Origin of the sequence: Pseudomonas sp. EL_65y_Pfl2_R95, from assembly GCF_963971045.1 — a bacterium.
Taxonomy (GTDB): domain Bacteria; phylum Pseudomonadota; class Gammaproteobacteria; order Pseudomonadales; family Pseudomonadaceae; genus Aquipseudomonas.
Genome location: NZ_CAXAOV010000001.1, coordinates 802,171 through 858,900, shown reverse-complemented (window position 1 = coordinate 858,900; position 56,730 = coordinate 802,171). Strand labels below are relative to the sequence as shown.

56 protein-coding genes and 1 pseudogene (2 of these 57 cut by a window edge) are annotated in these 56,730 nt (G+C 55.3%); 28 read left to right on the top strand and 29 right to left on the bottom strand.

The features are described from left to right. Positions 1-152 carry the end of a MocR-like pyridoxine biosynthesis transcription factor PdxR gene (gene pdxR / locus AACY09_RS04080; RefSeq protein WP_339486204.1) on the top strand. The gene continues 1,315 nt to the left of window position 1, outside the view, so the window shows 152 of its 1,467 coding nt (coding positions 1,316-1,467); its start codon lies off the left edge, out of view; the stop codon is at positions 150-152. A gap of 44 nt (positions 153-196) precedes the next feature. On the opposite strand, the gene ppnN is transcribed toward pdxR, so the two are convergent. From ppnN to AACY09_RS04055, 5 genes are all read right to left on the bottom strand, one after another. Continuing rightward, a complete protein-coding gene (ppnN, locus tag AACY09_RS04075; RefSeq protein WP_339486203.1) occupies positions 197-1,570 on the bottom strand; it encodes a nucleotide 5'-monophosphate nucleosidase PpnN in 1,374 nt (457 codons plus the stop codon). Positions 1,571-1,857: 287 nt separating this feature from the next. Further along, complete coding sequence (locus AACY09_RS04070) at positions 1,858-2,898, bottom strand: DUF2157 domain-containing protein (protein ID WP_339486202.1); 1,041 nt, start codon at positions 2,896-2,898, stop codon at positions 1,858-1,860. A gap of 226 nt (positions 2,899-3,124) precedes the next feature. Then, the gene (gene rhlB, locus AACY09_RS04065) at positions 3,125-4,561 is read right to left on the bottom strand and encodes an ATP-dependent RNA helicase RhlB (protein ID WP_339486201.1); all 1,437 of its coding nucleotides are present in this window, start codon (positions 4,559-4,561) and stop codon (positions 3,125-3,127) included. Positions 4,562-4,691: 130 nt separating this feature from the next. Next, positions 4,692-5,630 (bottom strand): GGDEF domain-containing protein, encoded by a 939-nt coding sequence (locus tag AACY09_RS04060; RefSeq protein WP_339486200.1) that lies wholly within the window; start codon positions 5,628-5,630, stop codon positions 4,692-4,694. Between the two features lie 455 nt (positions 5,631-6,085). Next, positions 6,086-6,745, bottom strand: coding sequence for an alpha/beta hydrolase (locus AACY09_RS04055; protein WP_339486199.1), 660 nt, complete (start codon positions 6,743-6,745; stop codon positions 6,086-6,088). 485 nt (positions 6,746-7,230) lie between these two features. On the opposite strand from AACY09_RS04055, the gene AACY09_RS04050 reads away from it, so the two are divergent. From AACY09_RS04050 to AACY09_RS04015, 8 genes are all read left to right on the top strand, one after another. Beyond that, on the top strand, positions 7,231-8,259 hold the full coding sequence (locus AACY09_RS04050) for an amino acid ABC transporter substrate-binding protein (protein ID WP_339486198.1): 1,029 nt from the start codon (positions 7,231-7,233) through the stop codon (positions 8,257-8,259). A 97-nt stretch (positions 8,260-8,356) separates the two neighbouring features. Beyond that, entirely contained in the window at positions 8,357-9,541 is a 1,185-nt protein-coding gene (locus tag AACY09_RS04045) for an amino acid ABC transporter permease (protein WP_339486197.1), read from the top strand. Positions 9,542-9,551: 10 nt separating this feature from the next. Then, complete coding sequence (locus AACY09_RS04040; RefSeq protein WP_339486195.1) at positions 9,552-10,649, top strand: amino acid ABC transporter permease; 1,098 nt, start codon at positions 9,552-9,554, stop codon at positions 10,647-10,649. Positions 10,650-10,660: 11 nt separating this feature from the next. Continuing rightward, complete coding sequence (locus AACY09_RS04035; RefSeq protein WP_339486194.1) at positions 10,661-11,425, top strand: amino acid ABC transporter ATP-binding protein; 765 nt, start codon at positions 10,661-10,663, stop codon at positions 11,423-11,425. A 136-nt stretch (positions 11,426-11,561) separates the two neighbouring features. Continuing rightward, positions 11,562-12,035 carry a nuclear transport factor 2 family protein gene (locus AACY09_RS04030; protein WP_339486193.1) on the top strand — a complete coding sequence of 158 codons (474 nt, stop codon included), beginning with the start codon at positions 11,562-11,564 and terminating at the stop codon, positions 12,033-12,035. Positions 12,036-12,186: 151 nt separating this feature from the next. Beyond that, positions 12,187-12,897, top strand: coding sequence for a phosphatidylcholine synthase (gene pcsA, locus AACY09_RS04025; RefSeq protein ID WP_339486192.1), 711 nt, complete (start codon positions 12,187-12,189; stop codon positions 12,895-12,897). Between the two features lie 3 nt (positions 12,898-12,900). After that, positions 12,901-13,233 carry a GIY-YIG nuclease family protein gene (locus AACY09_RS04020; RefSeq protein ID WP_339486191.1) on the top strand — a complete coding sequence of 111 codons (333 nt, stop codon included), beginning with the start codon at positions 12,901-12,903 and terminating at the stop codon, positions 13,231-13,233. Positions 13,234-13,313: 80 nt separating this feature from the next. Beyond that, on the top strand, positions 13,314-14,249 hold the full coding sequence (locus AACY09_RS04015) for a glutathione S-transferase family protein (protein WP_339486190.1): 936 nt from the start codon (positions 13,314-13,316) through the stop codon (positions 14,247-14,249). Between the two features lie 62 nt (positions 14,250-14,311). Here the strand turns inward: AACY09_RS04015 and yejK are convergent, their stop codons facing one another. Next, positions 14,312-15,316, bottom strand: a complete 1,005-nt coding sequence (gene yejK / locus AACY09_RS04010; RefSeq protein ID WP_339486188.1) for a nucleoid-associated protein YejK — start codon at positions 15,314-15,316, stop codon at positions 14,312-14,314. 99 nt (positions 15,317-15,415) lie between these two features. Then, the gene (locus AACY09_RS04005) at positions 15,416-16,759 is read right to left on the bottom strand and encodes a TAXI family TRAP transporter solute-binding subunit (protein ID WP_339486186.1); all 1,344 of its coding nucleotides are present in this window, start codon (positions 16,757-16,759) and stop codon (positions 15,416-15,418) included. Between the two features lie 229 nt (positions 16,760-16,988). Between AACY09_RS04005 and AACY09_RS04000 the strand changes: the two genes are divergently transcribed. After that, complete coding sequence (locus AACY09_RS04000; protein ID WP_339487071.1) at positions 16,989-17,276, top strand: encapsulin-associated ferritin-like protein; 288 nt, start codon at positions 16,989-16,991, stop codon at positions 17,274-17,276. Positions 17,277-17,371: 95 nt separating this feature from the next. Here AACY09_RS04000 and yjeH read toward each other — a convergent pair whose 3' ends face one another. Then, positions 17,372-18,661, bottom strand: a complete 1,290-nt coding sequence (gene yjeH / locus AACY09_RS03995) for an L-methionine/branched-chain amino acid transporter (RefSeq protein WP_339486185.1) — start codon at positions 18,659-18,661, stop codon at positions 17,372-17,374. A gap of 182 nt (positions 18,662-18,843) precedes the next feature. On the opposite strand from yjeH, the gene AACY09_RS03990 reads away from it, so the two are divergent. The 7 genes from AACY09_RS03990 (at position 18,844) to AACY09_RS03965 (ending at position 26,675) form a co-directional block, all read left to right on the top strand. Then, the gene (locus tag AACY09_RS03990; RefSeq protein ID WP_339486184.1) at positions 18,844-19,266 is read left to right on the top strand and encodes an Lrp/AsnC family transcriptional regulator; all 423 of its coding nucleotides are present in this window, start codon (positions 18,844-18,846) and stop codon (positions 19,264-19,266) included. A gap of 2 nt (positions 19,267-19,268) precedes the next feature. After that, positions 19,269-20,483, top strand: coding sequence for an exonuclease subunit SbcD (sbcD, locus tag AACY09_RS03985; RefSeq protein WP_339486183.1), 1,215 nt, complete (start codon positions 19,269-19,271; stop codon positions 20,481-20,483). Between the two features lie 197 nt (positions 20,484-20,680). After that, a complete protein-coding gene (locus tag AACY09_RS03980; RefSeq protein WP_339486182.1) occupies positions 20,681-21,211 on the top strand; it encodes a hypothetical protein in 531 nt (176 codons plus the stop codon). Between the two features lie 72 nt (positions 21,212-21,283). Then, positions 21,284-21,979 carry a ZIP family metal transporter gene (locus tag AACY09_RS03975; protein ID WP_339486181.1) on the top strand — a complete coding sequence of 232 codons (696 nt, stop codon included), beginning with the start codon at positions 21,284-21,286 and terminating at the stop codon, positions 21,977-21,979. 78 nt (positions 21,980-22,057) lie between these two features. Next, the gene (locus tag AACY09_RS03970; protein WP_339486180.1) at positions 22,058-22,393 is read left to right on the top strand and encodes a DUF2834 domain-containing protein; all 336 of its coding nucleotides are present in this window, start codon (positions 22,058-22,060) and stop codon (positions 22,391-22,393) included. 237 nt (positions 22,394-22,630) lie between these two features. Continuing rightward, a complete protein-coding gene (locus tag AACY09_RS21990) occupies positions 22,631-23,068 on the top strand; it encodes a GNAT family N-acetyltransferase (RefSeq protein ID WP_445323767.1) in 438 nt (145 codons plus the stop codon). Between the two features lie 172 nt (positions 23,069-23,240). Beyond that, complete coding sequence (locus AACY09_RS03965) at positions 23,241-26,675, top strand: SbcC/MukB-like Walker B domain-containing protein (RefSeq protein WP_339486179.1); 3,435 nt, start codon at positions 23,241-23,243, stop codon at positions 26,673-26,675. A 32-nt stretch (positions 26,676-26,707) separates the two neighbouring features. On the opposite strand, the gene AACY09_RS03960 is transcribed toward AACY09_RS03965, so the two are convergent. Together AACY09_RS03960 and AACY09_RS03955 are read right to left on the bottom strand one after the other, a co-directional pair. Next, on the bottom strand, positions 26,708-26,884 hold the full coding sequence (locus tag AACY09_RS03960) for a hypothetical protein (RefSeq protein WP_339486178.1): 177 nt from the start codon (positions 26,882-26,884) through the stop codon (positions 26,708-26,710). Positions 26,885-26,905: 21 nt separating this feature from the next. Next, complete coding sequence (locus AACY09_RS03955) at positions 26,906-27,265, bottom strand: hypothetical protein (protein ID WP_339486177.1); 360 nt, start codon at positions 27,263-27,265, stop codon at positions 26,906-26,908. Positions 27,266-27,791: 526 nt separating this feature from the next. On the opposite strand from AACY09_RS03955, the gene AACY09_RS03950 reads away from it, so the two are divergent. The 3 genes from AACY09_RS03950 to AACY09_RS03940 are packed head-to-tail and all read left to right on the top strand — an operon-like array spanning position 27,792 to position 31,766. Next, positions 27,792-29,204 carry a sodium/glutamate symporter gene (locus tag AACY09_RS03950; RefSeq protein WP_339486176.1) on the top strand — a complete coding sequence of 471 codons (1,413 nt, stop codon included), beginning with the start codon at positions 27,792-27,794 and terminating at the stop codon, positions 29,202-29,204. Next, on the top strand, positions 29,201-30,829 hold the full coding sequence (locus AACY09_RS03945; protein ID WP_339486175.1) for an amidohydrolase: 1,629 nt from the start codon (positions 29,201-29,203) through the stop codon (positions 30,827-30,829). Before AACY09_RS03950 ends, AACY09_RS03945 begins: the two co-directional genes overlap by 4 nt. Beyond that, positions 30,816-31,766, top strand: a complete 951-nt coding sequence (locus AACY09_RS03940) for a CobW family GTP-binding protein (RefSeq protein WP_339486174.1) — start codon at positions 30,816-30,818, stop codon at positions 31,764-31,766. The genes AACY09_RS03945 and AACY09_RS03940 overlap by 14 nt, the downstream gene beginning before the upstream one ends. A 36-nt stretch (positions 31,767-31,802) precedes the next feature. On the opposite strand, the gene AACY09_RS03935 is transcribed toward AACY09_RS03940, so the two are convergent. Then, positions 31,803-32,699 (bottom strand): LysR family transcriptional regulator, encoded by an 897-nt coding sequence (locus AACY09_RS03935; protein WP_339486173.1) that lies wholly within the window; start codon positions 32,697-32,699, stop codon positions 31,803-31,805. Positions 32,700-32,846: 147 nt separating this feature from the next. After that, complete coding sequence (locus tag AACY09_RS03930; RefSeq protein WP_339486172.1) at positions 32,847-34,556, bottom strand: amidase; 1,710 nt, start codon at positions 34,554-34,556, stop codon at positions 32,847-32,849. A gap of 239 nt (positions 34,557-34,795) precedes the next feature. On the opposite strand from AACY09_RS03930, the gene AACY09_RS03925 reads away from it, so the two are divergent. Next, the gene (locus AACY09_RS03925; RefSeq protein WP_339486171.1) at positions 34,796-35,254 is read left to right on the top strand and encodes a GNAT family N-acetyltransferase; all 459 of its coding nucleotides are present in this window, start codon (positions 34,796-34,798) and stop codon (positions 35,252-35,254) included. Between the two features lie 19 nt (positions 35,255-35,273). On the opposite strand, the gene rlmF is transcribed toward AACY09_RS03925, so the two are convergent. The 8 genes from rlmF to AACY09_RS03885 all read right to left on the bottom strand — a co-directional run bounded on the left by rlmF (position 35,274) and on the right by AACY09_RS03885 (position 44,434). Next, positions 35,274-36,299, bottom strand: coding sequence for a 23S rRNA (adenine(1618)-N(6))-methyltransferase RlmF (rlmF, locus tag AACY09_RS03920; protein ID WP_339487070.1), 1,026 nt, complete (start codon positions 36,297-36,299; stop codon positions 35,274-35,276). Positions 36,300-36,365: 66 nt separating this feature from the next. Next, a complete protein-coding gene (locus AACY09_RS03915; RefSeq protein ID WP_339486170.1) occupies positions 36,366-36,926 on the bottom strand; it encodes a VTT domain-containing protein in 561 nt (186 codons plus the stop codon). Positions 36,927-36,945: 19 nt separating this feature from the next. Further along, positions 36,946-37,248 (bottom strand): winged helix-turn-helix domain-containing protein, encoded by a 303-nt coding sequence (locus AACY09_RS03910; protein ID WP_339486169.1) that lies wholly within the window; start codon positions 37,246-37,248, stop codon positions 36,946-36,948. A 10-nt stretch (positions 37,249-37,258) separates the two neighbouring features. Continuing rightward, on the bottom strand, positions 37,259-38,635 hold the full coding sequence (gene nhaD, locus AACY09_RS03905; RefSeq protein ID WP_339487069.1) for a sodium:proton antiporter NhaD: 1,377 nt from the start codon (positions 38,633-38,635) through the stop codon (positions 37,259-37,261). A 393-nt stretch (positions 38,636-39,028) separates the two neighbouring features. After that, positions 39,029-41,881 carry a valine--tRNA ligase gene (locus AACY09_RS03900; protein WP_339486168.1) on the bottom strand — a complete coding sequence of 951 codons (2,853 nt, stop codon included), beginning with the start codon at positions 41,879-41,881 and terminating at the stop codon, positions 39,029-39,031. Positions 41,882-42,031: 150 nt separating this feature from the next. Next, entirely contained in the window at positions 42,032-42,442 is a 411-nt protein-coding gene (locus AACY09_RS03895; protein ID WP_339486167.1) for a DNA polymerase III subunit chi, read from the bottom strand. Positions 42,443-42,450: 8 nt separating this feature from the next. Continuing rightward, positions 42,451-42,870, bottom strand: a complete 420-nt coding sequence (locus tag AACY09_RS03890; protein WP_339486166.1) for a DNA polymerase III subunit chi — start codon at positions 42,868-42,870, stop codon at positions 42,451-42,453. Positions 42,871-42,943: 73 nt separating this feature from the next. Beyond that, a complete protein-coding gene (locus tag AACY09_RS03885; RefSeq protein ID WP_339486164.1) occupies positions 42,944-44,434 on the bottom strand; it encodes a leucyl aminopeptidase in 1,491 nt (496 codons plus the stop codon). Between the two features lie 144 nt (positions 44,435-44,578). Here AACY09_RS03885 and lptF point away from each other — a divergent pair, with 144 nt between their 5' ends. Together lptF and lptG are read left to right on the top strand one after the other, a co-directional pair. Continuing rightward, positions 44,579-45,700: an LPS export ABC transporter permease LptF gene (gene lptF, locus AACY09_RS03880; RefSeq protein ID WP_339486163.1), complete on the top strand. Its 1,122-nt coding sequence runs from the start codon at positions 44,579-44,581 to the stop codon at positions 45,698-45,700. Continuing rightward, the gene (gene lptG, locus AACY09_RS03875; protein ID WP_339486162.1) at positions 45,693-46,754 is read left to right on the top strand and encodes an LPS export ABC transporter permease LptG; all 1,062 of its coding nucleotides are present in this window, start codon (positions 45,693-45,695) and stop codon (positions 46,752-46,754) included. The genes lptF and lptG overlap by 8 nt, the downstream gene beginning before the upstream one ends. Positions 46,755-46,854: 100 nt before the next feature. Here the strand turns inward: lptG and AACY09_RS03870 are convergent, their stop codons facing one another. The 6 genes from AACY09_RS03870 to AACY09_RS03845 all read right to left on the bottom strand — a co-directional run bounded on the left by AACY09_RS03870 (position 46,855) and on the right by AACY09_RS03845 (position 51,150). Beyond that, on the bottom strand, positions 46,855-47,349 hold the full coding sequence (locus AACY09_RS03870; RefSeq protein WP_339486161.1) for an RDD family protein: 495 nt from the start codon (positions 47,347-47,349) through the stop codon (positions 46,855-46,857). A gap of 124 nt (positions 47,350-47,473) precedes the next feature. Then, the gene (locus AACY09_RS03865) at positions 47,474-47,686 is read right to left on the bottom strand and encodes a cold-shock protein (protein WP_010486675.1); all 213 of its coding nucleotides are present in this window, start codon (positions 47,684-47,686) and stop codon (positions 47,474-47,476) included. A 340-nt stretch (positions 47,687-48,026) separates the two neighbouring features. Continuing rightward, positions 48,027-48,479 (bottom strand): DUF2489 domain-containing protein, encoded by a 453-nt coding sequence (locus tag AACY09_RS03860; RefSeq protein ID WP_339486160.1) that lies wholly within the window; start codon positions 48,477-48,479, stop codon positions 48,027-48,029. A gap of 7 nt (positions 48,480-48,486) precedes the next feature. Beyond that, positions 48,487-48,684 (bottom strand): SEC-C metal-binding domain-containing protein, encoded by a 198-nt coding sequence (locus tag AACY09_RS03855; protein WP_339486159.1) that lies wholly within the window; start codon positions 48,682-48,684, stop codon positions 48,487-48,489. A 6-nt stretch (positions 48,685-48,690) separates the two neighbouring features. Continuing rightward, entirely contained in the window at positions 48,691-49,188 is a 498-nt protein-coding gene (locus tag AACY09_RS03850; RefSeq protein WP_339486158.1) for an LEA type 2 family protein, read from the bottom strand. 156 nt (positions 49,189-49,344) lie between these two features. Continuing rightward, positions 49,345-51,150 (bottom strand): monovalent cation:proton antiporter-2 (CPA2) family protein, encoded by a 1,806-nt coding sequence (locus AACY09_RS03845; RefSeq protein ID WP_339486157.1) that lies wholly within the window; start codon positions 51,148-51,150, stop codon positions 49,345-49,347. A gap of 336 nt (positions 51,151-51,486) precedes the next feature. Here AACY09_RS03845 and AACY09_RS03840 point away from each other — a divergent pair, with 336 nt between their 5' ends. After that, on the top strand, positions 51,487-52,032 hold the full coding sequence (locus AACY09_RS03840; RefSeq protein ID WP_339486156.1) for a hypothetical protein: 546 nt from the start codon (positions 51,487-51,489) through the stop codon (positions 52,030-52,032). 44 nt (positions 52,033-52,076) lie between these two features. Here the strand turns inward: AACY09_RS03840 and AACY09_RS03835 are convergent, their stop codons facing one another. Then, a complete protein-coding gene (locus AACY09_RS03835; protein WP_339486154.1) occupies positions 52,077-52,559 on the bottom strand; it encodes a YchJ family protein in 483 nt (160 codons plus the stop codon). 8 nt (positions 52,560-52,567) lie between these two features. Continuing rightward, entirely contained in the window at positions 52,568-53,065 is a 498-nt protein-coding gene (locus AACY09_RS03830; protein ID WP_339486153.1) for a DUF6231 family protein, read from the bottom strand. A gap of 428 nt (positions 53,066-53,493) precedes the next feature. Here AACY09_RS03830 and AACY09_RS03825 point away from each other — a divergent pair. From AACY09_RS03825 to AACY09_RS03815, 3 genes and pseudogenes are all read left to right on the top strand, one after another. Further along, positions 53,494-53,850, top strand: a pseudogene (locus AACY09_RS03825) (OmpA family protein); the annotation flags it as partial. A gap of 299 nt (positions 53,851-54,149) precedes the next feature. Continuing rightward, positions 54,150-54,551, top strand: coding sequence for a DUF1145 domain-containing protein (locus AACY09_RS03820; protein WP_339486152.1), 402 nt, complete (start codon positions 54,150-54,152; stop codon positions 54,549-54,551). Beyond that, entirely contained in the window at positions 54,544-55,314 is a 771-nt protein-coding gene (locus tag AACY09_RS03815) for a collagen-like protein (protein WP_339486151.1), read from the top strand. The genes AACY09_RS03820 and AACY09_RS03815 overlap by 8 nt, the downstream gene beginning before the upstream one ends. A gap of 101 nt (positions 55,315-55,415) precedes the next feature. On the opposite strand, the gene AACY09_RS03810 is transcribed toward AACY09_RS03815, so the two are convergent. Then, complete coding sequence (locus AACY09_RS03810; protein ID WP_339486150.1) at positions 55,416-55,880, bottom strand: CopD family protein; 465 nt, start codon at positions 55,878-55,880, stop codon at positions 55,416-55,418. 286 nt (positions 55,881-56,166) lie between these two features. On the opposite strand from AACY09_RS03810, the gene dinG reads away from it, so the two are divergent. Then, positions 56,167-56,730, top strand: the start of a protein-coding gene (gene dinG / locus AACY09_RS03805; RefSeq protein ID WP_339486149.1) for an ATP-dependent DNA helicase DinG. Its footprint extends 1,581 nt past the window's final position; the window shows 564 of its 2,145 coding nt (coding positions 1-564); its start codon is at positions 56,167-56,169; the stop codon falls past the right edge of the window.

Here is a 56,730-nt window from a genome sequence, read left to right as displayed (position 1 = left end):
GTGTTGAAATCAATGCGCTGAGCAATTACTGGCTGCCAGACAGCGATGCAGCGCCGGATCAGCGTGCCGGTCTGGTGCTGGGTTTTGCCGCCGTCAATGAAGCGGATATTGAGGCGGCTTTGCGCGCCTTGCGCATTGCTTGGCAGGTTTAACCCAGGCCATCGAACATCAGCGGTCCGATGGCTCAGGCTCAAGCTTACTTAACCACGCGGTAGCACGGCACGTAGTCGGCGCCGCCCGGTAGCTTCATGCGGTGTTGATCGACAAAGGCTTGCAGCAACTCGTCCAGCGGCTGCATCACGGCCACATCACCATGAATCTGATACGGGCCTTTCTCTTCGATCATGCGAATGCCCTTGTCCTTGACGTTACCGGCAACGACTCCGGAGAACGCCCGACGCAGGTTGGCGGCCAACTCATGGGCAGGCAAAGCACGGCTCAACTGCAAGCTGGCCATGTTCTCATGCGTCGGTTCGAATGGACGCTGCAGGCTTTCGTCGATCTTCAGCAGCCAGTTGAAGTGGAAGGCATCATTGCGCTCGCGGCGGAACTGCTTTACCTCTTTGAGCCCGGCCGTCATCGCACGGGCAACTTCTACCGGGTTATCGATGATGATCTGGTAATGGCGCTGGGCCTCCTCGCCCAAGGTTGCGCCCACAAAGGCATGCAGCTGCTGGAGAAACGCCGCTGCGCTTTTCGGGCCGGTGAGAATGACCGGGAAGGGCAGTTGGCTGTTATCCGGGTGCATCAAGATGCCCAGCAGATAGAGAAACTCTTCAGCGGTACCGGCGCCGCCGGGGAAGATGATGATGCCGTGCCCGACACGGACGAAGGCCTCCAGACGTTTCTCGATGTCCGGCATGATCACCAGCTCGTTAACGATCGGGTTCGGCGCTTCGGCGGCGATGATGCCTGGCTCGGTCAAGCCCAGGTAACGGCTGTTGTTGATGCGTTGCTTGGCATGGGCAATGGTTGCGCCCTTCATCGGGCCCTTCATTACGCCGGGGCCGCAGCCGGTACAGATATCCAGACTGCGCAGGCCGAGTTCGTGGCCGACTTTTTTGGTGTACTTGTACTCATCGGTATTGATCGAGTGACCGCCCCAGCAGACCACCATCTTCGGCTCTAAACCTGGGCGCAGGGTGCGAGCGTTGCGCAGCAGATGGAATACGTAATCGGTGATGCCTTCCGAACTGCTCAGGTCAATACGTTGGCTGTCGAGTTCGTTCTCGGTGTAGACGATGTCACGCAGGGCACTGAACAGCATCTCGCGGGTGCTGGCGATCATCTCGCCATCAACGAAGGCATCCGCAGGGGCGTTAAGCAGTTCCAGGCGAACGCCGCGATCTTGCTGATGAATGCGAACTTCAAAGTCTTTGTAGGCGTCGAGAATGGTTTTTGCGTTATCGATTTGCGCGCCGGTGTTGAGGATGGCCAGCGCGCACTGGCGAAAGAGTTTGTAAATGCTTGCTGAACCGGCTTCGCTGAGTTGCTGCACTTCTCGCTGAGAGAGGGTTTCGAGGCTGCCCTTCGGGCTTACGGAGGCATTTATTACGTTTCGTTGGGCCATTCTTGGCTCCTTTAATACGACCCTGTGGACTCACAACTGCCACAGGCGTCTAAAAATTGAACGCCAACTCCGGGCGTTATGCAGGCTTGCTGAGGGGGATGATCCGCACGCTAAGCAAAACTGGCTGATGCGCTTATGCAAGGCATACCCTGTTCTACAACGCTGCACGGCTAAACGAAACCCCTTAGGCGAAAAATATTATAACGATCAAGCGTTTAGCTCAATTTTTGTACAGCTGTTTCAGGCCAGCCATGGACAGCATCCCGCGGGCATTTTGCTCTGCTTTTTCAGCGTCGCAGCGCCGGTAGGAACGCCTGCCAGCTGGCCGGTATTTTACTGCGCAGTTGCTCGCTGAAGGCATCCCGGCGCTTTTGATACATCAGCCCTAAACCAATGAGGGCCAGGCCCAGCAGGCTGACAATGATCGGGAACAGCAGCGAGTCGGCGAACACCTCGTAGGATAAATAACCCAGATAAGAGGCCACGCCGAGTGCACCAAAGACCATGAAGACGCTGCGCCGCAAGAGTATGGCAATCGCCATCAAGCCCAGATTGATCAGGCAGTACATGGCTTTGCCAAATTCGCTGCCACTGTCCATAGACGTCAGCCCACCCCAGAATGCCAACAAGCCCGCCAAGTAACACCAGAACGCATAGTCACGCTGGCTGCGGCCATCGATCCACAGGCTCGCGAGCAGCACCAACAGGCCGAACCACAATGATGTCCAGCGCCGTTGCTCCCAGTCGAAAGAAGTACCGAACAATAACTCGGTCAAGTCCATCGACATAAACCACAGGGCAATGGCCATGGGCATCACGATAAACGGGAAGGGCAACAGGCGGAGCATCAATATACCCACGATGACGGTGCCGACCTCCATTGCCAGCCAACCGCTTTGTACATACTTGTAATAATCGGTGTAACTGCCTAAACCATCATCCACGGGCATCCAGCCCATCAGGTGTTGTACGGCAAATATCAGCAGCGGCGTCATGCTTACGGCCACAGCCCCTAACAAGCCTCCCGGTATTTGCTGGCCGCGTTGCCACATGCTGCGTCCGCACAGGGTAAACAACAGCATATAGGCGGTGCTGATCATCAGTAAGGCGCTCTCACCAAGGTTCATCCAGGCTTCGGTCAGCAGCCAGCCCATGGCGCCGATGATCAGCATTGCGCCAAAGTAGTAGGCAACGTGGGCCAGTTGAAAGCTTGCTTGCTCGGGGTTTTGCTTCTGCAAAAAGCTCAGTAGAGCAGCGTCTTGGCCAGGCGTCAGCACGCCAGCGGCGACCGCATTGTGTAAGTCGGCAGGTTGAATGGTCAGGCGCATTAAGGGACTCCGTTTCCGAAAATAATCACGCGTAGGGGCAACAGCGCAAAGCTCGTTCACCCGGGTGCAAACAGCCGAACCTATAACCTTGGTCCCGGGCGTTGCCCATTGCCCATGGTGGCTGAAAAAAGCGTCAGCCACCCTACAGCTTGTAAGACAGCGCATTGCGTATTGCAGGCACAAAAAAGGCGAAGCTGTTGGGCTTCGCCTGTTTTATCACGCTTGCTTAACCGCGGCGTGGTACAGCTTTGAGCAGCTCGTCTGGCGGCATCTCACAGGAGATCTTGTGGCCAAGTAGCGCCTCGATCGGCGGCAGCGCATAGGCGTCATCTTCGCCAGCAAAGCTGATCGAGGTGCCATTGGTGCCGGCGCGACCGGTGCGGCCAATACGGTGAACATAATCGTCCGGGTCTTCTGGCAGGGTGAAGTTGATCACGTGGCTGATGGCATCAACGTGAATACCACGGCCGGCGACATCGGTCGCCACCAGTACGCGGATTTTGCCTTCACGGAAACCTTCAAGCACCTTGATCCGCTTGTGCTGCGGCACATCGCCGGACATCTGCGCGGCACTGATACCGTCGCGGGTCAGACGCTCTTCGATGCGCCGTACTTCGTCTTTACGGTTGGCGAAGACCATCACCCGAATCCAGTCGTTTTGCGCAATCAGGTTGTACAGCAGCTTGTACTTGTCGCTGCCGGCCACTGCGTAAACGTGCTGCTCCACGGTGTCGCTGGCGACGTTTTCTGGCTCGATCTCAACAATCGCCGGGTCAGTGGTCCATTGTTTGGCCAGATTCATCACATCTTCAGTGAAGGTTGCCGAGAACAGCAGGGTCTGCCGCTCACCTTTCATCGGCGTCTGGCGGATGATTTGTCGAACCTGGGGGATAAAGCCCATGTCGAGCATGCGATCGGCTTCATCGAGCACCATCACCTCAACCATGTCGAGGTGGACTTCGCCGCGCTGGTTGAAGTCGAGCAGGCGTCCGGGCGTGGCCACTAGGATGTCGCAATAGCGCGACTCAAGCAGTTTCAACTGTTTGTCGAAGTCCATGCCGCCGACAAAGCTCATGACATTGAGGTCAGAGTATTTGGTCAGGTCCTGCGCATCTTTGGCGATCTGCACAACCAGTTCGCGGGTCGGCGCGATAATCAATGCCCGCGGCTCACCCATATATCGCTCTTTCGGCGGCGGGGTCTGCTGCAATTGGGTAATGATCGAGATCAGGAATGCTGCGGTTTTACCCGTCCCTGTCTGTGCGCGGCCGATGGCATCCTTGCCGCTCAGGGTGTAACCCAGAACACCGGCCTGGATCGGCGTGCAGTACGGAAAGCCCAGGTCGTGGATGGCATGCATCAGATCAGGGCTGAGCTTGAAGTCGTGAAAGCGGGTTTTGCCTTCAGCCGGTTCGACTGCGAAATCGCTGAGTTTCCAGTTATCCACCGGTTTGGCTGCGCGCTCACGGCGCGGCTTGGCAGCCTTTGGCGCATCATTGCGGACAGGCTTGGTGCCAGTTGTCTCAGCCTTTGCCTTGCTGTTCTTATCGCGTGCTTTGCTGGTGCGACTGGTAGTGGCTGGTACGCTGTCAGAGGGCTGAGGTGCGGGGCTTGACTGCTCGCCGTCGGCTTTGCCGAACATTTTCTTTAGTGCTTTGAGCACGGTCATCTCGTCAATTGGTTAAGAAGTGAACCGCGCCAGTGTAAAGCAAGAACACGGCGCGGCGAAGTGCCACAGCCACATGCCGCGTATTGATTGGCAGTTCGCCATTTAACTCGGAGGCTGTGCGGGTCTACTGGCGCAGGCAGTTGCGGCCTTGCTGTTTGGCCTTATAGAGCGCGCTATCGGCGCGTATAAGCATGCTTTGCAGGGTGTCGTGGCTGTCCATTGACGATAAGCCAATCGATACAGTAACCCCGGGCAGCGGACCTGTCGGTGAGTAAAAGCTGGTAACGGCCTGGAGACTCATGCGCAAGCGCTCGCCAATGTTCAAGGCTTCATTGGTGTCTTTCTCCGGCAGTAAAATGACAAATTCCTCGCCGCCATATCGGGCCAGGCTGTCTTTGCTGCGCAGTTGTTCGGTCAGGGTTTGGGCAACCATGCGCAAGGCATAGTCGCCTGCCAAGTGACCGTGTAGATCGTTGTAGGCTTTGAAGTGATCCACATCGAGCATTAATAAGCTAAAGGGCTTTTCATTAAATGCGCAGCGAGTGGTTTCGCGCTCAAAGATATGTTCCAGCCAGCGACGGTTGAAGGTGCCAGTCAGGGTATCGATATTGGCGTGCTGCTCGCTGTCGAGGATGGTCCGGTTGCCTTGGCGCACGCGATGGCAGAGCAGCTCAAGCAAGTTCTGCATAAGCTGGGGCGAGTGTTGGAACAAATTGACCAGCGAGGCGCGGTGTAGACGCAATACCCGGCTGAGCTGGGTGGCGACCACGAATGCGCAGGGGTGATCATTATCAATAAAGCTGATTTCACCCGCACAGTCGCCGACCGATAATGTGCTGACCGGCTGGTTATCAAGCGAGCCCAGATAGACCTTGAGTTGGCCCGAGACTAAAACGTATAAATATTGGTTACGGCTGGTCGGCGACAGCAGGATTTCTCCGGCATCGATATCGTAAGCCAAAAACTCTCCAAGCAACTGATCAATGTTGCTCAGCGCCACCTTATCGAACAGGCGCAGTTTATGAAGATGCTGCGCCTCGGCTTGCCAGTGAGCTGGTTTCACTGTCGCCACCTGTAGGCCCAGAAACGCTTAACCCAACACATCCCTAGCGCTCCCCGCGTGATGAGTTATTTCTTGTATGTGCTACGTGAGAGATTAGACAAGAACAATCATTGCAATCTGTCGAGTGACCAGTGGCGGACGGAACCGGGGCGGGACGTGCTTGTAACTGCTGGCGTTGATTGAGTATGGGTTGGCTAACCCTCATGCTTGAGCGGTTTTAGCGTTACAGGGACCCATGTTTACCCAGGTCAGGCTTACCCGCTGGCGTTTGTATCTGCTGACCAACGGTCATTCAACAGCCCGCCGGCAGAGGCGCGTTGGGGACACTGCGAAAGGTGTCCACCAAGGCTCAAGCAAGGGTTCGAGTGCCCGTATTGCAAGGGCGGGTGACCCGTCATTCACCCAACCTGCGTTGCAAACGCCAGGCAACCTTTGCGGTTTTTGTTGGAGGCGCCTTAGCTGTCCAATTGCTTGAGCAGCCAATCGCCAATATCGTGAATCTGCTGTGGCAGCACTTCGTGCGCCATCGGGTACTCCTGCCATTTTGGGTCACATCCTTTGCTTTTCAGCCAGTCATAGGCTGCGCGGCCCATGCCTGGCAGCACAACATCATCGTGGCTGCCGTGGAGGCAGTAGACCGGCAACTGCTGTTTATCTGCTGCCAAGCTGATGTCATCGGCAAAGGTCGGTGCATAGGTCGATAACGCCAGCACCCCTCCCAGTGGTCCGGCCCAGCGCATAAAGGCTGCGTGATAAACCACCGCGCCGCCTTGGGAGAAGCCGGCCAGAAATATCCGCCGTGGATCAATCCCGCTGTCACGCTGCGCTTCAATTAAGGTGATGACCTGTTGCGCCGACGCTTCAAGTTGCTCGCGGTTGATTGCCCGCGCCGGGCTCATTGCCAGAATGTCATACCAACTGGGCATGGCGAAGCCGCCATTGATAGTCACTGCCTGTGTCGGCGCTTGGGGAAGGACAAAGCGGGTGGTGAGCAAAACTTGCTGCAAGGCTTCGGCAACAGGCAAAAAATCGTAACGGTCTGCACCTAAGCCGTGCAACCAGATTACGCACGCATCCGGTGCATGTGTGGGCTGAAGGATCAATGGTTCGCTCATGTTTGGCTCCATGCTGGTGCTTAGGCGCTAATTTGGTGCGCGCTAAATTTTAGATAGTGGCTATTCTGTGAACAAGATGTCGCAAGGCTGCAAGTTTTGCTATTGACCCGGATTTATCAGGCTAGTGGCACGTTGCTGGTACGGGGTTTGCTATAGCTAATTGCACTGGTGATGTTGTCGGGTAGCAGTAACACTTTATTTATTGTTGCCGGATGCAGAGCAGACGGAAAGCCAATTTGATGGGGGTTTCCAAAAGGTTCGCCAAAAGCGGTTTTTTTGGTGATGAGCAAATTGCTAACCGTCTCACGTTCGTTCGACCAATGGACGTGCGCAAGTTCAACGCCGACTGAAAAAACGGCAACATAACTCGCGCTAATGCTCAATCCATGGTTAATTGCGTCGCTGCCAACGTAATTGACTCACCCCATAAGGGTACGGTGGTAGAGCTGAGACTCCAACACAACAAAAGCAACTGGAGGTTTTTAATGAAGATGGTGAAATCCACTCTGGCTATTCTGACTACCGCGACTGTTCTCGGTGTCAGTGGCTTTGCTCACGCGGGCGCAACACTGGATGCTGTACAGAAAAAGGGCTTTGTACAGTGCGGTATCAGTGACGGTTTGCCTGGCTTCTCATACGCAGATGCCAAAGGTAACTACATGGGCCTCGACGTTGATGTCTGCCGCGCAGTTGCTGCAGCCGTTTTCGGTGATGCAACCAAAGTCAAATACAGCCCACTGACTGCCAAAGAGCGCTTTACGGCTCTGCAATCTGGTGAAGTTGATGTGCTCTCGCGCAACACCACGTGGACCAGCTCGCGCGATGCAGGCCTGGGCCTGAACTTCGCTGGCGTTAACTACTACGACGGTCAAGGCTTCTTGGTTAACAAGAAACTGGGTGTTTCCAGCGCTAAAGAACTCGACGGTGCAACCGTTTGTATTCAAGCCGGTACCACCACTGAGCTGAACCTGTCTGACTACTTCCGTGCCAATGGCATGAAGTACACCCCAATCACTTACGATACGTCTGACGAAAGCGCCAAGTCGGTTGAAGCAGGCCGTTGCGACGTGCTGACTTCTGACCAATCGCAGCTGTACGCACAGCGTATCAAGCTGGCTGCTCCTGAGGAGTACGTCGTACTTCCAGAAGTCATCTCCAAGGAACCTCTGGGACCAGTGGTTCGCCAAGGTGATGAAGAGTGGTTCGACATCGTGCGTTGGTCCCTGTTCGCCATGGTTAACGCCGAAGAGCTGGGCATCACTTCGAGCAACGTAGAAGAGATGGCTAAGTCGACCAAAAACCCTGACATCGCTCGCCTGCTGGGCGCTGAGGGTGAATTTGGTAAAGACCTGAAGCTGCCGAAAGACTGGGCGGTCAAGATCGTCAAGCAAGTGGGTAACTACGGCGAAAGCTTCGACCGTAACGTCGGTGCCGGCAGCGATCTGAAGATCGAACGCGGCCTCAACGCCCTGTGGAACAAAGGTGGTCTTCAGTACGCACCGCCAGTGCGCTGACCGTCAGTGCTCACATCCGTCCTGGGTGTGAGCATAGTTCTGATGATGTGAACCCCATGCCCGCGAATGCGGGTGTGGGTGTTCCAAGAGGGCTTATATGCAAACTAGTGCAAATGCCTCTCGCCCCAAAGGTTCAGTCTGGACTGACCCAAAGGTGCGTGCGTGGCTATTCCAAATTCTTGCCGTTATCGCTGTTGTGGCGCTCGGCTGGTTCTTGTTTGACAACACCCAGACCAATCTGGACAAACGCGGGATTACCTCCGGCTTCTCGTTCCTTAATAACAGTGCTGGCTTCGGCATTGCGCAACACCTGATCGACTACACCGAAAGTGACTCCTACGGACGGGTCTTTGTTATTGGCTTACTCAATACCTTGCTGGTATCAGCGATCGGTATTGTTGGCGCCACCTTGCTTGGCTTCATTTTGGGTATTGCGCGGCTATCGCCTAACTGGCTGGTCAATAAGTTGGCGACGATCTATATCGAGACCTTCCGTAATATCCCGCCTTTGCTGCAAATCTTCTTCTGGTATTTCGCGGTGATGCTGGCCATGCCGAGCCCGAAGCAAAGCCTCGAATTTGGCAGCATGTTCTTTATCAATAACCGTGGTTTGTACCTCCCGTCGCCATCGGCCACGGAGGCATTCACACCGTTCTTGATTGCAATGGTGCTTACCATTGTCGCGATCATCTTTATGGTTCGCTGGGGACGAGCGCGTTTTGAGAAAACCGGACAACCCTTTCCGCTGTTGTTGACCTCGCTGGCAATGCTGGTGGTGATTCCAGGTTTGACCATTGCGCTGTCGGGTAACCCGCTGGCATGGCAGATCCCCGAACTCAAAGGCTTCAACTTCCGCGGTGGCTGGGTAATGATTCCCGAGTTGATCGCCCTGACTCTGGCGCTGACCATCTACACGGCGGCCTTTATCGCTGAAATCGTCCGTTCGGGTATTCAGGCGGTCAACCACGGCCAGACCGAAGCCGCACGTTCACTCGGTTTGCCCGCCGGTAAGATCCTGCGTTTGGTGGTGATTCCTCAGTCGCTACGGGTGATCATTCCGCCGCTGACCAGCCAGTACCTCAACCTCGCGAAGAACTCATCTCTGGCGGCCGGTATCGGCTATCCGGATATGGTCTCGTTGTTTGCGGGCACGGTACTCAATCAGACAGGGCAGGCTATTGAAGTGATTGCCATCACCATGAGCGTGTACTTGGCGATCAGCATTAGCATTTCGCTGTTCATGAACTGGTACAACAAGCGCATTGCGCTGATCGAGCGGTAAGGAGCAGCCCATGCAAACTCATACGTTTAAACCCGATCTACCGCCTCCACGCTTGAGCGTGGGTGCCGTCGGTTGGTTGCGCAGCAACTTGTTCTCCAGTGTACCCAATACATTGCTGACCATTATTGCTGCGTACTTGATTTGGCTAATCATTCCGCCCCTGCTTGATTGGGCGATATTCAGCGCTGATTGGGTGGGTACCACCCGTGCCGACTGCACCAGTGATGGTGCGTGCTGGGTGTTTATACAACAGCGTTTTGGCCAGTTTATGTACGGTTTTTATCCAACCGAACTGCGCTGGCGTGTAGATCTGGCCCTGTGGGCGGCGATCATTGGTGCCGCGCCGTTGTTTGTGCCACAGATGCCACGCAAAGCCCTGTATGGCTTGGGCTTCTTGGTGATCTACCCGATTCTGGCGTACGTGCTGCTGCACGGTGGTCACTTTGGTCTGGAAAATGTACCGACCAGCCGTTGGGGTGGTCTGATGCTGACGCTGGTGATTGCCGCCGTCGGTATTGCAGGCGCATTGCCATTGGGGATCGTGTTGGCGCTGGGGCGTCGCTCAGAAATGCCGGCTATCCGGGTGATCTGCGTGACCTTTATCGAGTTCTGGCGCGGCGTGCCATTGATCACCGTGCTGTTCATGTCCTCGGTCATGCTGCCGTTGTTCCTGCCGGAAGGCATGAGCTTCGACAAACTGATGCGTGCCTTGATTGGTGTGATCCTGTTCCAGTCGGCTTACATTGCCGAGGTGGTGCGCGGTGGTCTGCAGGCAATCCCGAAGGGCCAGTACGAAGCGGCTGCAGCGATGGGCCTGGGCTACTGGCGAATGATGGGCCTGGTGATTCTGCCGCAAGCGTTGAAGCTGGTGATTCCGGGCATCGTCAACACCTTTATCGCGCTGTTCAAAGACACCAGCTTGGTCATCATTATCGGTTTGTTCGACTTGCTTAACAGCATCAAACAAGCGACCACGGACCCTGCCTGGCTTGGTATGTCGACCGAGGGCTATGTGTTTGCAGCCCTGGTTTACTGGATCTTCTGTTTTAGTATGTCCCGCTACTCCATGCATCTGGAGCGCAAATTGGACACTGGCCACAAGCGTTAGGAGCTAGTTAAATGAGTGAAGCAATTAAAAAGCCTGAAGCTGTGGGCAGCATGATCCAGATGCAGGGCGTCCATAAATGGTACGGCCAATTCCATGTGCTTAAAGATATCAATCTGGATGTTAAGTCTGGTGAGCGTATCGTTTTGTGTGGGCCTTCTGGTTCAGGTAAGTCGACGACTATCCGCTGTTTGAACCGTCTCGAAGAACACCAGCAAGGGCGCATTGTCGTTGATGGCACCGAGCTGACCCACGACCTCAAGCACATTGAAGCGGTGCGCCGTGAAGTGGGTATGGTGTTCCAGCACTTCAACCTGTTTCCGCATTTGACCGTGTTGCAGAACTGCACGTTGGCCCCGATGTGGGTGCGCAAGTTGCCCAAGCGTCAGGCTGAGGAAATCGCCATGCACTTTCTAGAGCGTGTGCGCATTCCGGAGCAGGCAAATAAGTTTCCAGGTCAACTGTCGGGTGGTCAGCAGCAACGTGTGGCCATTGCCCGTGCCTTGTGCATGAAGCCAAAAATCATGCTGTTCGACGAGCCTACCTCGGCACTCGATCCGGAAATGGTCAAGGAAGTTCTCGACACCATGATCGGTCTCGCCGAAGACGGCATGACCATGCTTTGCGTCACCCACGAAATGGGCTTCGCACGCACAGTGGCTAATCGGGTGATCTTTATGGACAAAGGTGAGATTGTCGAAGAAGCTGAACCCAACAAGTTCTTCACCAATCCGGAGAACGAGCGGACTCAACTGTTCCTCAGTCAAATCCTGCACTGATTATCAGTGTTTCGATCAGGGAGCCTTTGGGCTCCCTTTTTATTGGGGCTTTGCCTGCAGCCTAATGTGTTGAACAGGGGATGTTTGTATCTGTGCTTCACGCTAGGCTAAGTAATGTCACGGAGAGTAGGGCGCAATGAATCAGGATAACGCCGCATTAATTCAGCGCTTTTACAGCGCTTTCCAACAGCTTGATGCTGAAACAATGGCCAGTTGCTACGCTGCCGATGTGCGCTTTAGCGACCCGGTCTTCACTGATTTGCGTGGTGAAAATGCTGCCGATATGTGGCGCATGTTGACGCGTCGTGCCAAAGACTTCAGCTTGACCTTCGACCGTATTCAAGCCGATCAGGAGCAGGGCAGTGCGCAATGGGTCGCCACCTATGTGTTCACCCAGACCGGTAACACGGTGGTCAATCGAATTGATGCCCGTTTCAAGTTTGCTGAGGGCAAGATAGTCGAGCACCGCGATCAGTTTGATATGTGGCGCTGGGCTTCTCAGGCGTTGGGGATCAAGGGGCGCTTACTGGGCTGGGCCCCACCGGTGCAAAATGCAATTCGGGGCCAAGCGGCTAAAAGTTTGGCTCAGTTTCAGGCAGCACGCGAGTAACGCTGTAAGCTGGCGTATTATGCATTCAGCACGTGAGGTTGAACGTAACGGGCAACTTTTCGGTCTGATGAATAACGGCCTGATAAGACAGGCCTCCAGTTGTGAGAAATTTTTCGTCATGAGCAAAACAGCGCCACTGAGAGAACCGACCATGCAAGGATTGCTGCTGCGACTGGCCCAGGCTAAAGCCTGGGGTGTTCATGCAATGACCGCCAGTGGGGTGATCCTGGCGTTATTGGCTTTGTTGGCGGTGCTTGATGGCAACCCGCGAGCCTCGTTGTTGTGGTTGGGGTTAGCGCTGCTTGTGGATGGCCTCGACGGTACATTGGCGCGTAAGTACGACGTTAAAACCGTTTTGCCACAATTTGACGGCACCACCTTGGATCTCGTCGTTGACTACCTGACCTACGTGTTTATTCCGGCGATTTTTATCTACCGCTTTGTGCCACTGCCTGAATACACGCTGTTGTTGTCGGTTGGCCTGATCCTGCTGTCATCGCTGTTCTGTTTCTGCAACGTCAATATGAAAAGCAAGGATAACTACTTTGTCGGCTTCCCAGCGGCGTGGAATGTGGTCATTGTCTATTTGTACCTGCTCGACAGCACGCCGTGGATGAATGTTGCCTGCATCGTGATCCTTTCGGCGCTGACCTTGAGCACCATGAAGTTCCTGCACCCGTTCCGGGTTAAAGAATTTATGCCCGTCAATGTCACCATGACCCTGATCTGGATGTTCTGCTGCTTGCTGCTCATCCTGCAGTATCCACAGGCGCCGGCTTGGCTGCTGGCGTTGTGGGCAGTGTCGTCCATTTACTTTGTGGCAGTCTGCGTGTGGCGCACGTCGCGGGAATGGCTGCGCTAACAGATGACAGCAGTGCTTGAGAAAACCTGGTCGGTGTATCTGGTCAGGGCTGAAAACGGCGCCTTGTATTGCGGGATCAGCGATGACCCGCTGCGCCGCTTTGCCAAACACCAGCGTGGAAAAGGTGCGCGGTTTTTCTTCTCCAGCCCAGCGCAAGCCTTGGTTTATACCGAGGTCTGTGCCGATAAAGGCGATGCCTTGCGTCGCGAGCGGGCAATCAAGAAGCTGAGTAAAACGGCTAAAGAGTTGCTGGTGAAAAGCTACAGTCCTGAACTGACGGTGGTTGCCACGGCCGCCCAACCTATCGCTGACGCTAATACTGCCTTATCAACTTAACTCAGTCAGTTACTGGGCGTTAGGCGCTTGGGCATTCGGCGCGTAAGCTAGCCATCTATTAATAATTAACGGAGACCACCATGCACGAGTTGATTCTGCACCATTACCCAACATCGCCATTCGCTGAGAAAGCGCGACTGATGCTGGGCTTTAAGCAGCTCTCCTGGCGCTCGGTGATGATTCCTCCGATCATGCCAAAACCAGACCTTACCGCGTTGACTGGCGGTTACCGCAAAACTCCGGTGTTGCAGGTTGGAGCTGATATTTATTGCGATACAGCGCTGATTGCACGCCGTCTTGAGGCTGAAAAATCCACCCCAGCACTGTTTCCCCAAGATGCTGAATTTACCGTTTCCAGTTTTGCCCAATGGGCGGATTCGGTGGTGTTTCTACATGCCGTTAGTCTGGTATTCCAGCCTGAGTCGATTGCGGCGCGCTTTGGCAAGCTGCCCCCAGAGTTTCTCAAGGCCTTTGTCGCTGACCGCTCTACTTTGTTTGATGGCGGCCTATCCACACGCTTACCGGCCGCACAGGCGGCGCATCAGTGGCCAGCTCTGATGCAGCGGTTGCAGCGCCAGCTTGAGCAATGCAAAGGCGACTTCCTGTTCGGTGAAGCCTCTGTGGCTGACTTCTCCATGGCTCATGCGCTGTGGTTTTTGCGCGGCACGCCGGTGACTTCGCCTTTGGTTGACGATTATCCAGCTGTAGCCGCATGGCTGGGCCGGGTGCTGGGTATGGGCCATGGTTCACTAAGCGAAATGAAAGCTGAGGATGCGATCACCATCGCCCGCGATGCCAAGCCTGCAGCCCTGCCAGATGAGCAATTTGTTGATCCAAACGGCTTCAAGCCGGGCCAACAGGTCAATATCTGTGCCGTTGATTACGGGGTAGACCCAGTTGCCGGTGAGTTGGTGTTCTGCGGCAGTGAAGAACTTATCCTGCGCCGTGAAGACCCGCGCGCCGGCACAGTGCATGTCCACTTCCCGCGTATTGGCTTTAAAATCACGGCTGCTTAACACTTTCGGACCCTAGGGTGGACGACGCTTTTTTCGTCCACCATTTGGCCGCGCTACTTCGGCTACTTGCGGCGCTTGAGTTGGTCGGTGAGCTGAGTCGGCAGGTTGCGGATAATCAGCGTGTCCTGTTCCTCGTCATACTCGACCTTGGAGCCCAGCAGGTGCGCTTCAAAGCTGATCGACAAGCCTTCGGCACGTCCGGTAAAACGGCGGAACTGGCTGAGCGTGCGTTTGTCCGCCGGAATCTCTGGCGACAGGCCATAATCTTTGTTGCGGATGTGGTCGTAGAACGCTTTTGGTCGTTCTTCATCGATCAAGCCCGACAGTGCCTCAAGGGTCATAGGTTCGCCGATCTTGGCTTGGCTGGTGGCGTAATCAACCAGGGTGTCGGTTTTCGCCCGAGCCTTCTCTTCTGGCAGGTCTTCGCTTTCGACGAAATCGCTGAAGGCTTTAAGCAGGGTGCGCGTCTCGCTTGGCGAGTCGACTCCTTCCTGGCAGCCAATAAAGTCGCGGAAGTACTCAGAAACCTTCTTGCCATTCTTGCCTTTGATAAACGAGATGTACTGTTTGGATTTGGCGTTATTGCGCCACTCGGAGATGTTGATTCGCGCCGCCAAATGCAGCTGACCCAAGTCCAGGTGCTTGGCTGGCGTGACATCCAACGCATCGTTTACCGCAACGCCTTCACTGTGGTGGAGCAGGGCGATGGCCAAATAATCGGTCATACCTTGCTGGTAATGGGCGAACAATACGTGACCGCCCACTGACAGATTCGATTCTTCCATCAGCTTTTGCAGGTGCTCGACGGCTTTGCGGGTAAAGCCGGTAAAGTCCTGACTGTCGTCGAGGTACTCCTTGAGCCAGCCGCTGAAAGGAAAGGCGCCAGACTCCTCATGGAAAAAGCCCCAGGCTTTGCCTTGCTTTGCGTTATAGCTGTCATTGAGGTCAGCCAGCATATTCTCGATAGCTTGCGAGGCGCCGAGTTCGGTGTCACGCGCATGGAGAATGGCAGGTGTGCCATCGGGCTTTTTATCGATTAGGTGAACGATGCTGTGACGGATCGGCATGCGGACTCTCTTGAAGATCTAAACAGGTAGCGGGGCAGGCTTACATTACGGGGCCAGTAATTGTCGGCCCTCCCCGCGAATGGACACTAGTTTACCTGATTAACTGGTGGACTCCCCGTTGTCCTGACGACGCTTTTGCAGGGTTTGCAGACGTTCGATGACGTAGCGCAGGTGGACGTGCAGGTCGTATAGCTCGTTGGAGTAAGACAGCGGTACATCGACGCTGGCCAACTCGTCTTGCAGTTGATCAAGCCGCTCAATTTCAGCATCCAGATGTTCCGGCAGGCTGCCTTTATCCAACTGGCGGTCGATCTCACGCAGGTATTTGTACCAGCGGTAAATACGCGCGCGGATTCTCCAGCGGTAGAGGGGGCCAACGGCTTTGAACAGTGGGAAGAGTATGACCAGCAATGGAATTAACAAAATGATGTAGCGGTCAGCCAGCGACGCAAAGCGAAATGGCAGGTAGCGCTGCAGCAGCGGTAAGCCGTTTTTATAGTAATGGTCGGCATCGCTGGAGAGCTCGAAAGTTTGTGGGTCTGGGCTGGGGAAGGCACCGGCTTTATCCAGCAAGCTGCCGGTTTTCATGACTTCTCGGCTGGCATTGAGGAACAAGGCTGCCAAACCCGGATTGAAGTCGTCGTTGACCACCAGGGTTGCCACTGGCGATAGGGTCTGTACCTGGCGCGCCGGGACATTTTGCGCAAGATTGAGCAAGCCTTCGCCTATGGTCAGGCGATTTAAAAAGGGTAAGCGCGCCTCATAAGCATCTGCACGGTGAAAGTCAGCCAGCAATATGTCCGGCGAAGCGGCAAGCTTTTGTACATTGGCGTTTTCTGCGGGGCCGACGAAAAATCCAGCATCCAATTCGCCATTAAGCAAGGCATCTGCGGCTTTGCTGCCACTGATAGCCTGCCAGTTGGCGGGGTACTGATCAGGGGTGATGGCGTTGGCTGTCAAAATCGCTTCGGTTACGGCTTGAGTGCCGCTGCCCGGGCTGCCGGTTGCCAGACGCAAAGGCAGTAGATCCGCAATCAGATCGAGTTTGCTGTCTTTGCGATAAAACAACCAAAGGGGTTCGTGGTACATCGCCCCAAGGGTTTGCAATTTATCGCGTTGCTGCGCTGTGAGCTGGCGTTCCAAGCCGCTCTGGACCAAGGCAATCTGGACCCCGGAGTCTTCATCAAGCAGTTGTTCAAGGTTGTCTCTTGAGCCATTGCTGGGTTTTAAGATCAGCTCAAAGCCGTCTTTTTTCAACTCTACCTTGAGCTTTTCAGCAAAGATTCGGTAAGCCCCGCCTTCCGCCCCGGTCGCCATGGTTGCACTAAGTGGCGGCGGTGGGGAAACAAAGTAAAACACCGCACCGACCAGTAAGCCCAGCACTGGCACTATCCAGAAATTGGCCAAGATCATTATTTTCAGGTCATTCAAAAAGCGCGGCATGGTACTTCCTTATCCGAGGTCCTTTACTAGGATAGAGCCTTGCGGCGCACAGGGCTAAGAATGCGTCGCAGGATTTAATAAAAAATTGGCGTCTAATGCGTTGTTGGGACACTCGATAGTCAGCACAAGCGCACAAACTGCTATAAGGTAAAAACGCGTGACGCCGTGTTTGAATGCCGCAACGCACCCTATGAACACCGTGGATACGGTGCCTGACTTGGAGATGAATATGTCGAATGAAGGTTATCACGAGCCCATCGGCGAACTGACCGACGAAACCCGCGATATGCACCGTGCGATTACGTCACTGATGGAGGAGTTCGAGGCAATTGATTGGTACAACCAACGGGTCGATGCCTGCAAGGATGATGAGCTCAAAGCCATCCTGATTCATAACCGCGACGAAGAAAAAGAGCATGCGGCCATGGTGCTTGAGTGGATACGACGTCGTGATAAAGTGCTTAATGATGAGCTCAAAGATTATCTGTTCACCGATAAAACCATCGCCCATAAATAATCTGCTTCTTGATCTGAGCGCCGTTTAGCTAAAGCCAGCCATTTGCATGTTTTAGCTTCGGCGCTCGCCAGCTTTGCTCGCTATAGTCGCTCGGGTCAGAGCGCCTTGTGGCAGAGCACGGCTTTGTTGTTGCGGGCGGCTGCTCGGCGTCGGCTGTTAAGCATGTCGATTATGATCAGCGCACTGAACATACCGAGAGCGTAAGTCGCATCACTGCCAAGAAACACCAGCAAGATTGCGCACAGCAGGCTGCTTAAGCCTGCGACCCAGCGCCAGATGCCTTTGAGTAGCAGCCAGCCTGCGGCCATGCTCAGCAGGTAGATAAGGATAAAGTTGCCGTTGGCATAACGGATCAACTGATCAATTGAAACGGACAAACTCCACGCCAGCGTCGCGCATACAGCGCTGATGAGCACCACCAAGATTAAGGCGCGATCAGGTACACCGTGTTTATTACGCTGAGCGAGAGCAGTCGGCAATTTTTCCTCGTCTGCCAAGCTCCAAATCAGTCTGGAAAAGCCTTGTATGTAAGCATTCATTGAGGCAAAGCAGGCGAGGTAGCCAATGATTGCGCTGAGCCAGCGAGCTTTGTCGCCTGCAAGCAGATCAAGCATGCGCGGCAATGAGGTCGCGTCGGTATTGACGTCGCCGTAAGCGTTGAAGCTCAACACTGCAACCGAGCATGCCCAGTACACCAGCCCCGCCAGCAGCACTCCGAGCAATAGCGCGATAGGGAAGTCGCGGTGCGGGTTCTTGAACTCTTCACCCATGTGAGTGAAAGCCTCGATGCCAACGAAGCACCAGAACATGACCCCGATTGCCGCCGGTATCAGGCTCAAGTTGCTGTTAAGCGGCAGCAGTGGCTGGCTGTTGCGCGGCAGGTCACCGGCCCACCAGATGTAGCCGATGGTGGCGATAATGGCTAAGGCAATTGCGCTTTGAATAAGCCCCGATGATTTAACAGGGCGCTGACCGAGTAACAAAATCAAGCCAAGGGTGCCGAGTTGGACCATCAACAGTTGGCCGCTGTTGAGGTCAAACAAGGCCTGCCAGAAACCGCTTGCGATATTCAGCGCTGCTGGCAAGCCAACGGGCAACACGGCTACGAAAAACAGTAAGGCGCTGACACGCTCCATGCGCACACCAAATGCACGGCCAATCAAATGCGGCGCGCCCCCGGCGTGAGGGAAGTGACGGCCAAGTTGGGCGAAGGTAAAAGCAACAGGCAGCACCAGCACAATCAATATCAGCCATCCCCACAAAGATGCTTGCCCAGCGCTGGTTGCGGCTAAGGCCGGAATAATAAATATCCCGGTGCCCAGTAACGAGGTACTGAGTAATCCGATGCCTTGTAGCAGGCTGAGTTCTTGGTTTAGGCGGCTCATGGGGTATGCTCTGCTGAAGAGTCGTATTGGGCTGGTGCAGCACGCTTTTAGGTGCGCTGTAGAGCCGTTGGTGAGATGGCTCAATATTAAATCGGCGCCAGGCTTTGGCGTTCGCTCGAAATGGCGGCAGTTGCCGTCAAAGTGACGGAAGTAACCGTCACCTTGCTTTTGGGATGTGTTAATTGGACAAATTTGATCAGCAGATCATTACCCTGTTACGCGGTGATGCACGTTTATCGGTCAGCCAGATTGCGCGGGAGATCAATCTTTCGCGCTCAGCGGTGAGTGAGCGTATTCGCCAACTTGAGAGCAACGGCACGATTCTCGGTTATCACGCGCATTTGGCCGAGCCGGGTCCGGTGATGGTCAAAGCCTACCTTGAGCTGTTTTACAGTGGTGGGCGGTGCGAGAATTATGTGGAGCGCATGCGCGTATTTAGCGAAGTGCGGCGTTGCAGCGGCATCAGTGGAGAGACGGATATGTTGGTCTATATTGAAGCGCCGACCATGCAGCGTTTCAGCGAAATCCGCGGCGAGATCGAAAACTATCCGGGCATGCAGAAAGTCAAAACCCATGTAATCGTTAAAGATTGGCTGATGAATTAACCATGCGCATTTTGCACACCTCCGACTGGCACCTTGGCCAGCATTTTATGGGCAAGACCCGTCAGTTTGAGCATCAACAGTTTTGTCGCTGGTTGATTGAGCAGGTGGTGGCGCATCAGGTTGATGCGTTGATTATTGCCGGAGACATTTTCGACACCGGCGCGCCGCCAAGTTACGCCCGCGAACAGTACAATCGCTTTATCGTCGAACTGCGTAGCGCCCAGTGTGAGCTGGTGGTGCTGGGCGGCAATCACGACTCAGTGGCCATGCTCAGTGAAAGTAAAACCTTGCTTCAACAACTCGATACCCGAGTGATTCCCGGTGTCTGTGAAGACATCACGGAGCAACTGCTGGTGCTCAATCAGCGTGATGGAACGCCTGGTGCGCTGCTCTGTGGAATCCCTTTTATTCGCCCACGTGAGGTGCTGCAAAGTCAGGCGGGACAGGGCGCTGCTGACAAGCAGTTGGCCTTGCAGCAAGCCATCGCCGCCCATTATCAAGCCTTGTTCGACTTGGCTCAGGCCAAGCAAGCTGAGCTGGGCGGGCACTTGCCGATTATTGCCACCGGCCATCTGACAACGGTCGGTGCCAGCGCCAGTGAATCGGTGCGCGAGATCTATGTCGGCGCACTTGAGGCTTTTCCAACCAATGCCTTTCCGCCAGCGGATTACATTGCCCTCGGCCATATCCACCGTCCGCAGAAGGTCGCCGGGCTTGAGCATATTCGCTACTGCGGCTCACCCATTGCGCTGAGCTTCGATGAAGCGCGCCAACAAAAGGAAGTCTTGCTGGTTGAGTTAAATGCCAATGGCTTGCAGCAGGTGACTGTACTGCCCGTGCCGGCTGTACAACCGATGCTGTCATTGCGCGGCTCGCTTAAAGAACTGCAAGCAGCCATTGGCGAAGCGGCCAAACAAGGCACTGAGACACGGCCGGTATGGCTCGAAATTCAAGTCAGCACCGATGATTACCTCAGCGACCTGCAAACGCGAATAGCAGCAATGTGTGAAGGCTTGCCCGTCGAAGTACTGCGTATCCGCCGTGAACGTGGCACGGCAACTGCCAGCCTGTTCAGCGAATCGAAGGAAACCCTCGACGAACTCAGCCCCGAGCAGGTATTCGCCCAGCGCGTGAGCAGCGAGTCGCTGGATAAATCCGAGCAGCTTAGGTTGTCGGCCCTGTATCGCCAGACTCTTGAGCAGTTGCAGGGGGAATAGGGGAATGGCTTTTGATGAGTGCAGTGTAGATGATTTTCTCTTTTATAACGGAGCTTTTTCTGTTGTTTTAAGTTGAGTTATGTGCAATATCATTATTGTGAAAGGTTGTACGATTTTAAGAGGTAGACCGTGCATGGTTAACTGTTATCGTTCGATCAAAAAAATATAAACATTGCTAGGCATGACAAGGGGTTTTCGTGACGATTTTTAGTACATTGAGAGGCAAGCTGACTGCCGCTACTTGCGGTACGATCCTTGTAGGAGTCGTTGGGTTTCTATCAGATCTTCAGTCCATCTTTACTGATCAGCCAACAGCAAGTGTCGTGATCGACGAAATAAGAACGAAGCCTGTAGAGCTTTCCATGTCTTATCAAGAACTGTCGAACGCTAAGCTTGCAAAAAAATATTTGAATACTGAAGTTGAAATTCAAGCCACGTATCTTGGTCCCTGGAATCTTGAGCAAGTATATGGGATTAAATTCCCAGAGAATGTTATTACTTTGAATCATCGAGATAGTGCTTATACAAGTCAGAGTACACCACTCGGAAGTAGTGATTTGGTGATACCGGATTTTGCATTAACTGTTCCAGTCGAATTGTCTAGTGAAGTATTAAAAATAAAGTCGCACTCAATAGTTAGAGTAAAAGGGACTGTTCATGCATTCAAAAACAGTTTCGGTCAAGATGTGGTTGTGTTGAATGCAACGCAAGTATCGCCGGAGGGCTAGCAATAGTTCTTGGTGCTATATGACACCGCATTATTGTGAGTGCTAAAATATGAAATACATGCGAGCACGCCAATGCTAACCATTATCGTCATTTTAGCTGTCTCCGGGGCATTATTGCTCGGTGCCGCGTGGGGTATTTACGGCAAGTTGCCGAAGGCGGTGGAAGGTTTTATCGTGGCCTTGGCGGGTGGCGCGCTGATTATTTCGGCGGTGCTGGAATTGATTGAACCGGCCACCGAAAAAGCCTCGCTTTGGGCGGTTTTTGCCTTTGTGCTTTTAGGCGCACTGGTGTTTACCGGTTTGGATTATCTGGTGAAAAAGAAATGGGGCTCCGGCAGCGGTGGCGGGCTTTTAGCTGCAATCACCCTAGATGGTATTCCCGAGAATCTGGCTTTGGGCGTGGCGCTGATCGGCAGTGGTCCCTTACAGGTCGCAGCACTAGCAGGTTCGATATTCTTATCCAACTTGCCCGAAGCGGCAGGTGGCGCCAAGGAGATGGCCAAGTCCGGGCACTCCAAGGCCAAGGTGTTTGGTCTATGGGCCGCAACCGCCGTGCTACTTTCTGCTGCCGCCCTTGCCGGCAATCTCCTAATGACCGACGTGCCAGACCACATATTGGCGCTGATCAAATGTTTCGCCGGTGGTGCTGTAGTCGCCTCACTGGCCACCGAAGTCTTCCCCAAAGCCTTCAAAGAAGATTCCTACTGGACCGGAATCGCCACCACCATCGGCTTGATTTTGGCGCTGTATTTGGATCAGTTGGGGTAGGGTGGATGACGCTGTATTCATCCACCATGCGTAATCAACGTGGACAGGTTAAAACAAACATAAGACCAAGGACGGAATATGAGCAAAATCGCGTTACCTCTTGTCACGCTGATCGCTTTCGGTAGCTACACGCTTTATACAATGGCTATTGCTGAGCAATCGCTGCTGCAATTTGGTTTAGAACTCATCTCCCGCCCTGACACTGCACAGGTGGTCTTTGATCTATACATCCTAGCCATCATGGCCTGTATTTGGATGTACCAGGATGCGAAGCGCAGAGGCAAGTCCGCTGTGTATGTGCTGCCCTATATAGTGCTCACTGTGGTCTTTGTGTCGGCCGGTCCGCTTTTATATCTTGTCGTAATAGGTTTTTCAAAAAGCGACGGCCTGGGAGCGCAGGAAAAGCTGGGTTGAAATCGCTCCTACTTTGGGACGCAGTCTTGCTCGTGTGTAGGGTGCGACACGCGAAACTTGTCCACCATGGTTAGAATGCCCGGCACGGAGAGCTTTTATGTTTTTTGGGGAGCTTATACGGTCTTCAGGCGGGTAAAGCTGCTCCCTTCGGAACGCTCGCAGTGATCGCGGGCCTATCTAGTTTTCCTGCAGTTGTTGAGTTGCTGTGCCCATACCCATTATTTGGCCTCTATGTAAATGGACCTTCATATCTCATCCGCGCGCCTCGATGATGTGCTCTATGCGAGCGAACTCGTGCAAAAAAATATGCGTCCTTACTATGTCCGACACGTGTTGACGTGGAGCCGGGATGATTTTCTAGCAGCGTGGAAAACGCTAGAAAATTACAGTGTTTTCAAGGGACAATTTCAAGTCGGTTTCTTTAGCTTAAGTGAACAGGCAGGTGATCTATACATCCGGGACTTACAGTTGTCCGCCGCGTGCACAGGACAAGGAGTTGGTACGTGGATTTTGTCGCAAATAACCGGTATGGCCACGCAGCGAAATTGCCGATCTATTCGTTTGAAAGTCTTTGCTGATAATCCGGCGATATCTCTCTACGGCCGAGCCGGGTTCGATGTCGTCGGGCGCGAGCCTAATCTATTGCGCATGGAGCTTCGGATTGCGTGCCGGTGAAATGGTGGCTAAAAAAAGCGTTAGCCACCCTACGTTGACGACTCGCTGCAAGCTCCGTGCAAGGCGAAGCTTGTACACCGATGCCATATCGATCGGGCGTTCGATTACGAACCACTGCAAGCCCCTTTCGGACATGCCAGAATAGCCCTTCACTTCAGCCTGCGACCCTTGCATGAAAATCCTCAGCCTGCGCCTTAAGAATCTCAACTCACTCAAGGGCGAGTGGAAGGTCGATTTCACGGCTGAGCCGTTCAAGGACAATGGTTTGTTTGCTATCACCGGGCCGACGGGGGCGGGTAAAACCACCTTGCTCGATGCGATCTGCCTGGCGCTGTATCACCGCACGCCGCGCATGAGCACAGTGTCGGCTGGCAGTAATGAATTGATGACGCGGCACACAGCAGAGTGTTTGGCTGAGGTCGAGTTTGAGGTTAAAGGAGTTGGCTATCGAGCATTCTGGAGCCAGCGCCGTTCGCGCGATAAAGTTGATGGTGCATTGCAGGCGCCGAAGGTTGAGTTGGCTGAGATCGCCAGCGGGCAAATTGTCACCGACAAGATCAACGAGAAACTGCGCGAAACCGAACGCCTGACCGGCCTCGACTTTGAGCGTTTCACCAAGTCGATGCTGCTGGCTCAAGGTGGCTTCGCCGCCTTTCTTGAGGCCAATGCTAACCAGCGCGCCGAGCTGCTTGAGGAACTTACGGGCACCGATATTTATGGGCTGATTTCCCAGCGGGTATTTGAGCAAACCCGTGAAGTGAAAGTGGCACTCGATCAACTGCGCGCCAAGGCTGAGGGCGTTGAGTTGCTTGGCCCTGAACAGCGTGCAGAGTTGAGTGAGGAAGTCGCTCGGCTTAGCCTTGAAGAGCAACGTTTGGCCGGTGAGCAAGCGGCCTTGCAGGCACAGCAACAATGGCGCGAGGCGAAGGCCGGCGCCCAGGCGCAATTGCAGCGCGCACAACAACAGATGGCTGCTGCTCAGCAGGCTTTAACCGAGGCTCAACCGCAGTTACTGCAACTGGCCGCCAGTGAGCCGGCCAATCAGTTACAGCCGCTTTACCAGGCGTTACAACAAAGCCAGCAGCGCCTGAGCCATGATCAGCAACTGGCTCAGCAACTGCATGAACAGCATGGCGCGCTGGTGCAGTCAATTTGTCAGCAGGCTTGGCAGGGCCAGCAGCTCAGTCGACAAGCGCTGCACACTGAGCGGCAAGGGTTGGAGGCGTTGCAAAAAAGTGTTGATCAGGTGGCTCAGCGCTTGGCTGCGCAACCGCAGCGCGCTCAATTGGGTGAGTATCTCAATGCTTGGCAGCAGCAATTTGCTGCGCTTGAACAAGGCCATCAAGCGCAGTGTGCAGAACAAAGCAAGCAGCAGCAGCTTAATCAGCAACTTACTCAGCTAAGTGGCGAGCTGGGGCAACATCAGGCAGCCCTCAGCGTGGCTCAAACCAAGCAAACTGAGGCTGAACAAACGGCAAAGCAGGCGCAACAACAGCTGGATACTTTGCTCGCCGGGCAAACAGATGCCGCATTGCGTGAACAGTCCCAGCAACTGATGGATCGCGGTCGCCAGCTTGAACACCTTGAGGCGCTGGCTACCCAGCGCCAGCACTATTTAGATCAGTGTACTCAGGCGCAAAACCAGCTGGCAGCGCAGCACGCAGAACTGGCTAAGCTAGGCCAGCAGCGTGATGCGTTGCGCACCCGATTTGTTGATCTCAAACAGCAGATTAGCGACAAGCAAAAGCTGCTGGAGCAAGAGCAGCGCATCCAACAGTTGGAGCACTACCGCGCGGCATTACAGCCCGATGAGGCGTGCCCACTATGCGGCTCGCATACGCACCCGGCGATAGCCGAATATCAAGGGTTGAACCTGTCGGCAACCGAGCAGGCATTGCGCGCTAAACAGCTCGACCAAGATGCCGTGCGCTCTCAGGGTGAAGCGCTAAGTGCCAGGCTCGAAGTGACCAAGGCGCAAATCGAGCAAGGCCAAAACCAAATCAGCACGGCTGAGATAGCCATTGCCGATTGCGACCTGCGTTGGCAGCAAGGTTGTGAGCAGCTGGGCCAGTCCCTCGCGGATGTCAATGAAGTCATTGCCGCGCAGCAACTCCATAATCAGCAAGTGATGCAACAACAACAGCGCATGCTTCAGCTAGACCAACTCAAGCAAGCCGCACAACTCAGTGCGCAGTTGCAGGTGCAAGCTGAGCGCGAGGCCCACCAAGGCGCCTCTCAATTGCAGACGCTGCTGAGCCAACAATCCCATCAACAGCAACGCCAGCAAGACAGCATTATCGTGCTGCAAAACCTTGAGGCGGAGCATCAACGGCGTTTGGCCGAATTAGACAGCAGCTTGCAAGCCTTGGGCTATAGCCTGCCAGATAATCCACAAAGCTGGCTGCAGGAACAGCAGCAGGCCTTGCAACAATGGCGCGACGATCAGGCCCTGAGCCAACAGCTCAACAGCCAGATAATCGAACAGCAGCACGTTATGCAGCAGGCGCAGGAGCAAGCGCAGAACTGGCTAGACCGCTGGGCCGAGCAAGGTGAGGATGATCGAGCTGGGTTAGCGCCAGTTGCTCAGCCCCACGAGCCATTGCAGAGGCTACAGAGCGCTTGGCAGCCCGCGCAACAGCAGCGTGACCAGTTGCATGGCCAGCTGCAAACAGTGCGCAAGCGTATTGAGGATGAACAACAAGAGCAGTTGGCTCAGGCGGATGCATGGCAAGCTGGGTTGGCGGCTAGCCCTTTTAGCGATGAAGCAGCGTTTTTGGCGGCGTTGCTCGATGATGAGCAACGCCAGCAGTTACGCGAATTGCAGAAGCAGTTGACCCACGATATCACCGCTGCGCAGGCCCTTGAGGCTGATTGCAATCAACGCTTAAGCACGCTGCAGGCCGCTGAGCAGGCAACCCTCAGTGGTGATCTGACAGATGATCAGCTCATGGTTGATCTACAGGCACTCAGCGCCGCACTTAGAACCTTGACCGAACGCCGGGGTGAAATACGTGCCCAGATGCAAGGCGATGATGCCCGCCGTCAGAGCCAACAAGGCTTGTTTGCCCAGATCGCCGCGCAGCAAAGCGATTACGATTTGTGGCAGCAACTCAACAGTCTGATTGGTTCGGCAGACGGTGCAAAATTTCGAAAGTTCGCTCAAGGGCTGACCCTTGATCACTTGGTCTATCTGGCCAATCAGCAGCTTGAGCGCCTGCATGGGCGTTATCAGCTCGGCCGTAAAACTCAGGGTGAGCTGGAGCTTGAGGTTATCGATACCTGGCAGGCGGATGTGGCCCGCGATACCAAGACCTTGTCCGGTGGCGAGAGCTTTCTGGTCAGTTTGGCGCTGGCGCTGGCGTTGTCAGATCTGGTCAGTCATAAGACCAGTATCGACTCGCTGTTCCTTGATGAAGGCTTCGGCACCCTTGATGGCGAGACCCTGGAGGTGGCGCTCGATGCCTTGGACAGCCTCAACGCCAGTGGCAAGATGATCGGGGTGATCAGCCACGTAGAAGCACTCAAAGAGCGCATCCCCGTGCAGTTGAAAGTGCACAAAGGCATTGGCATGGGTTACAGCGGTTTAGATAAACGTTTCGCGGTCTAGCGTTCAGGCTAGACCGCTTTCTGCGCTTTATTTCAGTCGGAGATGTCGATCATCATGCCGATCCCCGCGCCTATCATCCGTCCTGTGTCTTCATCTCCCGCCATGCGGCCGACGCCGCCACCAATCATGCCGCCAGCCACTGTGGCACAGGCTGAAAGTATCAACGTCGCGCAGATCAGTGCTGCGGTTACCGAGTAAATTCGCTTCATCTGCTGCACTCCTTTATGGGGTTAGTGTTTAGCCTTGACCACGGCCTGCCAAAGCACACCCATTACCGGCACGCTCTTCTGCGTTGGGTTGGCTTCGTACCAATCCGTAATGCGCGCTTCGATATCTGGCAGCTTCAGACCTGCCACGCCATTGGCAATCTGCGAACCCATGGGGGGCGCCTCAAGGCCGTTTTTTTTGGCATAGGCAGCTTCGGCGATCAGCATATTGGTGACACCGATCATAAAGGCATGCCGCTCGCTGCTGGCCGAGCTAAGCCAGTCGTCACCGGTGACCACCACAGCTGAGGCTTTTGGCTCGGCGAAACCTGCGCTACAAACCAATGCCAAGCTCAGCGCAAGGATGTATTTGCTCCACTGCATATCTATCTCTCCTGACGGACGATTGCCATTTCATACCTGCCTGAAGTTAAGCAGATGGCGGTCTTGTGCGAGGGGCCGTGAAAGCTCTGCTTATATCATTTGCGCTTAATAGCAGGCGGCTTGAAAACTTTCGAGGGGGATCAGGGGGGCTAAAGCCGGTTGCGGTTGTATATTGCGGGGTTGTCGACAGCGGCGCACTGTGCGAGCGCCCCAATACGCCATGGCAGCTGTTTAAGGATCGCTCGGTGCGCCGAGCAATTGGCCATGAGTCGGATGGCGCTTTGAAGCGATCTTTTTATTGATGCCTGCTAGGTATCAATTGTTGCCTAATTGATATTATACAAATCATTACTGGCATTCTAAGTTTGTCGTGCTGTCGCCATTAACAGCGGTGCTCTGGAACACAGATCGCGCCGACTGTTCTAAGCGACAGCCAATAACAACAACACGTGGGCTGCGTCTCACAAAAAAATCGCAATAACGTCTATCTGCCATTCCAAAAATAAGCATATGTAGAGGACAGACAATGGAAAGTACATTCCACGGAGTGATGGCTTTTGCCTTGCTCGCCAGTATGTTGCTGTTGGGCAGTGTCTTGCGTAATCGGATCGGCGTGCTCCGTAGTTCTCTGGCTCCTGCCAGCATCATTGGCGGCGTAATCGGGTTTATCCTGTTATCTCTGGGCTTGATTCCCGGTTTCAAGGCGGATGATTTCCAAGCGCTGACCTTTCACTTTTTCACGCTTAGCTTTATGTCCCTGTGCCTGACCGGTAAGAGCAAAGACGCCTCGCTTTCCGGAGGCAGTGTGGTGCGCGGCGGGTTATGGCTGACGTTTATCTGGACGATTAGCCTCGGGCTGCAAGGGGTTATTGGCTACCTGATGATTGTCGGCTACGACGCACTCACCGGTTCCACTACCAGTGCATGGCTGGGAGCGATTGTGACCCACGGCTTCACCCAGGGGCCGGGGCAGGCATTGACCTATGGCGGTATCTGGGAAAGTCAGTACGGCGTGAAGAACGCCGCTCAGGTAGGCATGATCTACGCGTCTCTGGGCTTTTTAGTGGCATTTATTATTGGCGTACCCGTGGCGAAGCGGTTTATTCGTGGCGGGCTGAATGCCAACAAGGCGTCAAATATTGATGAGGCGTTCACGTCGGGTTTTTACAGTGCAAAGCAGGCGCCGAGTAGCGGACAAATGGTTTCCCATCCCGCGAACCTCGACTCCTTGGGTTACCACCTTGGCTTGCTGGGTGTCGCCTACCTGATCACCTATCTCTGGCTGAACTTTATCCAGACCCAGGTTGCAGGGCTGTCACTCGGCGGTGTCAATCTATCGGTGTTGTTCAGCTTTAATATGTTCTTCGTGCACGGCCTGGCAGTTTGCGTATTGATGCGTTTTTGTATTGACCGCTTTGGCTTATCGCACCGGGTCGATGACGAAAGCCTCAAACGAATTACCGGGTCATCCGTGGATTTTATGGTGGTCGGCACGCTGATGAGCATCCAGTTCACCGTGCTCTATGAATTGCTGACGCCGATCCTGCTGGTCACGGTAGCGGTGACAATCGCCACCCTGTTGGGGTGTTTGCTGCTCGGCAGATTGAGCGGAGTCTTGGGCCGGGAGCGGGCGCTAACAGCATTTGGCTGCTGCTGTGGTTCGACCGGCACTGGTCTGCTGCTGTTGCGCATGATGGATGCCGACTTCAGTACCTCGGTCCCCAAGGAATTAGCCTTCTTTAACCTGGCCATTATCTTCACCAATTTCCACGTCCTGTTCTTCTTTGCGCCGTTGGTACCTTCACTCGGCGGCTGGACCTACTGCCTGGTCTTCGGCGGGACAGCACTTATATTCCTCGCGGGCATTCCGTTACTCATGAAGCGCCGTGCGCAAACATCACCCACGCCCAACTTACAGGTTAAGGAGTCCTGCTCATGAGTATTACTGTCTACGCCGCCAAACGCATTCTGACAATGAACCCATCGCAGCCGGAAGCTACCCACATTGCGGTGCGCGATGGCCGAGTGTTGAGTGTCGGCCCTCTGGAGATCATGGATGAGTTGGGGAAATACACCCTGGATCAGCGCTTCGCGCAGAACATTATTCTGCCGGGCTTTGTGGAGGGGCATAGCCATGCGCTGGAAGGGGCTATGTGGAATTATCTGTACCTCGGTTACTTCGACAGGATTGATCCCGAGCGTGTGAACTGGCCCGGCGCCAAGAGCATTTTGGCGATGCAGCAACGGCTGCGCGAGGGCGCAGTGGGGCTCGCGGAAGGTGAGCCCTTGGTCGCTTGGGGATTTGATCCGGTTTACTTCGAGGGCGATCGTCTTGATCGGCGCGTGCTTGATGCGGCCATCGGTGATCGTCCGGTGATCGTGATGCATGCGAGCTTGCATGTGATGACAGTCAACACGCGGATGCTCGAATTATCCAATCTCGATCAACATGCCGGAGTTGAAGGCATCATGCTTGATGCGGCTGGCCAGCCCAACGGCGAACTGCAGGAAATGGCGGCGATGCACGCGGTTTTTGAAACCTTGGGGCTCAATCTGTTTGAAGCAGTGTCCAGCCCGAGCACGCTGCAACGTTATGGCAAGGTCGCCCGTAATGTTGGGGTGACAACCATCACCGACCTTTACAACCCACTGACCGATGCAGGCATCGCGGCGTTGCAGCAAGTGACCGCCGCTGATGACTTCCCGGTGCGTCTGGTCCCGGCAATGAGCGCCTTAGCGTGGACGCCGGAGCAGGGGGTTGAGCGCCTGCACCGCTGCATCGAGTTGAATACCGACACCTTGCATTTCGGTTTGGTCAAGATGATGACTGACGGTTCTATACAAGGTTACACGGCACGCATGAAGTGGCCGTACTACCACGACGGGCATCCAAATGGCATATGGAATGCGCCGCCTGAGGCACTGCGCAAGATGGTTCAGGTCTACCATCAAGCGGGCCTGCAACTGCACATCCACACCAACGGCGATGAAGCTGTCGAGCTTATGTTGGATGCCGTTGAAGATGCCCTCGACATGTGGCCCCGTGCCGACCACCGCCATACCTTGCAGCACTGCCAGGTGATAGACCACGCTCAGTTGCGGCGCACGGCTAAGCTCGGCCTTTGCCTGAACATGTTCGCCAACCACCTGTATTACTGGGGCGATATCCACCGCAGTCGCACGCTGGGTTTTGAACGCAGTCGCAGGCTTGAGCCACTGGCGTCAGCACGACGCCTGGGCATTCCGACGGCGGTGCATAGCGATGCCCCAGTTACACCGCTGGGGCCCTTGTTCACCGCATGGTGCGCAGTCATGCGTGAAAGCGCATCGGGCGAGGTGCTCGGTGAACATGAGCGCGTCACCGTCGCCGAAGCGCTTGAGATGATCACCCTCGGCGCGGCGTACACCCTTCGACTCGACCACCAAGTCGGCAGCCTTGAGGTCGGCAAATTCGCGGACATGGTGGTGCTGGAGCAAGATCCACTGGCGGTAGAACCTGCGCAGTTGCGTAATATTAATGTATTGGCGACGGTGCTTGGAGGGCGGGTCAATGCCGATACCTGAGCCCGTTCCCTTTACCCTGATTACCGGTTTTTTGGGCGCGGGCAAGACCACTTACCTTAATCGGTTGATTGCCCAGGGATTACCCCGAGACAGCCTGATCGTGGTCAATGACTTTGGCGATATCAATATTGATGCAGAGCTTATCGAGTACGCGGATGAGCAGATTGTGCGGCTGGGTAATGGCTGTATTTGCTGCACGATCGGCGGTACGTTGGCGGAGCAACTGGCCCAGTCCATGCGTCTTGAGCCGCGCCCCGCGGCTATCTATATCGAGGCAAGCGGTGTGGCACAACCGGCACGCATTGCTGATATCGCCAGGACTTCACGTCAGTTGCAACTGGCCTCGGTGGTCTGCCTGGTTGACGGCAGCCAGATCACTCGGCATGCGACGGATCGCTATACCGCCGAGGTGTGGCGCTCGCAGATTGCGGGGGCCAGCCAGTTGCTGGTGAATCGTCTGCCGCCTGCTGATGGCGAAGAATACAGCCAGGCGCTGGAGCTGCTCAAAGGTCTCAATTGCCATGCAGGGTTTACTCTCAGTGGCGAATCATCTGAACCTGCCAAGCTAGCGCCTCGAGCGGCCCATTTACTCACGCCGGTGACGGCTCAAAAACCACATAACGATGCGCCGTGGAGTTCATTTAGCCTGAGTTATCGCTCGGCAATCGATGGGGAGCGACTGGAGCAGTTACTGCACGACTATCGCGATGTCGTGCTGCGCGCCAAGGGCATCTTGGCGCGCGCAGGGCGTACTGCTCCGCAGGTTTTCCAGCTCAGTGGTGGTTCGACCTGCTGGCTGCCAGCACGGCGAGCGCCGGTTGCCAATCAGTTGGTGTGCATCGGCATTGAAGGGGCACGTTTTGCGGCCTTGGCAGTTGAGCTGACGCAGCTTGAGGTTTGTTCACCTACAACAGAGCCTGCAGCGTTATCGGTCTAGCTGGCCACGCGCTGCGATGAGGCCGGTAACCTGCACTTAATTCTGGGGTAACGGGTACTGCCGGAGGAACTCGATAAACTTCTGTTGCACCGGGGTAATCTCGGACTTCAACCACGCGGCCAAGGTGCAGAGCCGAGTGTCGACGTCTTTAAGTGGTACCAATACCACGCCTTTGCGGTTGTAATTGGCTGCGCTTTCCAAATGTATGGTCACGCCAATATTGGCGGCGACAAAGCCAAAAATGCCTTCGCTGTTGAAGGCCTCTTGAGCAACCTCCGGCAAAAAATTTGCGCTCAGGCACAGCGCATCCAAGTGGCGGCGGAAGTAGGACCAATGGCTCATTCCGCCTAGAATAAACGGCTCCTTGGCCAGCTCGCTCAGGGCGATTTCCGACCGGTTGGCAAGCGGGTGAAGATGCGACAACGCGACGACAAAGCGGTCGCGCTGGATCTCGATGCTGTCGGTATTCGGCTCGATCAGTGGGCCGGTAAGAAAAGCGAATTCGATTGAGCCGTCCTTGAGCATTTCCAGCTGGTGCTGGGTTGAGCCGAAAATAAGCTCGGCCCTGATCTCTGGATAGCAGCGATGAAAACCTTCGAGTATGGATGGCAACTGACCCGATACCGCAAAGTCGGTGTAACCAATGCGCAGTTGCCCAACTTGCCCGGCACCGGCCTTACGCGCCTGTAATACTGTGGCCTCAAGTTGCTCGAAAATAGTCTGGCTTCCCGCGAGAAATACCCGGCCCGCTTCAGTTAGCTCAACACGCCGGTTGCTACGCAGCAGCAGTATTTCACCCACCGATTCTTCAAGTTGCTGGATGGTTCGACTAAGCGCAGGTTGCGCCAAATTCAGGCGTTCAGCTGCCCGGCGAAAATGAAGTTCTTCGGCAACGGCCTCGAAGGCGCGTAAGTGACGTAGCTCTATGCGCATAACAATACCTGTGACGCATCAATACCTATAGGTTCGATCATATACAGGTAACGCCGCAGGCTCTAGGAAATGTGCAGGCAACCCTGGCGCCAGGGTGTAATGGGCAGTATTTTCAAGGGCCAGTGACGGCCCTTGATGATGCCTGATTCAATCACGCTTCAGTGCAGGGGTGCGCGGTGGCACCAAACGCTTCGAGCCGGTAGCTTCATAGGCCGAAGCCAAACTCAGCAGCGCTGAATCGTCATAGGCGCGGCCGGCAAATGTCAGCCCGGCAGGCATGCCGATATCGGCCATTACGCCCATCGGAACCGTCACGGTCGGTACGCCCAGGTGGCGAATGGCGAGGTTGCCGTTCGCGACCCAAACGCCGTTGCTCCAGGCAATGTCTGCGGATTCAATATTCACGTCGGCGTCTGCCGGACCAACGTCGGCCACGGTCGGGAATATCACCGCATCCAGCCCGAGTTTATCCATCCACTGTTCAAGATCGGTGCGGCGAATCTGTTCAAGTGCCCGCAAACCGTCAGGCAAGGTGGTGATTTGATCCCAGGGGATAATGCCTTGCTTGGCCATGCGCACATATTCATCCATGCCCGCAGCCAGGTCGTCTTCACGATTGGGCAAGGTGCCGGGGTCGTGGGGGAAGATTTGCGGGCCATCGACGTCGGCTAAACGGTTGAGCTTGGGATCGCCATTGGCCTGGAGAAAGTCATCGAAGGCCCAGGCCGACAACTCCCACAGTTCATGGTGCATGTAGTTCTTGGGGATCAGGTCGCGGTTGAATACCGTTGGCGTGCCGGGGCGGTCCCCCTCGCAATTTGAAATCATCGGGAAGTCGACTTCGATGACTTCGGCGCCGGCGGCTTCGAGGCTTTTACGTGCCTCTTGCCATAGCGCGATCATTGAGTCGCGGGTGATGATCTTCTGTCCGGTTGGGCCGCCAATGCCAGGCTTTTCCGAGGTGCCAGCATCGGGGTCGGCATTGATATACATGCGGGGCACGCCGAAGCGCTTACCGGCGAGCGCTTCAGGCTTGGCCGCGAGACTGGCATAAGCGGCAGGGCGTACAGAGGACGTGCTTGGGATAGGTACCCAGGGCTGCATCCGCCATAGATCGCCGCGGGTTTCAGGGTCATCGGCGACGACCACATCCAGGACTTCCAGCAGGTCGGCCATGGTGCGGGCATAAGGCACGACCACATCCATGGTCGGCGTTAACGGCCAGTTGCCGCGCACGGAGATGACGCCGCGTGATGGCGTGTAGGCGCACAAACCATTGTTCGAGGCGGGGCCACGACCGCTCGACCATGTTTCCTCGGCTAAACCAAAAGCAGCGAAGCTGGCCGCTGTTGCCGTGCCTGCGCCATTGGATGAGCCAGAGGCGAAGGGCGCGGTGAGAAAGTCGCCGTTATAAGGGCTTTCAGCACGGCCATAAACACCGCGCTGCATGCCGCCGTTGGCCATGGGCGGCATATTGGTTTTACCCAGACAAATCGCCCCGGCGCCGCGAAGACGCTCTACGGTAAAGGCATCACGGTAGGCAAGCAAATCCTTGAAGGCCGGGCTACCAGACGCGGCGGTGAGGCCTTTGACCAGGTAACTGTCTTTGGCGGTGTAAGGAATGCCATCGAGCGGGCCCAGCGTTTCGCCACGGGCGCGGCGCTCATCGGAGGCTTGGGCTTCTTTGAGTGCATCAGGATTACGCACCACCAGCGCATTGAGTGCAGTTGCGGTGCCTGCACCGTCGTAGGCATCGATTCGATCAAGGTAGGCTTGAACAAGCTCTACCGCAGTTGTTTGGCCGGATACGAGCGCGGCTCGTAACTCGGCAATGGAGACCTCGGTTACTTCAATCATACTGGCACCATTGGCGTCTGGTAGGTTGTGCAGCGAATGTCTACATCGCGCTGCGCCATCTCAGAACATTCTACTCAAGGCGCGTGCGGCTAGCAGAGAAAATAATACCTGGATGGTCGGGTGATATGCGCGGTGAACTCCACCAGTTAAAACGACTGCGTCGACGGCCCATCGGTGCTGAATGCTGTGCGGTATAGTGCGCAATCACAGGATTATCATCGACTAAGGGATGTGTTTGTATGCCCCGGATGGATTGGTTAGCGCATCAAATGAAGCATTGCGACGCGATGGCGCAGCGGTTGTATCAGCAGTTCAGTTATGAATATGCCGGGCAAAGTCTTGAGCAGTGGCAGCGAGAGTTTGCGGCGGGGCAGTTGGATGGCAGCTGGAAGGCGTTGATTGTTACCGATGATGATCAATGGCTCGGTGGCGCAGCCCTCGCGCAAGATGATCTGGCCAGTCGTCCCGATCTTGGACCTTGGCTGGCGTGCGTGTTGGTCGCGCCTGAAGCGCGTGGGCAAGGGCTTGCGGCCCGGCTGATTGAGGGTATTTGCAACGATGCCCGGGATTCGGGCGTCAAAACCCTGTACTTACACACCCACGACCAAAGCGATTACTACGCCAAGCGTGGCTGGGAAGTGCTGGAGCGCTTCGAGGCGTGGGGCAAAGAGCAGTGGCTGATGTCGCGAGCGTTATAGGCTCGCCACGACATACCGCTTATGACTGCCAGCGCGTTTTAATCCACTGCGCTTGTTGTTCCTTGCTCATAAAGGTCCAGGCCACGAAGCGGCTTTGTTTTTGCCCTTGCGCCATTTCTACAGTGCGCACCTGGCTGGCGCCGATTTTATTCAGCGCGCTGTAAACCCCGGCCAGATTGCCTGCCTTGGAGATCAAGGTGCTAAACCACAGCACTTGCTGGCCGTGGTTGGCACTTTCACTGATTAGCTTCGCCACAAATTCGGCCTCGCCACCTTTGCACCACAACTCGGCGGCTTGGCCACCAAAATTCAGCACCGGTAATTTGCGTTTGGGGTCGAGTTTGCCAAGATTGCGCCATTTGCGCTTGCTGCCGCTTGTGGCCTCTTCGGCTGAGGCATGGAAGGGAGGATTGCACAGGGTGAGATCGAAGCGGTCATCGCTGTGGATCACGCCGTCGAGGATATGCGTGCTGTCTTCTTGTTGGCGCAGTTCGATGGCGGCCTCCAATCCGGCATTGGCCTGGATGATGGCGCGTGCCGAGTCGAGCGCACTGCTGGCGATGTCGGAGCCGACAAACTGCCAGTCGTACTCGCAATGGCCGAGCAGGGGATAAATGCAGTTGGCGCCTACGCCGATATCCAAGGCTTTAATTTTCGCGCCCCGGGGGATGTCACCGGCGTTACTTTTACCCAGCAAGTCAGCGAGATAATGCAGGTAATCGGCCCGGCCCGGGATTGGCGGGCACAGATAATCAGCGGGAATATCCCAGTGTTCAATCCCATAAAACTGTTTGAGCAGCGCGCGGTTGAATACCTTCACGGCTGCCGGGTTGGCAAAATCGATGCTTTCTTTGCCGTACGGATTGATAATCACGAAGGCGGCCAGTTCGGGGCTCATCTGAATCAGTGCCGGGAAGTCATAGCGACCTTGGTGACGATTACGCGGGTGCAATTGGCCCTTGGCTTGGTCAGCTTTCGCGGCCACCGCTGGTTTGACGGCCGGTTTTTTCGCAGCGGGGCGTGCAGGTGGGCGAGGCATGGTGATCCGTAAGCAAGGTGGCGAGCAGTGCATTATTCATACTGAGCAGGTAATGGCTAGTCTGGTCGCGATTCAAACGATGTGCAGCACCTTGGCCAGGTAGTCGAAGAAGACGCAGTAAAGCGCAATCGGCAGGGGCAAACCGAGCAGGGTACCGAGCACATAATGACGCATGCGCACGCCTGAAAGCGCCAGTGTGTAGTTCAGCGCCGGCAGCGTTTGCATCAGCATACGCAAGCCAATGATGCTCGCCAGTGGGTGCTTGTCCAAGCCTGCCAGCAGTCGCTTGGCCAGGCGGTTGTCGATTTCACGCAGTGCGTTACCGCCAATATAACGGATGCTCACGTAGGTCAGCATGCAGGAGAAGCAGGCGGCGACGTAAGTCGCCACGCCGCCCCAGAGACGGCCAAGCGCGAGCACGGCGGCGGCCAGAAATATCCAGCCTGGGATCTGGATCAGATTGCCGAGAGCGAACAGCAGGGTAAACAGGATGATGCCGGCGAACTTGTGCATCACGATGATCGACTGCACCGCTTCAAGGCTGAACTGTTGGCGAATGCCCAAGGCTTGGAATAATGCAAACAGCGCGATTAAAACCAGTACCACCAGGAGTATACGTTTGCGTCCGCTCATTTAACTTCCTGAGTGATGACTATGGATAATTGAGGGCCTGCTTGATGGCCTTGAGGTTAGCGCCGATCCAGCTTTTGTCGATCGCGCCCCAATTGCGGATCACGTAGTGCCCGGCATTATTGCGGCTACCTGATTCCTGCTCGAACTCACTAATGATATCCAGTTCAGCCAGGGCATTAAGCGTGTCCTGAGCGGTACGCCGGGGCATGCCCGTCGCCTCCATTAACGCAGGAATGCTCGTCGCGCTACCGCTGTCGATCAGCCAGGCCACATACAGGCGCCGGTAAAAGCTGCTTTTGGTCTTGCTGATCTCCGGGGGCATGCGCGGCTCCTTAACTGAATGTGGCGATGGCGATATAGGTCGCAGCACCGGCAATGTACCCCAGGAATGCCAACAGGCTGATGGTTTTCAGGTACCAGATAAAGTTGATCCGCTCCATGCCCATTGCCGCCACACCCGCTGCCGAGCCGATAATCAGGCAGCTACCGCCCGTGCCCGCGCAGTAAGCGAGCAACTCCCAGAAGTCGCCATTCATGGTGAAGCTTTGCAGCCAGCTGACGTCGCTGGCAGCACTGGCGATCGCCACTGGGCTCACCAGCGGGTACATTTTCATCGCACCGGCTACAAGCGGCACGTTATCGACCACCGATGACAGCAAGCCAATGGCGATATTGATCGCGTAAATGTTGCCAAGACTTTCTTTCAGCGCGCTGGCCACCTGAGTCAGGTGGCCAGCAGTCGCAAGGCTTGAAACCGCCAGCAGGATGCCGAGGAAGAACAGTACGCTGGTGGTATCGATGCGGCGCAGCACGCCAATTACCGACAGTGGGTGCTTTTCTTCGGAGTTTTTGCCCCGATGAATAATTTCGGTAACCACCCACATAACACCCAAGCCAAACATGATGCCCATGTAAGGCGGCAGGTGGGTAATGGACTTGAAGACCGGCACGAACAGCAGGCTACCGAGGCCAACGCCCAGCACCAGGTTACGTTCGAAGGGGGTGGTGGGATCGCGATGGCTTTCCAGTGACTCGTATTCCGGCGGGCGCTGGACCTCGCCTTTCAGGCGGAAACTGAGGTAAACCAGCGGCACCATCAGGCACACCAGGCTTGGGATAAACAGGTTGCCGATGATGCTGCTGGCGCTGATCTGGCCGCCAATCCAGAGCATGGTGGTGGTGACGTCACCAATGGGCGACCACGCGCCGCCAGCGTTGGCGGCAATAACCACGATACCGGCAAAGAACCAGCGATCTTTCTGGTTATCGATCAGCTTGCGCAGCAACGAGACCATTACGATGGTGGTGGTCAGGTTGTCCAGTGCTGCGGAGAGGAAAAAGGTCAGCAGGCCTATCAGCCATAGTAGGTGGACGCGCTTATTGGTCTTGATATGGTCGGTGACCGTTTTAAAACCTTCGTGGGCGTCGATCAGCTCAACAATCACCATGGCGCCGAGCAGGAAAAACAATATCTCCGAGATCTCGCCAAGATGCTCACGCAATTGATGAACGACATACCCCGAGTTGTCGCCGTGCGTCACATTGATGTTGGTAATGGCTGGCAGAATATGGTCCGCCCCCATTACCAGCACGGTCCAACAGATCACGGCGGTCAATAGCGCCGACGCGGCTTTATCGATTTTCAGTGGATGCTCAAAGGCAATACACAGATAGCCAAGAATAAAAACACACGCCATCAACACATACATGATCAGAATTCCAGAGTTCGGTTCGGTACGGGTGTTGAAGAAATCTGGCGGTTTACTGCGACACACGGCGGCTGGCATTGGCACATGCTGCGTGTGGCTTTGGCCTGACCTTCAAGCGGAAAATGCGTACAAAACCTGGGCTTTTTACCAGCGATTAAACGCCGAGAGCTCTTGATGCGGGGGAGAAGATGCCTGATTTACAGCCAGTAAGGGAAGGGATTTATCTGCAAAAGTTGCGCTGCACGGCTGAAATTTGTTCAGGATCGAAGCAATGGCTTGGCGTCTACAGCCAGTTTTCTACCCGAGTTGTGCCGCTTGGCTATTTCAGCAGGGGCTGAAAGCAACAGGGCCCGCGCCTTATCGGTCGCGAGCCCTGTTGGGTATCACCTTGACTTACAGCGAGGCGATACGGCTGCGCTGTTCAGCCAGCTTGCCGAGTGCTTGCTCGGCCTCTGCCAGTTTGGCGCGTTCCTTTTCGATTACCTCAGGCGGTGCCTTGTCGACGAAACCGGCATTGCCGAGCTTGCCGCCAACGCGTTTGACTTCGCCTTCGAGGCGCTGGATTTCCTTGTCCAGACGTCCCAGTTCGGCAGCCTTGTCAATCAATCCGGCCATTGGCACCAACACTTCCATGTCGCCAACCAGTGCGGTGGCTGACAATGGCGGCTCTTCCCCGGCCGCAAGAATGCTTACCGATTCCAGCTTGGCCAGTTTGTTGAGCAGCGGCGCGTTGTCTTGCAGGCGACGTTGATCTTCAGTGCTGGCGTTCTTGAGGATGATGTCGATGCGTTTGGCCATGGAGATGTTCATCTCACCACGGATCTGGCGCAGGCCGAGCATCAAGGCTTTCACCCACTCGATATCGCCTTCAGCGGCGGCGTCGATGCGCGCTTCGTTGGCCACCGGCCAGGCTTGCAGCATGATGGTATCGCCAGCGACGCCAGCTTGGGTCTTGATCCGCTGCCAGATCTCCTCGGTGATAAATGGCATAAACGGATGGGCCAGACGCAGCGCCACTTCCAACACGCGGATCAGGGTGCGGCGTGTACCGCGCTGACGTTCGATCGGTGCGTTCTCATCCCACAGGACCGGCTTAACCAGCTCCAGATACCAGGCGCAGTATTCGTCCCAGATAAACTCATAAAGAGCAGATGCTGCCAGGTCGAAGCGGAAGGCATCAAGGTGACGGGTGACATCGGCCTCGGTGCGTTGCAACTGGGAGATGATCCAGCGGTCAACCGAGGACAGCTCAACCGCTTCACCGTTGATGCCAGTGTCATGGCCGTCGGTGTTCTCGATCACGAAGTTGGCGGCGTTCCAGATCTTGTTGCAGAAGTTGCGGTAGCCCTCAACCCGACCCATGTCGAACTTGATATCGCGGCCTGTGGAGGCCAGAGACAAGTTAGTGAAGCGCAGGGCGTCGGTGCCGTAAGCGGCAATGCCTTCAGGGAATTCGGCGCGGGTCTGCTTGGCGATTTTCTCGGCAAGTTTGGGCTGCATCATGCCGCTGGTACGTTTTTCCAGCAGGCTTTCGAGGTCAATGCCGTCAACGATATCCAGCGGGTCAAGCACGTTGCCCTTGGACTTGGACATCTTCTGGCCCTGACCATCGCGCACCAGACCGTGTACGTAAACCGTCTTGAACGGTACTTGCGGGGTGCCGTCTTCGTCTTTCACCAGGTGCATGGTGAGCATGATCATCCGGGCAACCCAGAAGAAAATTATATCGAAGCCCGTCACCAGTACGTCGGTCGGGTGGAAGGTCTTGAGAAATTCAGTCTGTTGCGGCCAGCCGAGGGTCGAGAACGTCCACAGGCCCGAGCTGAACCAGGTGTCGAGTACGTCTTCATCCTGACGCAACGCTACGTCTGCGCCGAGGTTGTTTTCGCGACGTACTTCGTCTTCGTTGCGGCCTACGTAAACATTGCCTGCGTCGTCGTACCAGGCGGGGATGCGGTGCCCCCACCACAGTTGACGGCTGATGCACCAGTCCTGGATGTCACGCATCCAGCTGAAGTACATGTTTTCGTATTGCTTGGGCACAAACTGAATGCGGCCGTCTTCAACCGCCGCAATCGCAGGCTCTGCAAGAGACTTGGTGGATACGTACCATTGATCTGTCAGCCACGGCTCAATCACGGTGCCTGAGCGGTCGCCTTTCGGCACCTTGAGGGCGTGGTCATCAACGCTGACCAGCAGGCCGGCGGCATCAAAGTCGGCAACAATCTGTTTGCGCGCTTCAAAGCGATCAAGGCCGGCGTATTGCACAGGCAGGCTGGTGTCGATATCAGCCTTGACGCTGCCATCCACGTTGAATGCCTGAGCGTTAGCCAGAACTGCTGCGTTCTTGTCGAAGATATTGAGCAGCGTAAGGTTGTGGCGCTTGCCGACTTCGTAGTCGTTGAAATCGTGGGCCGGGGTGATTTTCACACAACCAGTGCCGAATTCAGGGTCACAGTAATCGTCAGCGATGATCGGAATACGACGGCCAACCAGTGGCAAGTCGATAAAGCTACCGATCAGCGACTTGTAGCGCTCATCTTCCGGGTGAACGGCCACGGCGGCGTCGCCGAGCATGGTTTCCGGGCGCGTGGTAGCGACGATCAGAAAGGCATTGCCTTCAGCGGTCGTCTTGCCGTCGGCCAGCGGGTAACGCAGGTTCCACAGGTGACCTTTCTCGTCGTGGTTTTCCACTTCGAGGTCGGAGATTGCGGTGTGGAATTTGGTGTCCCAGTTGACCAGTCGCTTGCCGCGATAGATCAGGCCATCTGCGTGCAGGCGCACGAAGGCTTCTTTCACCGCGTCAGACAGGCCATCATCCATGGTGAAGCGTTCGCGCGACCAGTCGACCGAGGAGCCGAGGCGGCGGATCTGACGGGTAATAGTGCCGCCGGATTGTTCTTTCCATTCCCAGACTTTTTCCAGGAACTTGTCGCGACCCAGGTCGTGACGGCTTACGCCGTCGGCGGCCAATTGGCGCTCAACCACCATTTGCGTGGCAATGCCCGCGTGGTCGGTGCCTGGCTGCCACAGGGTATTGCGGCCTTGCATGCGGCGAAAGCGAATCAGCGCATCCATGATCGAGTTGTTGAAACCATGGCCCATATGCAGGCTGCCGGTGACATTCGGCGGCGGGATCATGATGGTATACGGCTGACCCGAACCTTGTGGGGCGAAGTAATTGTTCGTTTCCCAGTTCTGGTACAGGCTGGTTTCAATGGCGTGCGGCTGGTAGGTCTTGTCCATGCGCGGCGGGACCCTTTTGACGGCTGATCGGAAAAGCCGACAAGTATAGCGGGGAAGGGCCCTTTGGCGTAAGTGCAAGGTGATTGCTGGCAGATACTCGGCGCAATTGGCGTTGCAGGCGCTGGGTTGAACCGGTTTTTTGCCTTGCCGCTAAGGCCGACGTGGCGGCAACAGGCGGCTTAAGCGGGCTTCAAGGCGCGATTTTAATTCAGCCTCGATCTGCGGTACGAAGTCGTCAATTACATCCTGCAGGATCAACTGCGCAGCATTACGCAGTTCAGTGTCGAGGCGATTGATCTCACTGTCCCGGCCGATTGACTGGCGCACTGTGTCACGCAGGGCTTGATCGGCGCTCTGGGCACGGTCGAACCGACGCGCAGTCTGGCTCGGCGCTGGGGTTGCTTCGACTATATCTGAGAGCAGCGGAATTGAATCCGGGTCCAGTGAGTCAAAATCGAGCGAGGCCGAAGTGTCGTTGTTTTCGTCACCCAGCAGTTCGCGAATCGACTCAAGATCGTCGAGCAGGTGTGCCGATTTTTGTGGCGGTTTAGGCGTGTCCATTTATCAAACTACAGCTCAACTCGTTTTGGATCATAGCCACGCTGGCGGTAGCTACGGAAATTTTCCCGGCAAACGGTCAGTAAGTCCGGTTGTTGGTTTACGATTTCGATGACCCGGCTGAAACGCTCAACATGGGGTGAAATCGCATTGTTCAGGTTGATCAGAACACCTTGTTGGGCGCTCGGTTCCTCATCGACACCGATTACCACGGGAGCAAGCGGGTCATCACTGTGTTGGTTGTGCGGAATGAAGCAGTCCTTTTTGAACAGCCACATTTGCTCATCCAACTGCGCGCACTGGGCTGCATCGGCCGCGCGCACAAATACAGGCAGGCCATGGCGCCATGCTTTCAACGCTAACTGGCACGCGGCGCGGATGCGATCGGCGGGACGGTCGGTTGCTAGGACATAGAATTCGATTCGGCTCATGGCGTCTTCAGTGCAGGTTCGGTGAGTTAAAGCCTGGGCCGCATCGCTGCGGCCCGGGCCTTGTGCGCATAGCTTACGCCTTGGCGCGGTCCAACAGGTACTGAGTCAAGAGTGGCACAGGACGGCCGGAGGCGCCTTTGTCCTTCCCGCCGCTAATCCAGGCGGTGCCAGCAACGTCCAAGTGGGCCCAGTTGTATTTTTTGGTGAAGCGCGACAGGAAGCAGGCCGCCGTAATGGTGCCAGCCTTGGGGCCGCCAATGTTGGCGATGTCGGCGAACGGGCTGTCCAACTGCTCTTGGTATTCATCAAACAGCGGCAATTGCCACGCGCGGTCATCAGCTTGCTGGCCGGCGCTTAGAATCTGTTGCACCAGCTCATCATTGTTGCCAAGCAACCCTGAGGTGTGGGAGCCGAGGGCGACAATGCAGGCGCCAGTCAGGGTTGCGATATCGATAACGGCTTGCGGTTTGAAGCGTTCAGCGTAGGTCAGGGTGTCACACAGCACCAGACGGCCTTCGGCGTCCGTGTTGAGGATCTCAACCGTTTGCCCGCTCATGGTGGTGACGATATCGCCTGGGCGTGCAGCGCCGCCGCTTGGCATGTTTTCTGCGCAAGCCAGCAGGCAGACCAGGTTGATCGGCAGTTGCAGTTCCAGCACCGCTTTAAGGGTGCCGAATACGCTGGCAGCGCCGCCCATGTCGTATTTCATTTCATCCATGCCAGCTGCTGGCTTGATGCTGATGCCGCCGGTATCAAAGGTGATGCCTTTGCCGACCAGTACAAACGGTTTTTCGGTTTTCTTGCCGCCCTGATAATTCATCACGATCATGCGGGGCGGCTGGTCGCTGCCTTGGCCTACGGCCAGGAACGCACCGGCACCCAGGGTTTTGAGTTTTTTCTCGTCGAGAATTTCGACCTTCAGGCCTTTGTACGCCTTGCCCAGGTCCTTGGCTTGTTCCGCCAGGTAGGTCGGGTGGCAGATGTTTGGCGGCATGTTGCCAAGGTCTTTGGTGAAGGCCATGCCAGCAGTGATCGCCTTGGCGTGCAGGCAAGCGCGTTCGGTTTCGGCAAGATTGGCTTTTTCCGTCAGCACTGTGATTTTCTTCAGTGCGCAGGCCGGGGTTTTCTGGCTCTTGAACTGATCGAAGCTGTATTCACCGTCGGCGAGGGTTTCAACCAGCAAGCGTGCTGTGGAGTAAGTATCACGACCTTTTACGCTGAGTTCGCCGAGGGCCAATACGGCGTCACTGCCACCCAGATTTTTCAAAACGGCGTGAACTGAACCGATCAATTTGCGCAATTGGCGGTCAGAGAGTTCGGCGTCTTTACCGCAACCGACCAATAACACGCGTTCTGCTTTAATATTAGCGAGGTTATGTGTCAGCAGTGTCTGGCCGACTTTGCCGGCAAGGTCGCCGCTTTTGAGCAGGGCGCTGATCGCACCGGCGCTAGCGGTATCAATGGATTTGGCGATTTCACCGAGTTTGCGGCCTTCGCCGACAGCGATAACCAAGGTGGCAGTTTTCAATGTTTCCGGACGAGCGCTTTTGACAAAAAATTCCATGGAATGGTGTCCTCAAGACAACGGGTCGGTATTGCTGGATAATGGCGGCAATTAATTTAGTGGTTCGCCTGTTGGGCGAATTGGCAAACAGTGTGGCTAGTTTGAGCGTAGCTACCTGAGCCTGACAACCCTGGAGTGTCTGGTTTGATCGTCTTCCGTTATTTATCCCGTGAAGTGTTGACTACGATGAGCGCTGTAAGTGCGGTGCTCCTGGTGATCATCATGAGCGGACGCTTCATCAAGTATTTGGCTCAGGCTGCCCAAGGTGTGCTGGATCCGAGTGTTTTGTTTTTAATCATGGGCTTTCGTTTGCCCGGCTTTCTTCAACTGATTCTGCCCCTGGGTTTGTTCCTGGGTTTTCTCCTGGCGTACGGGCGCATGTACCTCGACAGCGAGATGACGGTGCTCTCGGCGACAGGCATGAGCCAGCAACGGCTGATGAAGTATTCGTTGGCGCCGGCCACACTGGTCGCGCTGCTGGTGGCATGGCTGAGCTTCGGTTTGGCGCCGCAGGGGGTGTCTCAGGTTGCACGCATCCTCAATGAGCAAGATGCACTGACCGAGTTTGATACCCTGGTGCCCGGGCGCTTTCAGTCGATGGGCGAAGGCACGCGGGTGACCTACACCGAGAAGCTGTCGAATGACCGTAGCGAGCTTGGCGGTATCTTTATTTCGGAAAAGCGCCTGTCAACCAAGGGCGATAAAGAGCGTGGCATTACTGTGCTGGTGGCCGAATCAGGTCGTCAGGAAGTTCAGGATGATGGCAGCCGCTATTTGATTCTGGAGAACGGTTACCGCTACGACGGTAACCCGGGCCAGGCCGATTACCGTGCGATTAAGTACGATGAGTACGGCGTATTGCTGCCCAAGCCGGAAGTCAGCGCCGACGTCAGTGAGCGCGAAGCTATGCCCACCAGAGACTTGATTGGCAGTGATAATCAGCGCTACAAGTCGGAACTGCAGTGGCGGATCTCGCTGCCTATCCTGGTGTTTGTTGTGACCTTGATGGCCGTACCCTTGTCACGGGTCAATCCCCGTCAGGGCCGCTTCCTCAAGCTGCTCCCGGCCATTTTGCTGTACATGGGTTATCTGTCGATCTTGATTGCTGCACGCGGCGCTTTGGATAAGGGCCGGATTCCATATGGGCTTGGTTTGTGGTGGGTACACGCGGTGTTTATAGCCATCGGCTTGCTGATGCTTTACTGGGAACCGATTCGCCTGAAGTGGGCATCTCGTCGTAGCGCGCAGGAGATTGCCCGTGGTTAAGCTGGATAGATACATCGGCAAGCAGGTATTTTTCGGCATTCTCAGCGTGTTGGGGATTATCGTCGCCCTCGCGCTGCTGTTTGCTTTCATCGATGAGCTGGGTGATGTCGATGAAAAGTATGGCCTGCTTGACGCAGCCTGGTATGTGTTCCTGACCGCGCCACGGCGCACCTACGAAATGCTGCCGATGGCGGCACTGATCGGTTGCTTGATTGGGCTGGGCACCTTGGCCAGTAACAGCGAGCTGACCATCATGCGTGCAGCTGGCGTTTCTGTTCGGCGTATCGTTTGGGCGGTAATGAAGCCAATGCTGGTGCTGATGTTTGCGGGCATTCTTATTGGTGAATACCTGGCGCCCTGGAGCGAGAATTTGGCGCAGGCAGATCGTGCCATGGCGCAGGGCGCGGGTGATGCACAGAGCTCAAAGCGGGGGCTGTGGCATCGTCAGGGCGAAGAGTATGTTCACATCAACGCCGTGCAACCTAATGGCGTGCTCTACGGGGTTACCCGTTATCAGTTTGATAAAGAGCGCCATTTGTTGTCTTCGAGCTTTTCGCGCAAGGCTGCGTTTCAAGGTGACCACTGGCAACTCGAAGGCGTGACCACGACCCATTTCAAAGAACGCAGCACCGAGGTGGTGGCGGCTCCGAGCGAGCGTTGGGATGTCGAGCTTAATCCTCAGCTGTTGAGTACTGTGGTGCTTGAACCTGGCGCGTTGTCTATCTCTGGACTGTGGCGCTATGCGGACTATCTGGCTAAGCAAGGTTTGAATAACAGCCAATACTGGTTGGCGTTCTGGACCAAGGTTTTGCAACCCATAGTGACTGCGGCGCTGGTTCTGATGGCGATCTCGTTCATCTTTGGCCCGCTGCGTTCGGTGACGCTCGGACAGCGGGTATTCACCGGGGTATTGGTGGGGTTTGTGTTCCAGATCGCCCAGGACCTGCTGGGGCCTTCGAGCTTGGTGTTTGGCTTCTCGCCATTATTGGCTGTGCTGGTACCCGCGGGCATTTGTGCGATTGCCGGGGGTTGGTTGTTGCGGCGAGCGGGCTAACTGCGCTGGCGCTCGCAGGGGGGCTGCAACGCGAAGCCTGACCTCCAATTGCCGGTAAGCATGAGCCGGCAAGTGGTGGGCGGATAAAACCCTGTCCAGCCTACTTCTTGTGAATGTTTTTCGGCAACTGAACGGTTTGGGTTTCCGAGTAAATCTCGTGCCAGGTCCGGTGCTTTTTATCTATCAGCACCCAGAAGAAACCCAAGCCCAGGCACAACCACGAGGCGATCGAAACCATAAAGCGCAGCAGTGATTGCCACAGGCTAATCGCTGAGCCGTCGGCGTTCTGTGCGCGAACGCCCCACACCTGCATGCCCAGTGTCTGGCCGTTGTAGGTCCAGAACTTGCTGAAAAAGCCGAACAGGCACATAAACAAGAGGGTGGAGAGTATTGGGTCACCATCGAGGGCGCCGGAATCTGACATTTGCTTGAGTTGATCGGCACCGTAAAAGCCCATCAGAATCAGCTTGTAGATAAATGTCACCACAATCAGCAGGGCAGTGCAGAGTAGAAAGTCATAAAACATGGCGGCAAAGCGGCGTGGCAGCCCTGCTGATGGAAAGTCGCCCTGAGGGCGGAGTTGAGGTTTTTGCATGGTGATCCGCACGTCTGTATCGCTTTAGGGGGCCTCGGAAAAACTACTGCGCTATCTTTTCAGCGTTTGCTTTCCATAAAAAAACCCCTGATGTTGCCATCAGGGGTTCTTCAAAGCAGCAAGATTATTCCTGGACTTGAACCTGGTCAGCTTGCATGCCTTTTTGACCTTGTACAGCTACGAAGCTGACTTTCTGGCCTTCTTTCAGGCTCTTGAAGCCATTACCTTCGATAGCGCGGAAATGTACGAACAGATCCGGACCGCTTTCTGGAGTGATAAAACCAAAACCTTTCTCGTCGTTAAACCACTTGACGGTACCGTTCTGACGATTCGACATGTCTTATTCCTTGAAACTTAAAGTTGATGACAGCCTCCTCATAATAGAAGGACTGAGACTGGTTGCAAGGAGAATTATCTGTCGGGAGGGATGTAGCGGATCGTTAAGGATCTACTGCATCAGGCCACGATAGACTGCGACCCATGCAAACACAGTCAAATAACTCTACGCTAACTACATGACAAATGCCAACCCCTTGCGCCACCCAAGGATTCTGCGGGGTTAAGCTCAGTCTGGGGGGCTAATTGCAGGGGCCTTGAAACGCTTAACAGGTGAGTGTTTATGCAGTGGGTCGCCCTGGCATTCCAATGTGTTATTAAATGCCAGAGCGCCTAACTTACTAACCTTGTTGCAGGCCTTCTTCTAGTAACCAGCGCGCCGCCTCGCGGGCTTGGGCCTTATATTGCAATTCCAGTTCGCTGAAGTTCTTCTCATGCTGACGGCGGCTGGTTTTATCCAACGCTTTCCAATCGGCGTGAGTCGGTACGTGCGCGGTGGCTTCATACAGATGATGAAATACCAGGCAGTGCGAGCTTTGACTAAGACTAATGTCGAAGTTGTCGAGCAGCACCTTAATGCGGATTGCGCCTTCAATAAGTGGCAATTGACCCTCAAGCAAGCTGCTGGCGAGGATCTTCAGGTCTTCGCCCAGACGCTTCTGTTGTTCATTGGCCGCAGTGCGCTGCTGGCGTTGCATTGACCAGATCTTGCGCCACAGCGAAAGGGCATAAAGGCCAAGCGCAATGACCAAGACTGCGGCAATGCAGATCAGGAGCACCGTTAAACTGCTCATGGCTTAATTACGCGCCGTGGCATTTCTTGAATTTCTTCAGGCTGCCGCAGGGGCAAGGATCATTGCGACCCACATCTTTGAGCTGGTTGCGAACTGGCTCTTGATGGTTGCAATGCGGGCCATGGACGTGGCCCTGATGATGATCATGATCATGGTCATGATCGTGGTCGCAATCAGGGCCGTGTACGTGAGGTTGCTGGGTCATACGAAACTACTCCGGGATGAAATCTCCGGGGATTATCTCGCCATTTCGCATCATGTGCACGCTGCGACCGAATAACATTCCAGTTTTAACTTCACCTTCGAGGCGATAGCGGATGGTTTCGTCGGGATGTTCAAGCATTTTTACGATCTGGCGCACATGCCGCCATAGATTGGTGCGCACTGGAATCTCAAAATCGTGCTCGCCATTGGCCGGTACGGTAAACCAGACATCTGACTCGCCTTCGGCGAGTTTCATATCATTGAGGAACACCACGTAATCGATGCCACGCACCGGCAAGCTGACGTCGTTGGGGTTTTTGATGTGAAAACGAAGCCTGAATTGCTGTTCAAGCAATTTTGCTTTGACCACCTCAACCTTGACCAGACGTATATCGGGGTCTTTAAAGTCGCCAGTCAGCCATGTAGAACAACCGTTCAAAGTGCTGATAAGGCCAAAAATTAAAAATAGGCTGAACGTTCTTATAATAGGTGCCTGATAAGCCATTTTGTACTCCGTAGGACGCCCAGTGTAACAAGCAACCGCTTGGGTGCAAGCTGCATAAGGTTAAAAACCTGCGGCATTCTGAGTCAAAATTAAGACGGCTATGTTACCGCTTAATGAGCTAAGGCAATTACCCTCAGGCGCCGCAGGGGCGTTCAACTATTTGCTCGGTTCATTAAAGCTGTCGGCATTAAACAGCGTTTCCAGCTCTATTCTGGCTTCACGCGCCGTTTGCATCACGGCTTCGCGGTTACCTTGCACCCGGTATTGAGCCTCAAGTACTTGCTCGTCGTGGTGTTGGAAGCGACTGATCAGGCTGTCTGCCAGATCGCCTTCAATTCCCAGTCCGAGCAGGGTCAGGCGGCTCATTTCGAGGCTGGAGTGGAAGGTTTCCCGAACCGGTTTAGCCCCTGCATCCAGCAGGCGGTACACCTGGCTTCGACTGCGTGCTCGGGCAATGATTTTGACCTTGGGAAAAAGCCGGTGTACCAACTCGACGGCTTTGAAATTGCTGTCTGGGTCGTCCATGGCGGCAATAAAGTATTCGGCCTGTTCGATTTGTGCCGCCCGCAAAATTTCCGGCCGCAGTGGGTCGCCGTAGAAAATAGGCATGTTCCCACCCAGGCTGCGCGATAACTCGATGGTTTCAACCGAGGTGTCCAGGCCAATAAAGGTAATGTGCTGCGCGCGCAGGATGCGTGCGACGATCTGGCCCATACGGCCAAAGCCGGCAATCACAACACGTGGCGCATCGATGTCGATGTCCATGTTTTTGTATTCATCCGGGACGATTTTTTCGACGGGTTTCTCTCTGAGCATGCGCACCGCAAGGATGATCATCAGCGGTGTCAGCGCCATCGACAGAGTGATGGTCAGAATAAGCAGGTCGTATAGGCCGGGCCCAAACAAGCCTTGTTCACGCGCCATTTTGAAGACGACAAAGGCGAACTCGCCGCCAGCTGCCAATACAATGGCCAGGCGCAATGCGCTCTGTTTATTGAGCCCGCCAATCACTTTGCCGACCAGCAGCAGTACCGGCATTTTCAGTGCGATCAGCAGTAGCGTCAGGCCGATAACCGTCAGTGGCTGGGTGACCAGCAAGCTGATATCGGCTGACATGCCAACGCTGATAAAGAACAAGCCAAGCAACAGGCCTTTGAATGGCTCTATCTGCGATTCGAGCTCGTGCCGGTATTCTGAGTCAGCCAGCAACAAGCCAGCGAGGAAGGCGCCGAGCGCCATTGATATACCGGCGAGCTCCATCAGCCACGCCGTGCCAATAACCACCAGCAGCGCTGTTGCCGTCGATACTTCCTTTAGATTGGCTTTGGCTACGGCGCGAAAAATAGGTCGCAGCAGATAGCGACCGCCGACAATCACCAAGCCAATGCTGCCGACGATTTTAAGTAGTTGGGTGAAGTCGTTGCCGCTGGTGGAGTTGACTCCGCTGAGCAGCGGCACCATGGCGATCAAAGGGATTGCGGCGATATCTTGGAACAGCAAAATCGCGAATGCCAGTCGGCCGTGGGGGGACGTCAGGTCTTTGCGCTCGGCCAGTATCTGCAGGCCAAACGCGGTGGATGACAGCGCCAGGCCCAGGCCGAGTACCACCGAGGTTTTCAGCGGTTGGGCAAATACCTGCCACGCCACGGTGCCGATGACGACCCCGGTCAGCACTACTTGGGCCATGCCCGCACCGAATACTGCTTTGCGCATCACCCAGAGTCGGCGCGGCGACAGCTCAAGGCCAATAATAAACAGCAGCAGGACGACGCCAAGTTCTGAAATGTGGCTCACGCTTTCCGGGTTGGTGATCCAGCCCATCATTGCCGGACCAATCAGTACCCCTGCGACGAGGTAGCCAAGCACTGCGCCCAGTTGTAAGCGTTTAGCCAGCGGTACGACCAGTACCGCTGCAAGCAGGAATACAACAATTACCTGCAATGCACTGCCTTGGTGGGGCATATCCGTGTCCTTGAATAAATTGGGTGGTCGGTAATTACAGCACGCAGTCGCTGCCGGGTAAGGATTTCAGAGCGCGATGGTTGTATAGCTTAATTGCGCGATGCAGAGCACAGTCCCGGCGTCCTGTTGTTCAATTTCGTATGGGGGCAGGCCTTGGGGCTACTTATCCATAGCTTAAGCAACTAGGATAAAGTCATGGGCCAGTAAAGGGATAGCACCGGCTGCTAAACCCTTGGCAGACCAGGCGCAGTAACCAGGGCAAACTCGCCTCGATAACCATATAAACAGCTGATCGCTTGCTGATCGATAACGGCAAGCGCAGATTAGGGATGTGATATGAGCCGTTATGAAGTCGTTTTCTCAGGGCAACTGGTGCTTGGCGCTGATATGACCTTGGTTCAGGCCAATCTAGGGCGCTTATTCCAGGCGGACCCTCAACGTATTGCGCTGATGTTCTCGGGGCGCCGTCTGGTCATCAAAAATAACCTTGATGAGGCCAGTGCGGAAAAGTACCGGACCACATTGGAGCGTGCAGGTGCAGTGGTTGAAATTATCGCAATGCCTGAAGAAATCGAGGAGATAGAGCTGGGTCCTGCTCCAGAAGCGGCTGAGCCTGCGATCGGTTCGCCTGAAAAGACCTACTCATCAAGTCGAGTGCTACCCCGTGATGAATACATGGCAGCATTCAGTGATGTCGAGGCCCCCGACTATGAGATCGCCCCCTTAGGTGACGACTTGCAAGACCGCAAACCTGAGCCGCAAGCGCCGCAGGTTGACCTTTCGCAGTTCACTCTGGCACCTGCTGGCAGCGATATGGGGCAAGCCAAAGCCGCGCCTGCGGGCCCTGCACCAGATGTCTCGCATATCAAGTTGCAGGACTGATCGATGCGCGGCGAGCTGTGCCGGATATTCAGACGCGCAATCCACTAGAAAAAAACGGCGCAACACTTCTTGAATTTTTGCCCGCTTAAGCAGGGGCACGCATCGTTGCGGCCAATTTTCATTGGCACTGTTGGGTCAATAAAGTACCAGTGGCCATTGTTTTGCACGAAAGCAGAGCGCTCGCGATGACTGTGTTCACCACTTTCGTCATGCCAGCGCGCCGTAAAGGTGACAAAGGCATGCTCAGGTTTGCCGCCCAGTACTTCGGCGCTTTCTACCTCCAGGCCCAGCCAGGTGCTTTGCAAGCTCCATGCACTTATGGCCTCGCGGTTCAGTTGTTGGCGCTGAGCGGGCAGGGTTGTGTCCAGCAGGTAATCAATAAGCCCCATGGCGTATGCGCTGTAGCGGGATCGCATTAGGGTTTCGGCGCTCGGTGCCGGGGTGCCTGCGTGATAGCGGCCGCAGCATTCACTCAGCAGGTTGGCGCTGCCGCAGGGGCAGCTTGAGTCGCTTGATGAAGTCGTCATGGCGTCTGTTACCACCAGTATTTGCCGAAGTTTTCCGGATTTGCCCAGAATTTTGCATTGAGCCAGTCAGGGACTTGCTTGTATTCAAGTAGATCATAAGTAAACAGGCTGAGCTTTTGCTCCCCCCGTACGAAGCGTTCACTGGCTTGCAGGGCCAGGGAGAACATGTCGGTTTCTTGCCAGTGGCTGGCGGCGAGGTCGACCAACACTACAATGCGGCTGGTATTGAGATTGCGAATGCCGCCGAGCAACTGCAGGCCAGCACTTTTCGGTAAGTGTTCCAGGCAATCGACAACCAGCGCCAAGTCATAGCGCTGCGCGGCCAGGTCATCGGGAAGTGGGCCGGCTTTTGCATGGGAGACCTGGCAGTCTGGGTGTGCCTGGTTGAAAGCAGCTAATGCCGGTAACTCATTGGCGCCAACCAGCAGGAGTCGCTTCGGCGCATAACGCTCTAGAAGCGCCGCTACTGCTTGCAGTGGCGTGCGCGAAGAAATGCATTCACTCATCAATATTCCTCATACGGGTAGACAAAGACTAACCTGCATGACAAAGATGGCCTATAACTGTTTGTTCTTCACATCGTTGCAAATCAACTCTGGCGGAATTTAGAAGTGCCGTCTTTAATCCATAAGTATCGGTTTGGAGCCGATTATTAACCGGAGACGTATATATGAGCATCACTAGCAAAGCGGTACCCTTGGTTTTGGCATCCACCTTCCTGACTGGCTGTGCTGGCATTCAGAAAAGTGATTGGCCTACTTGTGCAGTAGTCGGCGGCATCGGCGGTGCTGGTTTGGGCGCAATTGAAAGCTCTGCCTGGGCTGGCGGTGGTGCAGCAGTTGGTGCTGGTTTGGCAGCAGCGTACTGCTGGGTTCATGGTGCTTCACCTGAGCCAGTGGTAGAAGAAGTCGTAGTTGTTGAAGAACCTGAACCAGTAGCTGAGGCTGTTCGTGTTGAGTTGGACGTTAAGTTCGATTTCGACAAGGACAACGTCAAGGAAAGCAGCTACAGCGACATCCAGAACCTGGCTGATTTCATGAAGCAGTTCCCGCAAACCACCACAGTGGTTGAAGGTCATACTGACTCCGTGGGTACAGATGCCTATAACCAATCGCTGTCTGAGCGTCGTGCTAATTCGGTACGTAACGTTCTGGTTGATCAATACGGTGTTGAAAGTGGTCGTGTCAACTCGGTTGGTTACGGTGAAAGCCGTCCGGTCGCTGACAACGCAACCGCTGAAGGCCGTGCGGTTAACCGTCGCGTAGAAGCTGCAGTAGAAGCTCAGCCTTAATCTGCCGCATTCAAGTTTCCCCCGTCAGGTCTTTACGGCCTGCCGGGGGCAGGCTTGACCCGCTTCTCGCATGACTCGTCACATGGCGTGCCGGTCTGGTTCGGTGACGCTTAAATCTGTGCATCGCTGCGGACAATCGTCTCAGCGTTCTTATCGACATATTTGTTGAGTCAGTCCACGCTTTGCCACCGTGACCGGTGAGTAACCTTGTGCTGTGGCCGAGTTTATTTGCGCCGAGCATTTCATCGCCGTGAGAAAGCCGTTAATGTGCGGCAAAACAAAAACTGCTGGGGGCGGTGATGAAACTGATTTTGGGTGTGGGCGCGCTGCTTACACTGGTGTTTTGGGGCGTGGTTGTTGGCAACCTTGTGCAACCCTATGCGCAACCTTTTTCGATGTTATTGAATCTCGCTGGGGCTGTGGTCCTGGCGGCGCACATCGTTGAGCTGTGGTATTTCAAATCGGCGCTGCAACAATCGTCAACGCCGAGGCTGAGCCGGATTAAAGTGTTGGTGTTGGGCGTGTTCCATGCCTATAGCCTGGCGCGCGATGTCAGCGTGACTGTCGTGCCGGAGATCTCGGTTGCTGACACCGTTGAACAAACGCAACCACAAGCAGCCAATAACGGCGAACCAGAAGGTGATAGCCATCTGCAGCTGCACATGCAATTTGAGCCAATGGCGGAGTCCCAACATGCGTAATGTGCTTATCACTGCAGCCTTTGCAGCCTTGTTCAGCCCGATGTTGGTGGCCCAGGGGCTGATCAAAGTTGAACCCAATAGCATGATGCGCCTTCCTGGCAACACCAGCGTGTTGTTGATTGAGCGTCTGGAGGTGGCCGATCACGGTACTTTGCTGGTGCCTGCCGGATTGACTGAAATTCGCGTGGCCTCGATTCATCTCGGCCCAGACGCGCGAATTGCCATCGCCCCAAGCGAGCGTTCTTTTCGCCTCGAAGTGGCGACCGGTGAAATTGCCAGTGGTGCGCAGGTTACGGCGCGCGGAGCGCCAGGGACCTTTGAGCACCCAGCGGTTGCAGGGCGCACATTGGTCGTTCGCCTTGAAAACGTGACCACTGAATCCCTGCTGATTGATGTGCGTGGCGGTAAAGGCACCCCTGGCTATGTCGGCTTGATGGGGGCTAATGGCAAAGCGGGCGGCTGCCTGTGGGGGCAGTCCAGTAAAGGGCTTGATGGCTACGATGGCGGTGATGGTCACGCAGGTGCATCAGGTGGTCATTTGCGTCTGGAAGTGCCGCAGGCATTCCCGACTGAGCGCTTGACTGTTCGCACCGAAGGCGGTGAAGGCGGTATGGCCGGAGCTGCCGGTGTCGGCGGAACTGGCGGCGCGAGCAAAGGCTGCTGGATCTATGATACAGCCGGCGCGCGCAATGGGCGTCCGGGGCAGGCCGGTCAAACCGGTGCCATGGGTGCACCGGGCTCAGCGGATATCATCACGTTCTAACTCGTCAGTCCGCCACAGCGCCCAAACAAAACCGGAAATTTTTCCGGTTTTGTTGATTTAGGGGCCAGGCGGACTAGTGCGGCGGTGGCCTGTTCCAGGCCCTAAAAGCTTGGGCGTAGCGCAGCCAGGGCCACGACTGCCAAGCCGATAATCAAGTTGATACCGACCAGGCGCCGGATCTTGCCGAGCACCGTGCCACCGACGGGCCATTGTTGCTGCTCGATGGCGCGACGCAGTTCGGGCAGTTGCAAGGCTTGAATACGCAAGAACAGCGCGAGCATGACGATATAAAGTCCCATCATCACATGCACGTATTTCGGCGCGGCCTCAAAACCTGCGAAGCGTATGTGCAGCATGCCCATGCCACTGATGGGTAAGATCAACACCGCCAACCAGACCCAGCGGAAGAAACGCTGAAAGACATCGGCCCAGAGTTGCAAGCGAGCTGGGGCCTCGAGTGTTTTGACGGCCGCTGGGCGTAAGATCATCCAGGCGAAGAACATGCCGCCTACCCAAATCAGGGCAGCCAGTACATGTAAGGCGTAGGGCAGGGCGTAAAGCGTCATATAAGCTCCGGCTTTTATAGGTATCGGTCGAGAATAAGCTGATTGGCATGCACAGGGTTCTGCGCAGAATGGCTTAGCGCGTTATGATAGCGGCCGTTTGCAAACACTGAAAATTTATCCAGGGATCCTTTGAAAAAGGTAGCGAGCGCCGAGAGAACAAGGCGAAAAGATGCGAAAAAGCACAGTTTAGGTGTTCTAAATGAGCATTTTGAGCAATTTTTCAACGCAGTAACCTCCAGCGCAGTAGTTTTTCAGAGGTTCCCCAGCCTTTTGCGCCCATATTCCCATGCTTAGTAACGAACTTAAGACTCAAATTCAGGGCGCCTATACCCGATTTCTTGAAGCCAAAAGCCTCAAGCCACGTTATGGCCAGCGCCTGATGATCGCCGAAATCGCCAAGGTCCTTGGCGTGATCAAGACCGATGGCGAAGGAAAACGCAGCAGTGATGCCGCAGTGGTCGCGGTCGAAGCAGGCACAGGTACAGGTAAAACCGTGGCCTATTGCATGGCTGCGATCCCGACTGCCAAGGCGGCGGGTAAGCGTTTGGTCATCGCCACGGCAACGGTCGCGCTGCAAGAGCAGATTGTCTACAAGGACTTGCCTGATCTGATGCGTAACAGCGGCTTGAATTTCAGCTTTGCGCTGGCCAAGGGTCGTGGCCGTTATCTGTGTTTGTCCAAACTGGATATGTTGCTGCAAGAGGGCCATGCACAGACAGCCACTGCCCAACTGTTCGAGGAAGAAGGCTTCAAGATTGATGTCGACGAACAGAGCCAGAAGCTGTTCACCTCGATGATTGAGAAGCTCGCCGGGAACAAATGGGACGGTGACCGTGACAGCTGGCCGCAA

Coding starts and splice junctions, on each gene's coding strand:
- ppnN (WP_339486203.1), bottom strand. CDS start 1,570: ATGGCCCAACGAAACGTAATAAATGCCTCCGTAAGCCCGAAGGGCAGC.
- AACY09_RS04070 (WP_339486202.1), bottom strand. CDS start 2,898: ATGCGCCTGACCATTCAACCTGCCGACTTACACAATGCGGTCGCCGCT.
- AACY09_RS04055 (WP_339486199.1), bottom strand. CDS start 6,745: ATGAGCGAACCATTGATCCTTCAGCCCACACATGCACCGGATGCGTGC.
- AACY09_RS04050 (WP_339486198.1), top strand. CDS start 7,231: ATGAAGATGGTGAAATCCACTCTGGCTATTCTGACTACCGCGACTGTT.
- AACY09_RS04045 (WP_339486197.1), top strand. CDS start 8,357: ATGCAAACTAGTGCAAATGCCTCTCGCCCCAAAGGTTCAGTCTGGACT.
- AACY09_RS04040 (WP_339486195.1), top strand. CDS start 9,552: ATGCAAACTCATACGTTTAAACCCGATCTACCGCCTCCACGCTTGAGC.
- AACY09_RS04035 (WP_339486194.1), top strand. CDS start 10,661: ATGAGTGAAGCAATTAAAAAGCCTGAAGCTGTGGGCAGCATGATCCAG.
- AACY09_RS04030 (WP_339486193.1), top strand. CDS start 11,562: ATGAATCAGGATAACGCCGCATTAATTCAGCGCTTTTACAGCGCTTTC.
- pcsA (WP_339486192.1), top strand. CDS start 12,187: ATGCAAGGATTGCTGCTGCGACTGGCCCAGGCTAAAGCCTGGGGTGTT.
- AACY09_RS04020 (WP_339486191.1), top strand. CDS start 12,901: ATGACAGCAGTGCTTGAGAAAACCTGGTCGGTGTATCTGGTCAGGGCT.
- AACY09_RS04015 (WP_339486190.1), top strand. CDS start 13,314: ATGCACGAGTTGATTCTGCACCATTACCCAACATCGCCATTCGCTGAG.
- yejK (WP_339486188.1), bottom strand. CDS start 15,316: ATGCCGATCCGTCACAGCATCGTTCACCTAATCGATAAAAAGCCCGAT.
- AACY09_RS04005 (WP_339486186.1), bottom strand. CDS start 16,759: ATGCCGCGCTTTTTGAATGACCTGAAAATAATGATCTTGGCCAATTTC.
- AACY09_RS04000 (WP_339487071.1), top strand. CDS start 16,989: ATGTCGAATGAAGGTTATCACGAGCCCATCGGCGAACTGACCGACGAA.
- yjeH (WP_339486185.1), bottom strand. CDS start 18,661: ATGAGCCGCCTAAACCAAGAACTCAGCCTGCTACAAGGCATCGGATTA.
- sbcD (WP_339486183.1), top strand. CDS start 19,269: ATGCGCATTTTGCACACCTCCGACTGGCACCTTGGCCAGCATTTTATG.
- AACY09_RS03975 (WP_339486181.1), top strand. CDS start 21,284: ATGCTAACCATTATCGTCATTTTAGCTGTCTCCGGGGCATTATTGCTC.
- AACY09_RS03970 (WP_339486180.1), top strand. CDS start 22,058: ATGAGCAAAATCGCGTTACCTCTTGTCACGCTGATCGCTTTCGGTAGC.
- AACY09_RS21990 (WP_445323767.1), top strand. CDS start 22,631: ATGGACCTTCATATCTCATCCGCGCGCCTCGATGATGTGCTCTATGCG.
- AACY09_RS03965 (WP_339486179.1), top strand. CDS start 23,241: ATGAAAATCCTCAGCCTGCGCCTTAAGAATCTCAACTCACTCAAGGGC.
- AACY09_RS03960 (WP_339486178.1), bottom strand. CDS start 26,884: ATGAAGCGAATTTACTCGGTAACCGCAGCACTGATCTGCGCGACGTTG.
- AACY09_RS03955 (WP_339486177.1), bottom strand. CDS start 27,265: ATGCAGTGGAGCAAATACATCCTTGCGCTGAGCTTGGCATTGGTTTGT.
- AACY09_RS03950 (WP_339486176.1), top strand. CDS start 27,792: ATGGAAAGTACATTCCACGGAGTGATGGCTTTTGCCTTGCTCGCCAGT.
- AACY09_RS03945 (WP_339486175.1), top strand. CDS start 29,201: ATGAGTATTACTGTCTACGCCGCCAAACGCATTCTGACAATGAACCCA.
- AACY09_RS03940 (WP_339486174.1), top strand. CDS start 30,816: ATGCCGATACCTGAGCCCGTTCCCTTTACCCTGATTACCGGTTTTTTG.
- AACY09_RS03935 (WP_339486173.1), bottom strand. CDS start 32,699: ATGCGCATAGAGCTACGTCACTTACGCGCCTTCGAGGCCGTTGCCGAA.
- AACY09_RS03930 (WP_339486172.1), bottom strand. CDS start 34,556: ATGATTGAAGTAACCGAGGTCTCCATTGCCGAGTTACGAGCCGCGCTC.
- AACY09_RS03925 (WP_339486171.1), top strand. CDS start 34,796: ATGCCCCGGATGGATTGGTTAGCGCATCAAATGAAGCATTGCGACGCG.
- AACY09_RS03915 (WP_339486170.1), bottom strand. CDS start 36,926: ATGAGCGGACGCAAACGTATACTCCTGGTGGTACTGGTTTTAATCGCG.
- AACY09_RS03910 (WP_339486169.1), bottom strand. CDS start 37,248: ATGCCCCCGGAGATCAGCAAGACCAAAAGCAGCTTTTACCGGCGCCTG.
- nhaD (WP_339487069.1), bottom strand. CDS start 38,635: ATGTATGTGTTGATGGCGTGTGTTTTTATTCTTGGCTATCTGTGTATT.
- AACY09_RS03900 (WP_339486168.1), bottom strand. CDS start 41,881: ATGGACAAGACCTACCAGCCGCACGCCATTGAAACCAGCCTGTACCAG.
- AACY09_RS03895 (WP_339486167.1), bottom strand. CDS start 42,442: ATGGACACGCCTAAACCGCCACAAAAATCGGCACACCTGCTCGACGAT.
- AACY09_RS03890 (WP_339486166.1), bottom strand. CDS start 42,870: ATGAGCCGAATCGAATTCTATGTCCTAGCAACCGACCGTCCCGCCGAT.
- AACY09_RS03885 (WP_339486164.1), bottom strand. CDS start 44,434: ATGGAATTTTTTGTCAAAAGCGCTCGTCCGGAAACATTGAAAACTGCC.
- AACY09_RS03870 (WP_339486161.1), bottom strand. CDS start 47,349: ATGCAAAAACCTCAACTCCGCCCTCAGGGCGACTTTCCATCAGCAGGG.
- AACY09_RS03865 (WP_010486675.1), bottom strand. CDS start 47,686: ATGTCGAATCGTCAGAACGGTACCGTCAAGTGGTTTAACGACGAGAAA.
- AACY09_RS03860 (WP_339486160.1), bottom strand. CDS start 48,479: ATGAGCAGTTTAACGGTGCTCCTGATCTGCATTGCCGCAGTCTTGGTC.
- AACY09_RS03855 (WP_339486159.1), bottom strand. CDS start 48,684: ATGACCCAGCAACCTCACGTACACGGCCCTGATTGCGACCACGATCAT.
- AACY09_RS03850 (WP_339486158.1), bottom strand. CDS start 49,188: ATGGCTTATCAGGCACCTATTATAAGAACGTTCAGCCTATTTTTAATT.
- AACY09_RS03845 (WP_339486157.1), bottom strand. CDS start 51,150: ATGCCCCACCAAGGCAGTGCATTGCAGGTAATTGTTGTATTCCTGCTT.
- AACY09_RS03840 (WP_339486156.1), top strand. CDS start 51,487: ATGAGCCGTTATGAAGTCGTTTTCTCAGGGCAACTGGTGCTTGGCGCT.
- AACY09_RS03835 (WP_339486154.1), bottom strand. CDS start 52,559: ATGACGACTTCATCAAGCGACTCAAGCTGCCCCTGCGGCAGCGCCAAC.
- AACY09_RS03830 (WP_339486153.1), bottom strand. CDS start 53,065: ATGAGTGAATGCATTTCTTCGCGCACGCCACTGCAAGCAGTAGCGGCG.
- AACY09_RS03820 (WP_339486152.1), top strand. CDS start 54,150: ATGAAACTGATTTTGGGTGTGGGCGCGCTGCTTACACTGGTGTTTTGG.
- AACY09_RS03815 (WP_339486151.1), top strand. CDS start 54,544: ATGCGTAATGTGCTTATCACTGCAGCCTTTGCAGCCTTGTTCAGCCCG.
- AACY09_RS03810 (WP_339486150.1), bottom strand. CDS start 55,880: ATGACGCTTTACGCCCTGCCCTACGCCTTACATGTACTGGCTGCCCTG.